Here is a 57,671-nt window from a genome sequence, read left to right as displayed (position 1 = left end):
GCCGTGCTGTCTCTGCTGCTTTTTCAGCCAGTAAACAAAGCCTCTATCTGCCGCTTCCATCAAGAACTCCAAATCAGCGATTACCGCTTCGATTCTTTTTAAATAAGGCGTAAGTTTATCACCCTCATCTGGTTCCAGCAGCGAAATCAAGTTTTCCAGCTGAGTTTTTAAAGTCACCAGCGAGGTGAAAAACCGATCGTAGCTCTCCAGCAGTGCTCCCTGTTCCAGACCGCTGTAAGGAATGAGAACTGTATCAGAATCATCTCTGTCTTGAAACAGTTCCTCTTCAAGAACAGCAAAATATTTGACAGCTGCTTCGTCAACCATCCTCAGCTGGGGAAGCAGCTGCCAGTCCAGAATCTCGAGAAGATCATCGCCTTCCTCGGAAGGATAGCGGGATAAATTTTGCCGCAATCCGGCCAGAAGTCCGCGGTTTTTGCCGTACGGACGGTATAAAAACCCCAACAGCCGCCGAATGCGGAGCAGTGACAGCTGTACCCCAAAATAATCGGTAGCGATATCTTCAATATGGTGGGCTTCATCAAGTACCAGATGATAGTACACGGGCAGGACTGCGTTTTCTTCCCAGCCCACTGCTTGGCGAACAGCAACATCTGCCAGCAGCAGGTGATGATTCACAATCACAATATCTGCAGTTTCAGCCTGGCGGCGGTTGATAAACACCGGACATTGATTGAAGTAACTGCATTTACCGCGGAGACATAAATCTGATTCGGCTTGAATCTGCTCCTTTATGTCCGCAGCTGTGCTTTCAAACAGCTTGGTAACCTCAGATACAGACTCCTGCTCAAGCAGCTTCTCCAACTCAGCTAGCTCTTGACTGTCTTTTTCATCCTCTAGCTGTTCCTGGAGATCCTTAATCCTCAGCCAGCAGGGATAGTTACTCCAGCCTTTAACAACGACAGCTTTAAATCTCGTTCCTAGTTTAAACAGGACCGGGATATCTTTTTCCAACAGCTGCTCCTGCAAATTAATCGTATTAGTGGAAATTACAACCTTCTCACCTTTAGATTTAGCAAAGCAGATGGAAGGATACAGATACGCTAGGGATTTGCCGGTACCGGTACCGGCCTCTATTAAACCGATGTGACCATCAGTAAGAATATTCATAACTTGATCAGCCATTTTCTGCTGCTGCTCGCGATATTCGTAGCCTTCTAGTTGAGAAAGGGGACCCGTAGGCAGAAAAAAATTGCGGTCGTAATTCAAAAAACTCACCTCCGCAAGCAGGGGTGAGTTAATTATTCTACATAAATCGGTTTATACCTTTTTGCGGCCGATTAGGTCCAAATAGTTGAGGAAAGGCGTTTTTTCAATCAAATCTGTAAGCGATCTCCGTTCAGCGTAGAAATGCACAATCACCAGGAAGAACAATACGGCAGCTTTTCCTGCAACCGAAAACTCCATTACAGTTAAGCCGATTACCGCTCCTAATACATTCGAGCCGACATCACCCATCATTACCTCCGCGTTGAGGTCCCAAGGAAGATATGCAGCAGCACTGACAGCTGTTAACAAAAGAAATGGATTTAAATGCCCTACTAAACCGAATACTAATACAGAAAAAAGGTAAAACTTGCCGGCTCTACCAGGCCGGACATCCAAGAGATTAGCGAGATTAGCACATAAAGCAATATTTAACGCATTAAGTGTTATATTTACCACCCCACCGGCGGCAACAACTGCAGTTAAAACCGCAATAACAAAGCCAAAACCGGCTTTTAAAGCTCCAGTAGTCAAATATCCATTCCTGAGAGCGCGGAAATGTCCCCTAAATCCCCGCGCTTCCCGGCTGCCCAGGGTATCATCAATTAAACCCAGCAAACCAAAACTGAGGATAGTTATGATTGCTATGCCTCCCTGACGAATGGATAACAGCCCAACGATCAAACCAATTATCAGGCTCGGCACGACAGTAAGGCTGAACACCAGCCCTAATCCCACCGGAACTTCTCGGTTTTGATAATTTAGAGCGCTTTGGCGGGGTCTAATCATTTCAATCAACACCGGCATTAAATAAAACGTGCTGACATAAACACCCACGTTCAACAAAATCAGCCACAGCACCTACTGATTCCTCCAGGCTTTGTATAATTCTCTGACTACAGCTGCGAGCTGCCTGCCCCGGTGGCAAAAACCTGCAAGATTACGGCCTGTAGCCCGGTGCGTCATAGGCAGATCGACTTCTACGACTCGATAACCCAACCGCAGTGCTCTAATTGTTAGAGCTGCTTCAACTCCGAATCCTGAGGCAAATCCACCGCAATCCTCCAAGACCTCCCGCCGTACTGCGCGCTGCCCTGACAGCGGACTGGCAAATTTATGACCAGTAAGGCACCAGATCCCATATCTTGCTATCAGCTTAGCAGTTCCAAAACCCATCTTCCCAGCTCCACCCGTTTGATTAACAGCAAAGTTAGCAATAGTCATATCTGCTGCTTTTTCCAGCACTGGAGCAAGTAGATCTTGCGCATAGATCGCACTAGACTTTAGATCCGCGTCCAGCAGCAGATAGATCTCAGAACGATATCTCTGCCAGCCAGCATTAAGCGCTCCCCCTTTTCCCCGGTTCCTATCCAGCTTAATTAACTCAACAGGATAATCTTTAACCACAGCGGTTGTACCATCGGTGGAGCCATCGTCAATTACTACAATTTGGTCTACCATATCCAGCTTAAGAACTGCTTGAAGTGTTTCCCCGATCCGATCCGCCTCATTGTACGCGGGAATTAGCGCTGTAACTTTCATTCTGCCAGCTCCATCTCAACCATTGGAATTAAACCAACAGCTTCACTGCTGTGACCGTAGACACCGGTTAAGCCAGCCTTGAGACCTCTAACTACCGCCAGCTCGCCCAAAAATGTATCGCCCATCTCAATCACCAGCGCCTTTTCTGCTATTCCAGCTAGATGCACCTTTGAGTTATACGGCTGCAGAACACTGATCTGCCAGCCTAATTGGTGAATCCATTCAATCCCTTGCCGAGCTGTTTCTGTCAAAGGAGCATTGGTCCAAATCACTGCGGCAGGCTGCTCCGGCTCTGCAGACATTATTTGCTCAAACAGCGACCTGACTTCATCCAGATGATTCGGCCAGGCATAACTGCCGCAAACATGAGCTCCAGCTTCTTCTAGTAGTCTCGTCAGCCGCTCGAGCGCTGGCTCATCCGCCTGATCGTAAAGCAAAACTATCTCGCGTCCCTGCAGCTGGTCACCAATCAGGGTGGAGCGGATCAAACCCCATCCTTCAGCGAAGAGCTGCTCTTTGATCTCTACCTGCTTTAAATTAGTCTGCATTTCTTTTGTTCGCAGCTCTAGATCCTTAAAACGCTGCTCTAGTTCATTGATAATGCTGTTCTGCTCCTGCACTAATAAATCATCTTGGAATAGGATGCTGCCCACTACAATTCCCAAAAACAAACTAAAGAATACTGCTACTAATGTTGCGATATGATACCGGAAGCCGATGTGCATTAAAATAATCCTCCTATAAACAGCCTCAACTCCAACCACAACAGCCTGAACAAATCCCGCCATGATGTCGCCAAAAGCACAGTTAGCAGAATAGGGACCAAGGCTGCGATCAACAGCGGAACGTGGAGCATACCGGATTTTCCCTGATAGAGCTGGCTGACACCTTTGGCATCGACCAAGATCGAACCGATCTTCATTCTTGTCAAAAAAGTAGAGGCCATACCTGGCCGTCCTTTTTCTAAAAAGTCTATCAAGTTCGAATGCAGTCCGACTGCGACAATCAACCGGGCTCCCAATTCATAGGCTAAAAGCAGTGCAATATCTTCGCTGGTACCAGGAGCAGGAAAAACCTTATACCCCACGCCCAGTTCGCTTAACCGCCGAGCTCCCGGACATCTGCCATCCTGGTAACCATGAACAAGAATTTCTGCTCCGCATTTTAACGTCTCGTCGCTGACACTGTCCATATCGCCAATGATCAAGTCTGGTACATGCCCGAACTCTAAAAGCGCATCCGCTCCCCCATCTACGCCAATTAAAACCGGACCCATTTCTTCGATATATGGTCCGATCGCCCGCAGATCATCGCGGTAATTGATACCCCGCACAACCACCACTACATGCTGATCCTTGATCACCGTCCTTACTTTGGGAATAGTAAGGTTGGTCAGCATCAGCTGTTTTTCTTTCTGCATATACTCAATTGTGTTGTCTACAAACTTAGACACTTCAGAATCGATATTTTTCCTTGCTTCTTCCATCAAGGTGCAGACTATTTCGGGGGTAACCAATCGACCGCGGGCTATCAAGCGGCTACCGCGATAAATCTTTTCGCCATCAACCTGGACCAGATCGCCATCATGAAGCTGTTTAAAAATCTCTTCTCCGATCCGATCAATCAGCGCTACCCCACGCTCAAGCAGCAGCTCAGGTCCTAAGTTGGGATAGCGACCGGTAATAGAATCGGCTGCGTTCAGCACTACTGCAACTCCTGAATCTGCGAGCTGCATGGCTCCCACCGCATCTAAATCGTTGTGATTGATAACTGCTATTTCCCGAGGTTTAAGCTCCTTAACTAGCTCTTTAGTTTTTTGACCGAGCCGAACTTTCCCCTTATACAGCAAGTGACTCCACTCCTACTAATAACTGGAAAGGACGAAGATTATCCTCTTCGTCCTTCTTAATATTAGCTATTAGCCTGTGGTTTAGTCATCATCCAGAAAACCGGATCTTTATAAGATCTGCCATTTTGGCGATAAATGCCGCGTTTGTCGGCTTGCCCTTAGCAGGATCGATCGCATAAGGAAAAAATTTTTGAAGATGCTCCAGATCACCTTTAGCCCAAGCGGTATCGATTGCATAGCGGATCGATCTCTCTACATGGCTGGCAGTAGTATGATTCCCCCGAGCGACGGCTGGATAAAGCCTTTTGGTTATCCCATTCAGCCAGGAATCATCCTGGCTGACCAACAAGATTGCATCAATGAGATAGCGGTGTCCCTTATAATTCGGCGGTATGCCGAGCTCGGCAAAACAGCTGACTAAAAACTGCTGAATCAATCGGCGTTCCCTAATATAGAAAAGATTAAACATATTTCCATAGTTATGGTGGATGTATTTAATCCGCTCGATCAAATCCGGCATGCGGAAAGGTTTGATCATATAATAGGCGACCCCTAATTTGAGCAGCTGCTCCACAAACTGGTCATCTTCAATCTCAGAAATAACCAATACCTGCGTTAAGGGCTGTTTCTTCATGATCTGACGAACAACCGCAGTACCCTGGTCAATAATATCCATGAAATCCATGACAACAATATCGGGCTGGTACTGACTCACCAGCTTTGAAAGATCATTAGGATTAGATGCTGTACCGATCACCGCGATTTCTAGCTCATGCTTAAGCTCACGGCTGATCAGCTCGAGGTATTTTGGATTTGCATCGCCGATCACAACTTTAATCAAAGCCGGCACCTCCACATCCATAACCACCTGCAGCTAAACTTCGCTAGCAAAATCATCTATTCCTGCATAAAAAAAGAACCCGACCCGAAAAACGGATAGGGTTCGCTGGCGAGCGTTGGAGTTTCACCGCCAATCCCTGACTCATAAATCATCCATTCAATAAAACCACCGTACCCCATGCGGGGATCATTCACAAAGACATGGGTAATTGCACCGACTAACTTGCCGTCCTGGACGATCGGACTGCCGCTCATACCCTGGATAATACCTCCCGTTTTTTGCAGCAGCTCCGGATCAACCACCCGTATCACCATCCCCTTATCATCCGGCTTCGATTGATGGTAAACTCTCGTGATCTCAATATCAAACTCTTGAATCTCATCTCGGTTCACTACGGTATAAATCTTTGCTGGGCCGACCTTGACTTCATGATTCAGGGCAATAGGAATTGGATTATTAAAGTATGGGTTCTCAAGTTGTTCTGATAATCTGCCAAAAATACCAAACTTGGAATTCTTGTCGATTGAACCCATAACTGCCTGATCAATAAAAACACCGAGTTTTTCTCCAGGCAAACCTTTAAATCCCTGCTTGATGCTTTCAATGCTGGCCGACACAATACTGCCATCTGTAATCTCCAGGCTGCGGCCTAAACTGTCAGTGATAGTGTGCCCCAGGGCGCCGTATTTACCGGTGTTTTTGTCAAAAAATGTGAGTGTTCCCACTCCGCTGGCCGGGTCTTCCAAAAAAACTCCCAGCAGGTAAACTTGGCGCGGATTTCCACTAATGTCTTCCTGCATTGACAGAACTGGAGTAATCACTGTCTCCAGTTGAACATCATGGCGCTGAACCACCAACGGGAGCTGTGAATCCTGAGGTGCCAGCTCATTAACAATCTGCCCCACCTGCTCTGGACTGGTAACTTTCCGGCCGCCGATGGAGATAATTAAATCGCCCGGTTCTAATCCTGCTTCTGCGGCGGGATAATACTCCCTGCCATCCAAACCTCGAACCGGAACGATTCTGCTGATTACTAAACCGATTGGCTTAACCAAAACACCGATGGAGTGGCCTCCGGGAAATACCTCCACTTCTGGAACGACATCTACCACCATTTCGCGAATCGGGATAAACCCGAAGAGCCTCACCTGAAAGTACTGCTTGCCCACCTGATCGGCTCTGAGAAAAAACTCTCCTTTGGGACCGGTCACATCCAATCCATCACCATCAATGAAGCGGAACGGCAGGTGAGCAGTTAGAGAAAACTCCGTTCCCTGGAACAGCCTGATCTCACCAGGAATCCCCGCCCAAGATGCTAACACAGGTGATACCAATAATCCAAGCATTACCAGTCCAGGCAGCAGCAGTAAATAGTACGATTTCTTCACACCCGAATACTCCCCTCACAGCATAGTCTGAGAGTATCGTACCCGGGTTTGTCAAGTTATATATTAGGAACTAGCTGGTATTAGCCTGTTTTAACAGCTCTTCCGCGTGAGCTTTTGTGGCAGACTGATCAGCCTGACCTCCCAGCATCCTCACCAGCTCGCTGACTCTGCCATCCCGATCAAGCAGAGTAACTTTAACCTTAGTTCTGCCATAATGCTCTTGTTTTTCCACATAATAATGGTGTTGGGCAAAGCTGGCCACTATCGGCAGATGGGTAACCGCAAAGACTTGAAACTGCCCACTAAGACTGCGGAGCTTTTCGGCAACTTTAAGCGCAGTTCGTCCACCGATTCCAGTATCAACTTCATCGAACACCAAAGCCGGAATCTGCTCTACCTGAACCAGACTGTTCTTGAGAGCCAGCATAATCCGGGACATTTCGCCCCCCGAGGCGATTTTGGCCAATGGCTTGATCTCTTCCCCAAGATTGGGTGACAATTTGAATTCAACTGAGTCAACTCCGGTCTCATTCAAATCTGCGGGCGTAATATCTACAACAAATTTAGTCCGTTCCATGTTCAGATCAGCTAGATGCGCTTCGATCTGTTTCTCCATTTTCTCAGCGCACTGGCGTCTCTTCTCGGTAAGCTGTCTAGCAAGATCTGTCAACGTGCTGTAAAGCTCATCTTCTTCCTGTTTTAACTTCTCAATTGTGATCTCGCTGGATAGAAGCGTTTCCAGCTCCTGCCTGATTTCTTCTCCATAGTCTAAGATGGCCTGCTCGTTTTCACCATATTTGCGTTTCAGTGTTCTAATTAAGCTCAAGCGAGTCTCGATCTGCTCCAACGCCTGGGGATCGCGCTCGAATCCCTCGATATACTGCCGCAGATCCCGGGAAGCTTCTTCCAGCTGCACTAATGCTTGGTTGAACAGCTCAGTAATAGGTGTAATCTCCTGATCATACCGAGTTAGAGACGTTAAATCGCTGATAGTCTGGGCTAAAAGATCGTAAAGAGGAGGCTGATCAGGCAGCTGCTCCTGCAGCCTGGCATAAACACTCTCAGCGGTTGTTGTGATTCTTTCGATGTTGGCCAGCCGCTGCTGCTGTTTCTCTAATTCGTCTTCTTCCCCAACCCTGAGATTCGCTTGTGTGATTTCTTCAAGCTGAAACTGCAATAAATCAATGCGGGCCAACCTGTCCCGTTCTTGAGTCTGGAGCCTAATTCGTTCCCGTTTTACCTGCTCATATCTGCTGTAGAGCTCACGCACAGTACTCTTGAGGTGTCTGTGTTCATCATCGCCAAAATCATCGAGAATCTCTAGATGGCGCGATACATCCAGCAAACTTTGGTGATCATGCTGTCCTAAAATATCGACTAATAATCTGCCCAACTGCGCTAATTGATTCACAGTTACCAGCGTTCCGTTCAGCCGGCAGCGGTTGCGGCCGCTGCGGTGAATCTCCCTACTGATAATTAACTCGGTATTATCCGATTCGATTCCCCACTCATTTAGCAGTGTAAACGCAGTTTCGGGCGCTTCAAATACTCCCTCGATTACAGCCTTTTCGCACCCGGTGCGGATCATCTCTATAGATGCCCGTGCACCGAGCAGCAAGCTGAGGGCGTCAATAATGATCGACTTTCCTGCGCCTGTTTCTCCTGTCAGCACGCTGAATCCTGAGTAAAACGATAATTGCAAGCTATCAATTAAGGCAAAGTCACTGATCTGCAGTTCTCTTAACACATTAAGTCACCTCAGTGTCCATAAAGCAAATCTTCCAGCTGTTTATAGAGTTTTCCGGCAACACCTTTTGGCCGCTTTAAGTGTACCTCGGCATCATCGCGCACCACCAACAGAATGACATCATCACCTGCAAGCGTAGCAACTACCCCATCCCATTCCAGCTCATCGAGCACTGCAGCTACCGCGTTTGCTCCACCGGGATAGGTCTTCACAACCAGAATGTTACCGCTGAAGTCAATCCCTCGGACATAATCCTCAAATACCCGGCGCGCCCGGCGGTTTAAATCGCCTTTCACCGTTCCCTGAGGCAGCGCATATTTATAACCGCCTTTTCCATCCGGTACCTTGGCCAGTCTCAGCTCCTTGATATCCCGGGAAACGGTGGCTTGGGTAACGACAAAACCGGCATCGTGCAGGTAACCCATCAATTCTTCCTGAGTTTCGATGTCTTTGGTTTTGATGAGCTGAAGAAGATATTCTTGTCGTCTACCTTTCACTGGTCTCGTATTCCTTTCTTGTTGTGATGGTTTTCAGCCGGCTGTTAAGAATTGTGAAAAAATTGCGCCCGTGCAGTTTCACGAATTTAGCTTTCATATCCGCTTTAACTACCTCAATCACATCACGGCTCTGGAGTGGAAATCCAATTTGGCCATCGATGGTAAGCATCATATCCTTATGGCTTGCCTCTACAAATACTTTGACAACGGAATCATCACTAACTACCACTGAGCGGGCAGCTAATGTATGAGGGCAAATGGGAGTAATAATCAGGCATTCTAACTGCGGCTCTACAATGGGTCCTCCTGCTGACAGTGAATACGCAGTAGACCCGGTCGGAGTAGCAATAATAAGTCCATCAGCCTGATAATCCACTACCGGCTGTTCATCTACAAAAGTCTGGAGCTGAATAATGCGGGCGAAAGTACCTCGAGCAATGACGGCATCATTGAGTGCATGATAAGCGGCTACCACTTGGTGATTGCGGATAACCCGGCTCGAGATCAGCATTCTTTCCTCAATCTTATACTCCTTGTTGATCAAAGCTGCCAGAGCCACTTCTAAATGGTCTGTTTCCAGCTCAGTCAAAAACCCTAAATGTCCCACGTTCACACCTAGTAAAGGTAGGTCATGCTGAGCGGCATCACGAGCTGCCCGCAGCAGTGTTCCATCGCCTCCTAGAACCAACAGCACATCCAGATCCCCTAAACCCGCATCCGGTGGGGATAAATCTACACGACCAATGATCTTGGCAGCCTTAGGTTCAATCCATGGAGTAATGTCTCTAGCTTCAAGACAGGCAATCACATTTTGAGCCAACCTCAAAGCTAATTTCTTACCAGTATGGGGCATAATGCCAATTTTAACCAGCCTCTCCACCTCCAACAGAACTATAAGTTCGGATCACTCTGCACCGTTGCTAAAGTTTTCAGCACCAGATCTGAGCTGTCAATAATTGGACTGCATTTAGAAAAATACGCCAAATATTCGATATTCCCTTCAGGACCGCGAATCGGCGAATAATCTAGATTTACAAGTCCTGCTCCGGCTTCCTGAAGTTCTCTTGTGAGATTGAGCAGAAGTTCTTGATGGATATTGAAATCACGCACTACCCCTTTTCTGCCTACCAGTTCACGACCTACTTCAAACTGCGGCTTGATGAGGGCAATGATTTCCCCATCCTCTTTCAGCAGATCTAAAAGATTGGTGAAAAACTTAGTAAGTGAGATAAAAGCGACATCGATTACGGCCAAATCTAGATCTTCTCCAATATCCTCCGGCTTAACGTAGCGAATATTTGTGCGCTCCATCACAATTACGCGGGGATCGTTTCTCAGCTTCCAGTCCAGCTGGCCGTAACCCACATCAACAGCAAAAACTTTGGCTGCTCCATTCTGCAGCAGACAATCGGTAAATCCCCCGGTGGATGCGCCGACATCAATCGCGGTTAAACCCGAAACATCAACATTAAATACTTCGAGAGCCTTGGCCAGTTTCAGACCTCCTCTGCTGACAAAAGGATGCATAGCTCCCTTAACCTCTATCTCTGCATCAATATCAACAGCAGTTCCCGGTTTGGTGATGCGGTTCTGATCAACAAATACCAATCCAGCCATGATCGAGCGGCGAGCCTGCTCTCGTGATGCAAACAAACCTTTTTCTACCAACAGCAAATCTATGCGTTTCTTCTGTTTGGCCATAGCTAAATCTTCCTTTAATCCTTTCGGTATTGGAGCTCAGCAGCCATTACTTGGCTGATTCTATCAGCAATTCTTTCCGGAGTAAGCCCAAACATGCTGTGCAGTTGATCAATTCGACCTTGAGGGACAAATTGGTCCGGATAACCCAGCGTGATTACCTGTTTGCGCATATCCTCAGCAGCTAATCTGGCTGCATGGCTGCCAAATCCCCCGGTTACAACATTATCTTCAAGGGTAAATATTACAGATGTATCCTGAACAAGCCGCTCTAAATCCTGCTTAGTAAAGGGCTTAATAGTGCGAACATTGATTACGCGGCAGCTGATTGCTGGCGCCAGCAGCTCAGCTGCTTGAACTGCGGCTTCCACCATACCTCCAACTGCCAGCAGGGAGCAGTCGCTTCCCTCATACACAACATCGCTGGGTATGGACTGAGCAGGATCAAATACCACAGAGCCTACTGCAGTCGTTTGAGCGCGGGGATAGCGAATTGCTGTCGGTTGCTCCTGGGACAATGCCCACTTAAGCATTCCTTTCAGCTCAGCACCATCTTTAGGCGCTAAGATGACTAGATTAGGAATGTGGCTTAAATAACTGAGATCGAATACGCCGTGGTGAGTCGGTCCATCTTCCCCGACTACACCTGCTCGATCAACTGCGATTACCACCGGCAGATTCTGCAGACAGATATCATGGAGAATTTGATCATAACCTCGCTGCAAAAAAGTAGAATAAACCGCTGCCACAGGTCGCAGACCCTGCGCGGCTAAACCCGCAGCAAAAGTTAAAGCGTGCTGCTCCGCAATTCCCACATCAAAAAATCGCTCCGGAAATCGCTCAGCAAAAGGTGTTAATCCGGTACCGTCCTGCATCGCAGCCGTTATGGCTGTAATCCTCTCATCCCGCTCAGCAAACTCCACTAAACTTCTGCCGAAAACATCACTGAAGCTGATGGTTTTGCCTTGGTTGTTGCTGTAGCTCGGTCCTAATCCATGGTATTTCTCTGGATTTTCTTCCGCTGGTGTAAAACCCCGGCCTTTTTGAGTAATTACATGGATCAACACCGGTCCACCTCTTTTGATGCCATCCCTGAGTGCCCGCTGCATCTGGCGGATATTATGTCCGTCAAATGGCCCAAAATAGCTGAAACCCATTTGTTCAAAAAGCTGACCCGGCAATAAGCTTTTAACTGCATCTTTAAACGAAGAACCCAGTCTGCTGACCGATCCTCCGATAGCGGGAATCCGCTTAATAAAGTTCTCTAATTCGGTTCGCGCTCGCGACAGAGTCGGATCCAGCCGCAGGCTGTTGAGGTAATTGCTCAATGCTCCCACATTTTTGGCTATCGACATGGCATTGTCATTGAGAATTACAACCAAGTCGGTATCCAGCTGGCCAGCATGATTTAAGGCTTCAAAAGCAAGACCGCCGGTTAAAGCTCCATCACCGATGACCGCAACTACGTTGAAATCTTCTTTCTGCAGATCGCGGGCAACAGCAATTCCAAGGGCTGCTGAGATAGATGTAGAACTGTGGCCGACCCGAAAAACGTCATGGGGACTCTCATCAGGAGATGGGAATCCGGAAATTCCACCTAACTGCCGCAGCGTATCAAAATCCTGATATCTATCAGTCAAAAGTTTATGGGGATAACACTGGTGACCAACATCCCAGATGATCTTATCCTGAGGGCTTTTCAAAACAGAATGAAGGGCGATGGTCAGTTCAACCACACCTAAATTGGCCCCAAGATGACCACCCGTTTGGGTTACGGTCGCGATAATCTTAGTGCGGATTTCCTGGGCGAGTGCTGTTAAGCCCTGGTAATCTAATTTATGTAAATCTTGTGGAGATTTAATTGATTCCAGCAAGTAAGATAGGCCCCTTTCTGGATATTGTTTCCGTTTTAGCTTTGTCTGTTTGAGTCAGTTTTAGTCTAACTAAAGCCTGTCCTCCTGCAGGTGATCTAATTTAAAATAAAAAAAAGCAGCACAAAGCTGGCCCGGAGCAGCATTGATGGAAAGGGCTGTACTGCCCAACCAGTAGATCGCCCTTCCACCTTAACCTCCGCTTAGGCGTCTCTATTATAACATATCGATGCGAGATCTTCAATCAAGCTACGAATCACGCTTGAGGACATACTCAGCAAGCTCTGCCAAGTAGTGTTCCTTGCCTGGAAGTTTCGCTGCATAGCGCTTACACTTGTCAACGCTCTGCTCGGCCAGCAACTTAGCTTCTTCCAATCCCAGCAGAGATACTGAGGTTGATTTCCCCTTACGCAGATCAGCGCCGGTAGCTTTACCTAATTTGGCAATATCCCCGGATACATCCAAAATGTCATCGGTGATCTGAAATGCTAAACCAAAATTCTCTCCGTATAACGAAAGCTCTGCAAGAACATCTTCATCTGCTCCACCAATAATTGCGCCGCCTCGAAGCGCTGCTGAGAAAAGCTTGCCTGTCTTGTGGCGGTGGATATACTCTAGGGTCAATAGATCAATCTCTTGGCCTTCCGATTCCAAGTCAACAACCTGTCCACCGATTAAGCCCTGGGACCCGCAGGCGGTACTCACTTCATTAATAATCCTTAGAGCCGCTTTACTGTCCACACCTGCCATGGATGATAGAACCTCATAAGCATAGGTAAGCAGAGCATCTCCCGCCAAGATTGCAATTCCTTCACCAAAAACCTTATGGTTGGCTAATTTGCCTCTGCGGTAATCATCATCATCCATAGCCGGCAGGTCATCATGAATCAAGGTGTACGCATGAATCATTTCAATCGCACAGGCAAAATCTAGGGCGGCTTCCCGGTTTCCCCCGACTGCTGCGCATGCTTCCATGGCCAGCATAGCCCTCAGGCGTTTACCTCCACCTAAACAGGAGTAGCGCATCGCTCGATGAATTGCATCCGGTTTTACAACCGCATCTGGCAGAAGTTCATTGAGCCTATCTTCAACCATTTGCGCATTTGCTTTTAAATACTCCTTCATATCCACAGCCTATTCACTCTCCTTCTGTTCGAATGGTTCAGTTACTGTTTCTCCACTTTTCTCCAACAAAATCTCGATTTTTGCTTCATACTGATCCAGTTTGCTGCGGCAGACCCGTGCCAGTTTAACGCCATCCTCAAAAAGTTTCAGGGAGTCATCTAAACTAGCAGTACCCTCCTCCAACTGGCGTACAATTTCTTCTAAAGCTTTAAGGGCATCCTCAAAGCTGATCGCTTTTTCATCCATCATGAGATTCTCCTTTCTCCACCAGACACCTAATCTGTCCTGTTCTGAGCTTTACCATTACCTGCTCACCAACTGCAACCTGCCTAGGATCGGTAACTAAGCTCTGGTCAAGCTTTTGACATACTGCGTAGCCTCTACCCAATACCGCAAGGGGACTGAGGCTGTCAAGCTTGTCCGCAAGATTAACAAAGTTCTGCTTAGTCATGCTTAAGCGGTGGCTGATCAAAGTACTGATCTTGGCGGACAACTCATCAAGTTTCTGGTGCTCCCGGTTTATTCGCTCCTCTGGCTGTAAAAACACCCTTCTGTGGGTGAGGTACTCGACAGCCTGGCGTTTTTCATTGATGAGCTTTTTTAGTCCGGAGCTGAGCCGTGATGTCAACTGCTCGACAGCGTCCACCAGCTGCTCGTAATCAGGAACTGCGATTTCTGCTGCCGCAGATGGTGTTGGTGCGCGCAGATCAGCGGCAAAATCCGCGATTGTAAAATCGGTTTCATGACCCACTCCGCTGATAACCGGAATAGGGCAAGCAGCGATTGCTCTTGCTACGCTCTCATCATTAAAACTCCACAATTCTTCGATCGAACCGCCGCCGCGGGTTAAAATGATGATGTCTAAATTCTGAGCGGCAGCTATTTCTAAGGCTGCTGTGATGCTTCTAGGTCCCTCATCACCTTGAACTATAGCCGGAATAATCAGAATATCCATCGAAGGATAGCGCCTGCGGATCACGCTTATACAGTCGCGCACAGCGGCTCCGGTAGGAGATGTAATTATTCCGATTCGACGCGGTAAGTATGGCAGAGGCTTCTTCCGCTCCTGAGCAAATAACCCTTCCTCCGCCAGCCTCTTTTTCAGTTCTTCAAATTTAATATGCAGCGCCCCTACTCCCTGAGGCAGCATCTGCTCAAGATAAATCTGGTACTCTCCATTCGGCTCATAGACTCCGATTGAGCCTACTACAATGACAGTATCGCCATCTTTTGGTTTAAAATTCAACCCAGCATTACGGCTGCGGAACATCACAGCTTTGATCCGGCTGCGCTCATCCTTCAGCGTAAAGTACATGTGCCCGGATGTGTGATGCTTAAAATTGGATATTTCACCCTCCACCGCAAGATAACTGAACATGGGCTGCTCTAACTGCTGTTTTATCATTTTCGTCAAATCACTGACGCTGATAACCTGCGGTTGAATCATGGTATCCCTCCCTCAGTTATGTTCTCTTCACCCGATTTGAATACCTTCCCCGATTTTATTTATCAAATAAAAAACCGGGAATATCCCGGCGGATCATTCAGATTGTTTTTCTTTCTTAAAATACCGGGCTGCAGTAAAATCCAGTAGTGCTCCTAGAATAATTCCAATCAAAACCCACACTGCATAACCCGGGGGCACCCAATGCCCTACAACCAAACCAACAATCGCCCCAATCACGATCTTTACCCACACAGAGAACCCCTCCTCTGGTGAATAATATGCCGCTGTCTTAAAAAACATGCTGGATAAATGAATCGCCTGCAGAGGAAAGGCCAGCAAAAACAGCAGCGCCCACGGCGTTATCAACGCTTAACCTTGGCTCTGCAAAAAACAGTTCCAGCTGAGGCAGCCGCTTGACCAGCTCTTTTCTGATGATTAGATTTGAACATACCCCACCAACCATTAAAACCTTGGTCAGCTGCGTCTGCTGCTGAGCCCAGTCAATTAGTTTCGTTACTGTACGGGCAATGTTTAGGAGCACCGCTTTGGCGATATCCGCATGCTGTTCTGTTTGTAACATGCGCACTGCCGCTGCCTCAGCCCCAGAAAAACTAATCTGTCCATCGCGATGATACGATGGGATCACCAAATCTTTGGTACTGTTTAAAGCCAGCCGCTCTAAATCTCGACCGGCGGGAAACGGCAGGCCCATAGCTGTTCCAATCCGATCCACCAGCTGCCCAGCATTAAGATCGCTTGACCCACCCAATATTTCAAGGTCTAAGCAGTAACCGGATTTTACCGATGCACTAACTATTTCTGATGTACCACCAGATAAGTGAACTGCCAAAAACTGCTCTGCCTGCGGACCTCCTGCGCTGTAGAGGCCAGCCCAAATATGATTCTCTTGATGCGATAGCCCGAAACAGGGGATCTGAAGCAATGCGGTTAAGCTCTCTGCTAGGCCACTGCCTGCCAAAAACACAGGCATATACGAATCGTCAACAGGGCGTGGGCTGGTGCTGACCGCAGCCGCACGCAGAAACTCCCCTAAATCGGGTATCTTTTCTGATGTTTCTTTCATGAGCAAGGGTAGGTTCTTGACATGCCAAAAAAGAGCCTCCGATTGCCGAAGACCCCTTTCGCCGGTTTTAACCGGCAGCAGCTGTTTGATATTAGCCACCAGTTCTGCCTGCTCATTAACTACTGCAAGCGAGGTTGTGTAATTACTGGTGTCGATTCCTAAATAGTAAGCTTTACTCATCTGAACTCCCAGCTAAATAATCTACCACGGTACCTAAAATGCCGTTAATGAATTTAGCAGCCTGCATATCGCTGAAAATTTTAGCTAGTTCAACTGCCTCATTAATGCTGACCTTAGTAGGTACATCCGGTAAGTATTTTAATTCATAAATTGCTAACCGCAGAATATTCCGGTCAACACACGACATTCTGTCAAGCGTCCAATCCTTAGCAAAACGAGAGATGAGCTGGTCAAGTTCGGACAGATGGTCCCTAACCCCCCTGACCAGCTTATCAGCAAATTCTCGGCTTGCAGACGATAGTGGTGTTTCTACTGCTGAATTTGCCAGTGCATCGCTTGGAGAACTCTGAGTGATATCAATCTGATACAATAGCTGCAGCGCTGTTTTGCGCGCAAGACGTCTGCTCAAGCCACCCCACCTCCGATTCTTTCAACTACTGGACGCGGATCTGCTGCTGAGGAAGCACCCCTTTTACATTCACATTTATTACCGCCGCTTCTGTTCCGATTGTCTGCTGCAGGTAATCGCTTACGCTGGCCTGCACCAGCTCAGTCAGATGAGGAATTGAATGATCGGGCAGTAGCCGCAGTTCAAGATCAAGACTCAGCGGTTCAACCTCGGTAACAGTGATCGCAGCATCCTTTATTCCCTCAACCGTTTTGACAGCCTCACTGACAAGCTCAGAAATTGTCTGCACACTGATCCGAACGCTGCCTAGATGAGTCTGGCGAGCGAGAGCCCGTTCATCGCGTTTCAAGTCGTTAACCAGCATTAAAGCGATATACACTACCAGCAGCAGTAAAATGACAACCAGCAAAAGCCCGTCAAGCTTCCCGTTCTGCACTGTAACCAGCCAGTTTAACAGCGCACTGCTGCCGAAGACAGTCATGGCAACCAGCACACCACCTACCAGCAGTACGATTGCAACGACAGCTAGGATTAGCCGATCCAGCACTGTCATTTACTTCACCCGCGGCTGCGGCGGTGGATCCTCAACAGGCTCTTCCGGCGCAGGTTGTGGGAAATGCACTCCCAGCACATGAATATTTACTTCAACAACATCCAAGCCAGTCATCCCTTCGATAGCCTGCTTCACATTATTTTGAATGTTTCTGGCTACTTCCGGAATAGGAGTTCCATAATCAACAATAATAAATAGATCTACAGCAGCCTCGTGCTCGCCGACCTCAACCTTCACACCTTTGGACAGATTCTTTCTACCCAGCATTTCAGCAATGCCGCCAGCAATTCCGCCGCTCATACCAGCTACCCCTTCAACCTCGGTAGCTGCTAATCCGGCAATGATACCAACCACTTCATTAGCAATTTTCAATTCACCTAAATTGGTCCGCTGCTCATCTGTCATGATAATCGGCACCTCCTTACAGTGTTATTATAACAAACCACCTAATATTTGACAATTTTATTATTGGCCCTCTGCCATCAACTGCTCAATAAAATCTACAGTATACTGGCCGGCTAGAAAGCGGGGATCCTTAAGAATGCGCTGATGGAAGCTGACATTATGTTTGATTCCTTCAATTATGATCTCCGCAAGGGCACTCTCCATTCTATGAATTGCCTCCTCACGATCGCTGCCCCATGTAATTAGTTTACCAAACATGGAATCATAATATGGAGAGATTTCATAACCTTGGTAAACATGGCTGTCCCAGCGAATACCATGACCTCCGGGAACATGCAGTTTAGTAATTACACCGGGAGACGGACGAAATCCGTATTCAGGATCCTCGGCGTTGATGCGGCACTCAAGGGCATGAGCTGTCGGAGTAATATCAAGCTGGTTATAATCAAGCTCCGCTCCGGCTGCTATCTGAATTTGAGCCTTCACCAAGTCTATGCCGTAAACCATTTCGGTAATCGGATGTTCGACCTGAATTCTGGTATTCATTTCCATAAAATAAAAACTGCCGTCTTCATCCAAAAGAAATTCGATCGTGCCGGCGTTGAGATAATTCACTGCTTTAGCGCCTTTGACAGCAGCTTCTCCCATTCGGGCTCGCAGACGGTCATCGACAACCGGAGAAGGGGCCTCTTCCAAAATTTTCTGGTGGCGGCGCTGCAGCGAACATTCCCGCTCGCCAAAGTGCACAACATTGCCATACCGATCGCCTAAGATTTGAATTTCCACATGCCGGGGATTCTTAATAAAGCGCTCAAGATAAACCTGATCATTGCCAAAGGCTGCTCCGGCTTCTGCTCGGGCCAATCGGTATCCTATAATCAGTTCGTCTTCATTGTGGGCAACGCGCATACCTCTGCCTCCACCACCGGCTGAGGCTTTAATTATCACCGGATAACCGATTTGTTCAGCTACAGCTTCAAGCTCCCCCTCATTGGGTACCGGCCCGTCACTGCCAGGAACTACCGGTACACCAGCCGCTTTCATCAGAGCCTTAGCCCGTGATTTGTCTCCCATCCGCTCGATTTGGTCAGCACTGGGTCCGATTAAAGTCAGACCATAATCTTCACAAATCTCGACAAAGTCTGCTCGCTCACTCAAGTACCCATACCCGGGATGAACTGCATCGGCTTGACACTGCACCGCCGCGGATATTATATTCGGAATGTCGAGATAACTGGATTGAGAAGCCGCAGGACCAACGCATAAAGCTTCATCTGCCAACTTAACGTGAAGTGAATCCCGATCAGCTTCTGAATAAATTGCAGCTGTCCGGATTCCAAGTTCACGGCAGGCACGAATCACCCGCACCGCAATTTCACCACGGTTTGCAATCAGAATCTTCTTAAACACATCTACCACTCTCTATTCTGCTGTTTCCATCAAGAATAAGGGTTGCCCATATTCCACAGGTTGTCCATTTTCAGCTAAGATCTTTACAATTTTGCCATTATACTCAGATTCTAACTCATTCATCAGCTTCATGGCTTCAATAATACATAATGTCTGCCCTTTTTCTACCATGGAACCTTCCGTAACAAAAGGATCACTGTCAGGAGTAGGTGCTCGATAAAAAGTACCCACCATTGGCGAGCAGATTTCCCGTGTATTAGGACCCAACTGCTCCTGGTAAACCTCAGCTGTCGGCACTTTTTCTTCCACAACCGGAACCACCGGTTCCACTGCTGCTTTCGCTGCAGGTTGCGGCGCCGAAGCTGCTTTAGCTAGGTATAGTCTCAGCTCTTCACTTTCTAATTTCATCTCACTGATGTTGCTTTCGCTGAATAAGATCATCAGTTCTTTCAGATCGATGTTCATTGATAACCTCCTATGACAGGAAATTATTACTAAATTCGACGTTTGAATGTAATGTCCTGTTCCATGGTCTACTTTTCCACTACCAGCAAATTTTCATGCTAAAAAACCAAGGTCAATCCTTGGTTAGGAACAACCTTGGTTTTTCGCTAGCTGTTTGTCAGCTCGTCAATAATTGTAATCCTGTCCAAACGGATGTTAGTGATCCTCCGCACCATCTCCCCTATCGCTTCCGCTTCATAGCTCGACAGAGTTACGGGAACAACAATAGTGGCTGAATCATTTTCGATAAGAACAACCGCATCCAGATAACCATTCATTTTAAGAAGGTTCTCTAACTCTGTCTCTCGCGCGATATTATCCAATAAACCTACCAGTTCCAGCTGTAGTTTATTGCGGTTATCAGGGTCTAGCTCCGCGGTTTCCAGCATGCGTTCCAGCAGATCCAGCCTCTGGCTTCTCACTTTTTCCCGCTCTATTCGGTATTCCACAAATTTAGTTGGCACAGATGTTACTGAAATAAACATTCCGTCGTCTAGCTCGCTTACGGTGCGAAGCTGCGAGGAGAAAACATCAACTGCCGGCTCCGCATCTTGCTCAACCTCAGCTGCATCTTCGTTATCTGAAGCGTAATAGTCTCCGGCAGCTTGACGCAGCTCGTCACTGCCATAGAAACCAACCCAAAAAGTTACCCCGATCAGCACTAAAACAATCATCAGCAGAACAACTCTTTTGGCATGAATCACGTAATACACACGGCGCCCACCTTTCGCTATTTTACTTTTGCCTGCACTTCTATCTTGTACATCGGCAGCTGCAGCACGGTTTGAACCGCTTGGAAAATCCGGTATCTGATCTGGGGATCGGCAGCTCCTTCGGCTGCAACCAAGACACCCCTCAGCTCAGGTTCATACTCTTCAAGAACAAGCGGAATCTCTTTGTTTCCACCATCTGCTCTGAGTGTAACCGGAGACTTAGTCAGGCGTCGTTCCCCCTCTCTCATGTCTTCCGTGATTGACTCAGCAATCACAATTTTGGCGCTGCGCTCCAATGTTACAAAAACCTCAACATCTCCGACTCCACTGATCTGGGATAAGATCTTGATTAGCTTTTCCTCAATCTGCTCCTCATAGTTACTGCTGCTCCCGCTGTGATTTGCAGCAGACTCAGCGGGAGAGCGGATCTGGGTGCTGCGGTTTGTTTCCTGCTTGGGAGCTTGAATCAGCATCAATCCGATCCCGATAACAACCAAAAATCCCAGCCAGTTAATGATTTTACGCTGCGCTGCCGATAGTTTCGCGAACAAGCCAACTTCCCCCTAACCTAACCAATTTCAACATTAATATTGGACTCGGCTGTCTGCAGATACCGAGAAACCAGATCTATGACCAGTTCTGTCAATTCTTGAAGATCACTGTCCAGATTGCCAGATTCCGCCGGTATAATCCTAACATCTACAGAAGAAATTAAGCCTTCTTGATTGATATTGATCTGAATCCGGGCATCTTGAATGGCTGTACTGCTGAGCAGCAGAGCTTCCAGCTGGTAAGCAGTGTTTTCTGATACATACTGCATAACAGGGCGCATGCCGGCGCTGTAGATTTGACTTCCAGCTCCTGCCCAATCCACATTTGCAGGACTGCTGATTAACCCCAGCGACAGCGTATCGAGCTCCCATCCTGAATAAACTAATGCCAGCAGCGGTTCCAGCAGCACCAGCATAATCACCAGACCCATCACCAACTTAGCTAACTTTTTGCTGTCGTTGGCCGGTAAGAACAAATCGAAAACAGCTATCACTAAAATCAAACCCGCAGCCATCCGCAGCCAATCATATATACCCCGCATCGTTTCACCTCATTACTGCAGCCAAATTGCCGATTCCCACTAAAATCGTGATAGTTAGAAAAAACATTAAGGCTGCTGTTGCCAAGGACACCATTACCAGTGTGAGCGAACCAGCCATGCTGCCTACTGCTTCAGAAATACGCTTATCGCTGATTGGTTCTATCAGAACAGCTGTGATGCGGTAGATAAGTACAATTGCCCAGATTTTAATGATCGGTAGGGCTACTAAGAAAAAAATAATCAGCATACCGAACATCCCGACAGTATTCTTGATTAACAATGATCCGCCAACCACAACCTCAACCGCGTTCGCAAACATGGAACCAATCACGGGAACCACATTGCTTGTCAAAAATTTGGCTGCCCGCAGGGCGACTCCATCTGCTACTGGCGCAATTGCCCCCCGCACTGCCAGTACACCTAAAAAAATTGTAAACGCGAATGAAAGGAGCATGGTTGCCGCATGTTTTATCAGTCCACTCAAGCGGGTTAAAGGAAAATCCGGAGAAAGGTGGGCTAACAGCCCGACTACTGCACCAACATTCAGCAGTGGAAACAAGATCGTCCTTATCAAGAAAGCCACTCCACTGACTACCGCAATCAGGACCGGGTGAAACATGGCAGCTGATGTTATTCCACCTACAGAAGCGACTAATGTAGCAAGCATCGGCAGGAGCGCATACATAAACGAGACCATGTCATCGAGACTTTGGTACGCTAAGGTTAAGGCAGACCGAAAGCTCTGAAGTCCCACATACATAATCACCAAAAAGCAGACCAGCAGCCCAATATTAATGATTCCTTTGTCTTCAACGGAGAGCTGAAGTTGGTTCAAAACCGCTGCCAGCAGAGCTGTTACCAAAAGCTGGCGCATTAGCTGGGAACTAAAAACTACTTCCTTAAATAAAACCTTGACTAATGTGTTAAACACATCAATAAGATTGATATCTTTTAACCCATTAGTAAAGACCGTCTTTAGGTTTACAGCCGGAATGAATTCTTGAAAATCCGGCTCAATGCGATCCACATATCCGATCAGTTCCTCTAAATTGAGTGCCCGCAGCTGTTCTTCAACAGATTCAGCTAAAATATCCAGATCAGCAGCCAAAGCCGCAGCTGCACCGGAAAACAATGCCAAACAGCAGATTACAAACAACACCTTAACTTTAGAGTTTTTGTGCACTCTAATAACCACCTATTACCCCAATATTCCCAATACAGCAATCAAAATAGCTTCAATAAGGGGCAGCGCAATGATTAAAATGATAATCTTCCCAGCCAATTCCACAACCACTGCCATAGCATTTTCATCCGCATCTCGGCAGATTTCCGTGCCAAATGCTGTGATATAAACTATCGCTGTCGTCTTAAGAATCGGTGCCAGATACTGAGAACTCACTCCTGCTTGATTCGAGAGGCTGTTTAAAAACCCCACCACCTGGGTCAATTCAGGAATCAACAGTAATACCACAATTACAGTAAAGGTTATTGATGTTAAAACAGCCCATGGCGGATTCATACCCCGCAGCTGAATTTGGACCACAACAAGCACTACTGCCAATCCGGCGATTAATGGAACCCACAGCATGTAAACACTCCTCGGTTACCAGCGAAATACCGCCTCAACATTTTCAAATAAACGAGCTACCATCTGCACCAACCAGAGCAGCACGATGATGACCCCAGCTAAGCTCAGCATCTGGGCTTGTTCCTGTCTCCCCGCCTGCTGAAGGAAAATATTCAGTACTGCCACTAAGATGCCTAAACCGGCGATACGATAGATCGGTGTCAAGTCACCCATGGTCTGTCTCCCTTCTAGATCAGCAATAAAACTATTAAGGCGCCTACACAAAACCCCAGATAATTCCAGAGCCGAACCATCTTATCCCGCTCCTGCTCAGCTTGGGAGCCCAACTGCTCTAACCGGGTTTGCAGAAGCAGCAGATGCTTCATCTGATCATCGGCATCGCTTCTCCCCAGCGCACTGCCAAGCTGACCAACCGCCTCTAATTCCTGATTGGTGAAACCTGCTTCCCCTAATATTTGGAGAGCCTGATTCCAGAGTTCAGATGCGCTTACATCATTGTTCTGTGCCAGAGAATCAGCAAACTGAGCAAAGAACTGCGCGATCGGTCCTTCAACTTGACCCGCTATTTTACTGCATGCTTCCGATAACGACGATCGTGCGTAATTAATCTCTGTGGCTAATAGCTGGAGCGCACTGCGCATCTCCTGCAGATGGCGGGGGCGAAGAGAGTAACTTCTGGCCACGACTATGCCAGCTGTTCCGCATCCAAAAATAACCATACAGGCGCCTATCAACCGCAGCATAGCATCCACTCCCATCGCAGTATCTAATATTATGCAAGCTCATCCAATTTAAGAACCTGTTCCACCGTGCCCGGTCCTCTGCGCCGGGACAGGAAGATGGCCTGCTGAAAAGCTTCCCACCCATACTGCATCCAGAATCGTTTTGACACACTGTCCCAATCAGCTCCATGGCAGGAAGCAACAACTGCTACACCAGCACGAATTACATCTGCTAAAGCCGATCCATCATCAGGGTGACCGATTTCATCGGTAATAATCACTTCAGGTGCCAGTCCCCTAAGGGCGATCGAGATTCCCTCCGCTTTTGGACAGCCATCGATAACATACGAATTCCTGCCCACATCCAGTTGGGGAATTCCTCGATGGCAGGCAGCTATTTCTGAGCGCTCGTCGATCACAACAGTATTAAAGCCTTGATCTGACACCTGACGGCAGATATCCCGCAGCAGTGTTGTTTTTCCGCAGCCCGGTGGTGAGATAATCAGCGTTGAGACAACCTGTCCGCGATTAACAATGGAGCGCATCAGCGGATCGGCAGCTCCGATTACGGCTCTGGCCAACCGGAGATTTAGCCCGTTGATGTATTTAAAGGTTTTAATCTGGCCGGATTCTAACACAGCTTTGCCGCTGATTCCGACTCGATGGCCCCCGCAAAGGGTTAGGTAGCCAGCCCGAATCTCATCTTCCAGCGCGTACCGAGAACTATCGGTCATAATCTCAAAAGTCCTGGCTATGTCTTCTATCTTCACCACATAGCTCTCGCTGATCCGGCAGATACCGGTGCTGTTGACACCATATTCATGGCTCCGCTCCTTAACTACCAGCGGCCGTTCAGCCCGGAGTCTGATTTCCTCTATAAGATCCCAAGTTCGGATCGGCTCCAAGAGCCGCCTCAAATTTGGCGCAAGCTGAGACAGCAAAGCTGACTTCATACCGATGGCTCCTTTGCCAGATTCTAATGAAATATATGCCTGTCTCGGACAAGTTATGACAAAAAAAGAAGCACCCTGTTCACTTTAAAAGTAAACAGCAGTGCTTCTTAAAACACTTGACTCTATCTGCGGTTAACCTTAGTCTTGATCCTCGTCGAACTCATCATAGTCATCATCGAATTCATCAAAATCATTACTATCGTTATAGTAAATGGTTTCGCCGCACTCCGGACAAGCAATTTCTACTTCTCCATCGTCATACAGAAAATCTTCCTCAAAAACCACTACATTTTGGCAGTTAGGGCATTCAATTTCCACCATATCAAGTTCCGGATCAAAATCATGGTCATGATCTGATCCACATTCGCACGAATGATCCTCTAGATCTGCCAAATCAGCATCAACGGCTTCAATATACTCTTCCAGCTCATCATAGCTGAAGAACAAGTCATCGACATCATCTACCAGATCATTGAGAATATCGATGAGCTGCTGAAATACGTTTTTCAATTGCTCTTCTTTAGTAATGTCCCCTGTACTGTCAAGCATACCACGCAGGTACGCAATCTTTTCTCTAATAGTATCCACTCACTGCACCCCCTAAGTTTTAGTATAACCTTACGCCCTAGATAGATATTCGCCTGTACGTGTATCTACCTTAACTATCTCGTCCTGCTCAATAAACAGCGGGACCTGCACAGTAATTCCTGTTTCAAGAGTTGCTGGTTTAGTTGCGCCGGTAGCAGTATCCCCCCGAAAACCAGGTTCAGTTTCAACCACTCTTAAGTTAACAGTGGTCGGCAGCTCGATACCAATAGGGGCGCCTTCATAGAACTGAATGCCGATTGTCATGTTCTCTAATAGGTAGTTAGGAGCATCGCCTAAATCAGCTTTGGTCAGGCCGACCTGATCAAAACTATTAGTGTCCATAAAATAATACTCGTCACCGGTGCTATAAAGGAACTGCATCTGCTTAGTTTCTACAATTGCCCGCTCGACTCTTTCACCGGCTCTGAAAGTCATTTCCCTAACAGCCCCGGTTTTTACATTTTTAAGCTTGGTGCGGACAAAAGCTGCGCCCTTTCCTGGTTTTACGTGCAGGAATTCAACTACACTGTACACGTCACCTTCAACTTTAATCGTTAAGCCTGTCCGCAGATCATTGACTGATATCATATTTTAACATCCCTTCTTTTAAAAATCTATTCTATAATCACCATTTCTTTTGAAGTTTGAGTAAGAATTTTGCAGCCGGTTTCTGTGACCACAACCAAGTCCTCAATCCTTACTCCTCCCCACCCAGGCAGATATACTCCCGGCTCCACCGTTACAACCATCCCCGGTACCAGAGTTTCCTCATCCAGCTGCGATAAGCGGGGTTCTTCGTGAATCTCCAAACCAACAGCATGACCTAAGCTGTGACCAAAGTTATCGCCATATCCGGCACTGGCGATAATATCCCTGGCAGCGCTGTCAACCTGTTTACCAGTCAAACCCGGCTTAATAGCCGCCAAAGCCGCAAGCTGAGCCTCCAGAACCAAATTATAGATCTCCAGATGCTTATCCGTCGGTTTGCCGACAATAAGTGTCCTCGTCATATCAGAGCAGTATCCTTGATAAACGCAGCCCATATCAATTACGATAAAGTCGCCGCGGGTAAACTGTCTCTCTCCCGGCACTGCGTGGGGCAGGGCACCTCGCGGTCCCGAACCAACAATCGGATCAAAGGCGATTGCTTCCGCCCCAAGCCTGCGCATAGTGTACTCTAGCTCTAAAGCCAGCTCAATTTCTTTCATCCCAGGCTTGATTGTAGGAATCAACTCCTGCAGAGCCTGGTCCGCAATCTCGACCGCCTTAGTGATTTTCTCAATCTCCTCGTCGGTCTTGACCATCCGCAGCTGAGCAACCCAATTCTTGGTGGGAACAAACTCCACCTCAAAATTGCGCTGCCAATGATTAAGCTGATCCACAGTGATGAATTCACTCTCAAAAGCAATGCGCTTTACCCCATATTTCTCAATTAAACTTTGAAGCGTCTCTGTTAAAGTGGACTCCTGCTTTACAATCTCCCAACCCGGACTCTGCTCTGCAGCTTGTTCTGTATAGCGAAAATCAACGATAAGAATATTTGTGTCATGTCCGATCCATACCAAGCCGGCACTTCCAGTAAATTTAGTTAGGTACCGTCTGTGAGTTTTATATGTAGAAATAAAAACATCGCAATTATTCTCTGCTAGTCGCCTGCGAATTTGTTCTAACACTTATCTTCTCCTCTCCACATAAAAAGTCGATTAATCCCTGCAGGGCTAATAAATACCCGAAATCACCGAAACCGGAAATCTGTCCGATACACACCGGTGCAATCACTGAAGTATGGCGAAACGGCTCCCTCTGGTATATTCGGGATATGTGAACTTCAACTGCCGGTATGCTCAATGCCTTTATACAATCGCGGATCGCATATGAATAATGAGTATACGCTCCGGGATTAATAATTAAACCAGCAGCATCACGGTGTTTTTGCAAGAAATCAATGATTTCTCCCTCTCCGTTAGCTTGAAAGCACTTTAGACTAAAACCCTGCTTCTCTGTGGCTCGAATCATCATCTGTTCAATATCAACCAAGGTCGTGTCGCCGTACACTTCCGGCTCCCTGGTTCCAAGCAGATTTAAATTTGGTCCGTTTACTAATAAGATTACCATCGGTTCTCACCACTACTCAATTAGTCTTAACACAGCGTCAGCCGTTTGTTCAATACTTAATGCCGTTGTATCGATGCAGGCATCGGCAAGCTGTTCATAGAACATGTGGCGCTGCATCAGCAGCCGGCGAATTTCAGCCAAAGGATCTGCCACATTAAGCAGCGGCCGATCCTGAGAGCAGGCGGTTCGCTCATAAATCACTTCAGGGGCAGCTTTAAGCCAGATTATCTTATTGCCCTTTCCCTTACTTTCAAGCAGCATCCTGCGCGAAGGTTCATAGGTGACTATCCCGCCTCCGGTAGAAATCACCTGGTGGGAGTTTTTCAGAATCTGATCCAAAGTTTCGGCTTCAGCAGACCGAAAGTATCCCTCACCATGCTCGCGAAAGATGTCTTTAATGATACGGTTAAGCCTGCGCTCCAGCTCAGCATCACAGTCGATAAAAGACCAGCCGGCTTGCTCCGCGCAGACCCGTCCCACACTAGTTTTTCCCGTACCCATAAATCCAATCAGAGTCAAATTAGCAATCATAAGCACTAACTCCTGCACTATCCAGCACTACAATTAGAGTTAAACACTTCTCTATATTACGTGGAAAATCCTGCCAAATAAAAACAACTCCTGAATATAGGAGCTGTTTTACCTATCTACCGATTTTGCTGCAAAATATAAGGTTATATCAACACCATTATCTGCTTTTTTCATTCCCACATCAGCCAGCTGACAAGCAGCCAAACTAGGATGTGCCTGCTGCAGCTGTTTCACCTTGTGGCGGATAGCGGCTAAAACGCTGTCGCTGTCTGCGTACGGAACATTAACCTGATAGACATATGAATGCATGTCAACCCCTCCTGCTAACAGTATAAGCAGGAGGGCCCTAGGTTATTCCATTTTTCCCCCGATTAAATTCGGACGCACGGTAAATTCCACCCCATGAGGAATAGTCAGCTCCCCAACGATAGATTTGTGCCGAATCGATATCCAACCAAGGCCGTGGACATATAAATCATGCTGAGGATCAATCCTAACTTCTGCTCGCTGCCACTTTGCTACCGCGCAGGATGCGCATCTGCTTTGGAGCCAATCATCAAGCTTTTGAACATTGGCCCGCTGCCACTTAACCTGGGAGGCAGTAAAGCCAATCAGGAGAGCATCATCCTCGAGAGGCCGAAAGGCTGCCAAACCCGGAATTACCAGCGCTCCCCGCGTATTGAGCCTATATACTCCCACATTTAACCTCTGGGAGGGAATAAGTTTAACCGCGCAATCCAAACATACCAGATCCGTAAGCCGTCCTTTGGGAGCCAATCCCGGCGAGTCGCTCAATACTAAGCCGTGCGCCAGATTCCACCTGGTGCAGGCTACCGTTGTACCGGGAAAACGCGCCGTTGTTGGGGTAAGACCGCGATTTTTACCATCCTTCTGAAGAATTTTAGTAATTAACGTTGACTTCCCCGCATTGGTTACACCAGCCACCAGCCATCTGCGCGCATCAGATTCAGCTAAGACGGCCAAAAGCTCTTTAATTCCATAACCAGTGGTGCTGCTGATAGGAATCACTTCACCATCGATACGGCGGCAGCTTAAACGCTTCACTGCCCATTCCACCGCTTCTGAAACAGGTGTTTTCGGGGGAAGCAGATCTACTTTATTGAGTGCAATAATAACGTTTTCTTTGGCCGCAAATTGCTCGATCTGCGCTGGAATGCTGGCTTCGAAATCCATTATATCTAGAATTACAATAACACCCTGCGCCCAGTTGAGCCCGTGGGCAATTACTTGCTCCGCATCAGACATGCCCGAATAGTCTTCATGCTTTCCATAGTGTTTAATGCGGTAGCAGCGCTGGCAGATCAGCTCTTTTCCTGGCTCATTCAGCAGATGCGCAGGCAGATATCCGACCGTATTTGGATTCTCTGATTGTATATATGCACCGCAGCCGCGGCACTGTCTTTTTATACTCATTCTTTCCCTCCGTCGCGTTGATTTACTGCTTCTGCTGTCAGCATTCCTTTTTTAACAAACTTTTTCAGCATGCGCCGCTCCAATTTCCGGACAACCCTAGTTGTTCCAAGTTCCTTTGTGCCGAGCGGCGTGATTAATATAGAATAAATTCCTAGCCGGTTTGCACCTAGAATATCAGTGAACAGCTGATCACCAATCATCGCGGCTTCAGAAACCTTTTTACCTAAGATCCTTAAGGCTTTCCGAAAAGGTGTCCGTTTCGGCTTAAATGCCCAAATAACTGCCGGGATGTCCATTTCTTCAGCAAAGCGCTTCACCCGCTTCGGCTTACCGTTAGACACTAAACAGACTTTAAATCCTTTCGCTTTAGCCTCCTCAATCCATAACCTAAATTCACTGTCCAGCCGATCACTATCATACTGAACCAATGTATTGTCTAAATCCAGCAGCAGACAAGAGATCCCCTGTATGCGCAAAACATCCAAATCTATATCAGTCACTCGGTTGCACACCTGATCTGGCAGTAACAGCTTCATGGCAGCTCCTCATTTAACTCGTTTTCCTTATTATACCACAAGTATGGTCAAACATAAAAAGGGGCTGAGCGCCCCAATGGTTAATCTAAGCACATTTTTTCCTGAAGTTTTAATAATGCTCGCTTCTCTATTCGCGATACATATGAACGGGAAATTCCCATGCGTTTGCTGATTTCCCGCTGTGTCTGCCTTTCCTCATCACCCAGCCCGTAGCGCAGTATCAACACCTGTTTTTCCCGCTGACTCAAACATTTGAGTTTATCGTGGAGAACCTCTTGGTCAACTTGGAGCTCAACCTGGTCAAAAACATTATCGGTATCGGTTCCGAAAATATCGATCAGACTCAGCTCATTACCTTCGCGATCCGATCCAATTGGATCATACAGCATAACCTCTTTTTTGAGTTTTTTAGTAGAACGCAGATGCATTAATACTTCATTCTCAATACAACGAGCTGCATAGGTTGCGAGCCGAGTTTGCTTATCCGGATCATAAGTATTGATTGCCTTAATCAGTCCAATCGTGCCGATTGATATTAGGTCCTCCAGATCTTCGCCTTTTTTGTCAAACTTCTTTACGATATGCGCAACAAGCCTGAGATTTCGCTCTACCAAAAAGTTCCGCGCTTCAATACTTCCCGCCTTCATTGCCTCCAGCAGTTCTTTCTCTTCAGCTGGATGTAAAGGTTTGGGAAAAACATTAGAGTTTGAAATATACGAAACGAGCAGACCGATGCCTTCAAAAACCCATCCAACAGCAAAGGCCGCTAACGCTGCAAGCATCCTGTCACCCCCCGATCGAAGATGCGCAAAAACTCTGACTCTACATCTTATGTTCGGAGGGGTGATTGTGTGTCTGTCTATGATGGTTTAAATTTATGTCAGATCTGGTCCGGTTCGTATCCAGCCCGTTTCAGCGCCCCGATAACCTGACAAGCGTGGGCTTGATCTCGAGTTTCAATGTTCAGAATAACTTCGGTGCTGTTCAATAATAGATCGAGAGCGAGTCGATTATGATACACCTCAATAATATTTGCCTGCGCTGATGCTACAATGCTCATAAGTTCCGCTAGCGCTCCGGGAAGGTCAGGAATAATCACACGGAGTCGGACACGCCGGCCGGCTCTTACCAGTCCACGCTCAATGATCCTGGCAATCTGATTGACATCAATATTGCCTCCGCTTAAGACCAAGACTGTGTTGCCCTGAGGGAGTTCCAGATGATTATGGAGCAGAGCTGCCAGAGTTACAGCGCCCGCACCTTCCAAAACGAGCTTACTTTTTTCTAACGCAAAGAGAATTGCGTCAGCTATTTCTTCATCAGGCACGGTTACCAGCTGATCCACATATTTCTGTACCAAAGCAAATGTAAGTTCGCCGGGCTGCTGAATCGCTATTCCGTCTGCAATGGTAGCTGCCAGCGGCAGCTTTTCAATCCTACCTAGATTGACAGCATTGGCCATGGACGCCGCACCTGCTGCTTCAACCCCGATAATCTTAACAGCAGGACTGGCTTCTTTTAAACAAGCAGCGATGCCGCCAATCAGTCCACCGCCTCCAACCGGCACAACCACACAGGCTGTTTCATCCAATTGCTCAAGCAGTTCTAAGCCAACTGTGCCCTGACCCGCTATAATGTCCAAATCATCAAAAGCATGAATGAAATGATGATCTTTCTCGATATGCTGCTGGAAGGCTTCAGCAAAACAATCGTCCATCGAACTGCCCGTCAACACCACCCGAGCACCATAGGCTTTAGCCGCATTAATTTTGGTAATAGCTGCGCTTTGAGGCATTACAACCGTACTGGGCAAATTGAGCAGAGCCGCAGCATAAGCCACTGCCTGCCCATGATTTCCCGCCGAAGCAGTAATCACGGATCTTACCTCTTCAGTTTCGGTCAAACGTTTAAGTTTATGATACGCTCCCCGGAGTTTAAAAGACCCCGTCTTCTGCCTGTTTTCCAGCTTGAAAAAGATGCGGCGTCCGCACCGCTCGCTTAAATAGGATGCGAAATCCAGGGGAGTCTTTTTGATAACAGGTTTGATCACCTGTGCTGCAGCTCGGATCTTCGCTAAATCAAGCATTTTATTCACCTCTAGATGCTAGTTTTCCCGTCTGGGGCTGAATTTTACCTGCGGTGCCAAATCCACGAGAAAACACAACATCTAGTATAATTTTAGCCATTAAAACTCAATATATAAGCTTTGACATTAACTGGCATGTGCTCTATTATTAAAACTGAATTGATTTATGGGGAGGAATTACGGGTGAGTTCTACGCTAGTTGCACAAAAAACAGAGATTAAACAAATTATAAAACGAGACGGTCGAACAGTGCCTTATGATGCAAGCAAAATCCGCAATGCCGTGGCTAAAGCTGCTGAACACATTGGTTGTGATCCAGCCATTGCTGATGAAGTTACCAGTATTGTGGAGGAGCATCTTGACGATAAATTTAGAGATATCAAACCGCATGTGGAAAACATCCAGGATTTAGTAGTCATGGCTATTAAAGAACTTGGGTATTTGGAATTAAGCGAAGCGTATGTGAGCTATCGGGAGAAACGCAGCCGCGTGCGGAGAGCAACTTCCGGACTGCATAAGAAATTGGAGAGTATTGTTTGGAATCTGAATCGGGGTGTTGAAGCAAATGCTAATGTCGGCTCAAATTTTTCCGCCAAACTGCTTCTGGGAGCCAGTGAAGCTTTTAAAGAGTTTTATCTTGATGCGGTAATTCCTGAGCACATTGCTGATGCACACCGCAGCGGGCGCATACATATTCACGATTTAGACAGCTATGGAACAACTATTAACTGCCTTCAGATCCCTTTTGGAAAGATCTGGGACCGGGAAGGCTTCAGCACAGGCTATGGCTGGCTGCGGCGTCCCAAACGGATCAGCTCTGCTCTTGCCCAAGAAGCAATTATACTCCAGTCAAATCAAAACGATATGTTCGGTGGTCAATCGGATCCCCGCTTTGAGGACGCAGCAAGGTTTATTCCGGAAGAATACGAAACTTTAGCAGCGATTCCAGAATCTGAGCTCACACCTGAGCAGCGGGACACCAAAGCAGCTATCGAAAAAGAAGCCTATCAGGCCTGCGAAGCTCTGGTCCACAACCTGAATACGATGCATTCGCGGGCGGGTTCGCAAGTCCCTTTCTCCACTCTAAACCTTGGTTGTCCGAAAAATCACCGTGAACATATGCTGGATACTCAACTCCTGCTTGCTTTTAACGCTGGCTTGGGACGCGGCGAAACCCCGATTTTCCCAAACCTGGTTTTTCGCCTCAAAGCCGGAGTAAACTTTAATCCGGAAGATCCCTATTATGACCTTTATCAGCTGGCTGTTAAGGTTGCCAGCAGGCGGATGAATCCCACTTTTTCATTCATGGATTCCTCATTTAACGCCCCTTATGGGGACTTGGTGGCATACATGGGCTGCCGCTCCCGCGTCATAGCTAACAAACATGGACAAGCTGTCTCCGAGGGCAGAGGTAACCTAGCACCGGTCAGCATAAATCTAGTGCGCATTGCAATTGAGTCAGACGGTGCCCTTTACCAGAAAGACTTATCCAGTTTTTGGTCTAGATTCGATGAGACTCTCCGGATGGCAGAAGAACAGCTGATGCACCGCTTTGAAGTTCTCTGCAAACTGCGGGTAAAAGATCTGCCGTTTACTATGGGTCAGCATCTCTATATGGGTTCCGAAAACCTATCTATGGATGACAGCATTGCAGAAGCTATTAAACACGGTACACTTTCCATTGGCTATATTGGTTTAGCTGAATGTCTCACTGCCCTTACCGGAAATCATCACGGTGAAGATGAGGATTCCTATCAGCTCGGTTTAAAAATTGCCGCTCACCTGCGCCGCTTCTGTGAGGATATGGGCATCCGCCACAATTTGAATGTTACCTGCTATGCCACACCAGCGGAAGGTCTATCGGGCCGCTTTGTAGCAATTGATAGAGAGCGGTATGGGTTGATTCCTGGAGTTACTGATCGCGAGTTCTATACTAACTCGTTCCATATACCCGTTTACTACCCCATCTCGATCGCTGAAAAGATCAAGCTGGAAGGCCCCTTCCACCGCTATCATGATGCAGGACATATCTCATACATCGAGGTAGAAGCTCCCCTTGCAGATAATCCACAGGCGCTCGAACAGATGCACCGAATGATGGCTGCAGCAGATATGGGTTATGCCGGTGTCAACTTTCCCATTGATGAGTGCGAAGACTGCGCTTTCCACGGCATTATCGGCGAAACATGTCCAAACTGCGGCAGCGCTCACATCAACCGGGTCCGCCGCGTCACCGGCTATTTATCCTATACGCACCGCTTTGCCAGCGGCAAAAAATCGGAATATGAAGCAAGAATAACTCACAACTAATAATATTGAAGCTGCTATTGTATTAGTTAATAGCAGCTTCTTTCAATAATTCTTCACATTCGTTTTTCAACCAATCACCTAGGTCTGTGGATAAATGATAATAAGACCATGTTCCCACTATCCGCCGTTCAATCAAATCAGCATCGAGCAGTATTTTTAAATGATAGGATACTTTCGGCTGACTTAGATCCAATTCCCTGCATAAATCAGCAACACACATTTCCTGCTTCTTCAGAAGACATAGGATTTTGAGTCTGATTGGATCAGCTAATAAATGAAAGCTTTTTGCAGTAGTTTCTAACTTAACCATGTTCACCTCTCCTGTGATTGTGGTTATTTGCACAAATGTATATTAAAAAAGGGGTTTACTGAAATCTTATAAAAATCCGCTTACTAGAATTGTGTACTTTATCTCGAATTTATCTATGTTAAATATATCACAAATCAGATCCAAGTGCAATATCTAACTGTCTCCTTTTTAGCTAAAAATACCTTTGACTTGTAATATATTTCTATGTTATGCTAAGAAACCGTAACAAGGCATCTGCCGCAGAAGGAGGTAATCAAATGCGGAAAAGTCTTACTAAAGGACTGTTGATAGTGATACTGCTGCTCTACAGCTTCTCAACGCTCGCTTCAGCAGCGGTTTCGATCAGCAGCCTTACTTTTACTTTGAATACAATCCCAGCGTCAAATTCACTTTCGGGGAGAATTTACGCCTCCGAATCTGGGCAGCCGCTCCAAAGCGGCACTGTAATAGTGGCTGACAAATCAACAGCGATACAAAATGGCAGTTATGCTGTCAAAGATATACCTGCTGGAGTTCATACGATTGAAATCTCCGGTCCTTATCGACAGCAGTTCAAAGGAGCAGTTAAAATTGAACCAGGTGCTAATCAGCAAGATTTTATGATTAATCCTCACTTCAGTCAGGAAGAAATCGACCTCTTAGCTAGAATAACCCGAGCAGAGGCCGAAGGTGAATCTGAACTCGGCAAAACTGCTGTAGCAGCATCGATATTAAATCGGGTTCAAAGCGAGCGCTACCCTTCAACAATAGCCGGCGTTGTTTATCAGCGGGTTAACGGCAGATATCAGTATTCACCTGTCGCGGACGGCCGCATCAATCTTCCTCCCCGCCCCACCGATTATCAAGCTGCCTTTAGGGCATTAGCGGGGAACGATCCCTCAAACGGTGCTACAGGGTTCTTTAATTCTGCCAAGACACGCGACCGATGGGTGCGTTCCCATCCTGTAACCGCTGTAATCGATGGTCACACATTCTTCAAATACTAAAAAAGCTGTTTTGCCAATGGCAAACAGCTTTTTCCATGCTCTAAACTATTCTCCACCCATACCGGAGGTACCCATTGTTTCCACAATTTTACTCTGGTTAATAACAAATACGATAATCGGCACTGCCATCATAACCAGGGTGATTGCGGCTGACACACCGGCGCGAGCAATTCCACCGGCTGCTACCTGACTCAGCGCATAAGGCAGAGTCTTGAGTTCCTCAGCGTAAATAAACAGCGAACCTGTTTCTTTCCAGAGGTTTTGGAATACCAAGATAATCAAAGTCAACCATGCCGGTTTTACCAGCGGCATCACAATCTGAGCGTAGATTCTAAACTCACTGGCGCCGTCAATTCGGGCAGCCTCCAGCAGCGAGTCGTGAACCATTGCTCCTATAAAGTTCCGCATCAGGTACAATCCCAATGTCCACTGCCACTGCGGCACGATGACTGACCAATACGTGTTAACCCATCCTAACCAAGAAATGGTTAAATAGTTAGGAATCGAGGTTACTGCCGGTGAAAACATCAAAGATAATACGATAACCTGGTTAATTAAATTCCTACCTGGGAAGACATGTTTTGACAGGGCGTAAGCCGCCAATGAACCGGTAATCACGTTTCCAAGCATACCTACAATAACGATAAACAATGAGTTAAACAGATATCTGGTGATCGGAACCCATGATTTCCCCATCAAAACCAGCAAATCGTTAAAGTTATCCATGGTAGGATTCCTAACGAAGAACTGGGGTGGGAACAGCCACAGTTCGTTTAAGGGCTTAAATGCCTGACTGATGGTGTACACCATCGGCATGGCCATGAAAGCCGCTCCCAGTGCTAGAAAGAAAAATATGACTAAATCTCCGCCTGTTGAACGAGACAACCGTTTTTTTCTAATTTTTATAGCCACCGCAATCCCTCCTAAGACCCGACCTTATTGAGCATCCGCTGTACTAATCTCTGGCTGCCTACCATGACTAAGAACAATACTACCGATATTGCAGATGCGTATCCCATTTCGTAACGCACATTACCGTAGTCGAGCAAGTGCTGCATAACCGTCCAGGTTGCATAGTCTGTGGGAGTCGGTCCGGTTAGCGCTTGAATCTGGCCGGCAGCGTTAAATGCTCCCGTAATCGACATAATAGCACCAAACATTAAATAATCGCGCATGGTTGGCAGAGTCAGATACCATAATTCCTGCCATCTGTTCCTAATGCCATCGATAGCTCCCGCTTCGTATAAAGACGGGCTGATACCCTGGAGACCGGCAATAAAGACCAGGAATGTAGTACCTAAACTCATCCACAGCGACACAACAATTACAATCGGCATCATCCAAGTTGGGTCAACGAGCCACTGGATTGGCCTATCGATAATACCTAGATTTAACAAATGGGCGTTGATATAGCCGTAGGTATCACCACTAAAGAGCCACAGCCACACAACATATACGTTACCGGAAATTGAAGGTGCATAGAATAACAAGGTCATAAATGCGCGTACCTTTGGCTGCAGTTCGTTAATGAACCAAGCAAAGAGGAAGCACATCATGTAGCTGACCGGGCCGGTAATCACTGCAAAAAGCAGCGTATTCTTCACTGCGATTAAGAACACTTCGTCCGCTAAGAAGAGGCGAATATAATTGGTCCATCCGATCCAAGTCGGGAACTCTAACATATTAAAATACGTAAAGCTGAGGATAATGGATAAGAGCACCGGAAATACTGTAAAGACTGTGAACAAAAGGATAAATGGTGCTAAGAATAGGTATGAAACCTTGCTTTTTTTCATACGTGTCCAAAGACCTTCTTTACGCTCTACCCCTGGACGGATCGCTTGTTTACGAGAAACTACAGAACTCACAATGAGTCCCTCCAATCCTGGAAATATTTTGCCGCAATTCCACCGCAGGTTTCCCTGCGGTGGAATTACTGATTGCTGCTATTATTGTTCATCCTCTAATCTATATAAGTGAGTGTAATGACTCCAGTACAGATCCTTCAATTCCTGACTCAAGTTGTTGTAGTCAACCTCCAGACCGAACTCATCACGCTTACGGGCAATTTCTTCGTTGATAGCGCGGTCGTACTCCAATATCGATTCACGCAGCGGCTCGTTGTTAATTACAACTGCACGGAACAGCCAGTCGAACTGACGGTTTACGTAGTATCCACCGAGTACAGCTGGAACTCCTTCTACCCAGCTCCACTGTTCAAGGAGCACATCCCGGTCTTCAACGTTCCACGGCAGCATGGTCAGGGCTTCAACGTTTGCAGTAGCATAGCGAGCTGCTGCCCCCATCAAGCTCTCCATCTCACGTCCAAAGCGGGCTTGAACTTCTGCCGATGTCCACCACTTCAAGAATTCCCATGCCCAATCCTTCTTAGTAGAACCTTCGAGAATAACCGCACCGGAAGTTCCTGCCGGTACCGCAACTGCTCCTGGAGCAACTGCTGTTCCCGCAACAGGAACAGTTCGATTAATGGTGCCGTCCTCCATGAGGGTTCCCGGAACCATGGTCATGCCCCATTCTCCGCGAAGCTCCGGAGCAAATACTGCTAAAGTATTATAGAGTCCATAGTTCGCAATCAAGATCGGCATTTCACCTGTACGGAATCGGTTTGCCTCGTTATAGTCAAGGAGCATATTGTGCAGTGTATACAGGTTAGTTAACTCTTTAAAGGTTTGAACTGCAATCTCAGAATCCAGATTGGTCATAATTACGTCTTCTTTGAACAGAGGCACTCCCTGCTGATACAGGAACATTTGGTAAGTGCTCATGTTCGGTCTGAGACCGAAATCCATGTTCTCTTTCTGCAGTTCAGGAATGATAGCATAAACATCATCCCAGGTTTGAGGAACTTCAAGTCCCATCTCCGCCAGAACGTCTTTCCGATAGAACATCATCGGGAAGCCCTGTACCTCAGGCAGAGCAAATACTTTATCTCTAAATCTAAAGGGTACAAACGCACTCTTCATAAATCTCTGGGCAATTTCTTCGAAGTCATCAAACTGGGTTAGGTCAGCCAATGCCTTCCGGAATGCCAAGTCCATGTTGGAAGCTCCCAGAGCAACATCCGGATGTGTTCCTGCAATAATTGATGGAATTAGCAGCGAATCCATGCTTTGAATCAGCTCTAAATCCACCGGAATACCAGTTGCAGGTGTAAAGCTGTCTTCAATCATCTGCTTCAGGACTTGGGCCTGGTCGCGTCCGGATCCAATCCATACCCGCAATACTTCATCTACATCACCCAGCTCTCCTCTGTCACCAACACGAGTGTAATCATAGGTGAAGGAAGACAGAAAAGCCTTAATCTCATGACCGATTGTTTGAATCGTAGTCGGCTGCGCCTTAGGAATCTCTTTATCCGGTGAAGCCACAATGATGTAGTCGATCTGCACTGGTTGTTCCATTGTTTGGTTCATCCAGGTTCCAAGTGCACCCACGTTGTCGCGGTATTCTCCAATCAGACTGGGGATTGCATACGGTCTATTTGCCATATCATTCAGCAGTCTAGCAAAGGAGGTCAGCACCGCAATGTGTCCACCTTTTTGACCGGTGTACTCTTCAAATTCGTTAGCAATCTCACTTAATACCTCGGCCTGCTCCCTCAGGGCATCAATTAAGCCCGGAATTCTCTTATCCAACTCATAACTGCGGAGCGGGTCAGGTTGTCCGGATGTGATCATGATAATCCGGCGGTAAATTGTGTTCAGATCATAAATCGCATTTTCGGTTCTGCGGAGAATCTCAGCTGAATCTCCTAAAACAGCTTCCAGAGTCAGCGTGTGTTTGCCGGCTTCTAAATAAACCAGCGCTGTATCTCCGTCTGCGGTAGTCGGTGTAACATTATTGTAGCGGTTGTCAAATGGGAACCGTAGGGCATTAGCTTCTAAAAATGGCACTTTGCCGTCAATCAGCATCCGTCTAGAGGTATAAATTCCCCGACGCTGATCCTGCTTACCTTTAATAACAATCTTATAGAGTCCGGTTTCGGGAACTTCAAACTCCCAAGTTGCCCAATCTCCAACTGTTTTCCAGCCGGTCCCGCCAATTGAGTTGAGACGGATTTCTGCTGGATGGTATGGCTCGAGAGTCGGATCACCCATATCGTGCTGTGGCATAATTGTCGGGCTCGAACGATACAATGCTTCTTCGCCCTGGATTTTCTTAAACACATCGGTTGCCGGTTGATAACCCAGTCGATCGTATTCGGCTCTCACCTCAGCGTATGGACGAGGCGCTTCGTGCTGATACAATCTTAGCGAATGGATTACTACGCTTTCAGATACAGCATCCAATCTAATAGTATTAGTCCCTTGCTGGAAATAAAACAAAAATGGAAGACTTTCATAACCAGACGGGTCGGTCAAAGCTTGTGCGCGCCACACTGGTTTTTCGACCTGTCTCGGTCTTAAGTGGTTACCGTAGATGTCTGATTCAATTGGTCCCTCGTCGCCCCATGTTCTCGGCAGTACTAAATAGCTCGCTTCAGAGAAAGGTCTGGTTCCGTTAATTTCTACAGCTCTTTGGATCGCTGCGCTGCGGCCTAACACAGGATAATATAAAACTTCGAGATTGTAGAACCCGGCTTCTTCAACTTCTACCTGCCATTCTACATATCCCCGTTCACCTATCTGAACGGATAATCCCGGCATGCCTTCATAATCATGAAGGATCTTAATATCAGCTGTTGTGTCAACAATATTTACTGCCGACAAAATAATTTCTTTATCCGGCCGGACAATTTCCGGAAACTGATCCAAGTATTCCGGATAGCTGATCGCACGCCTGTACGCTGTAAGCTGTGCGGTTGCAGAAGCCGCATCCGCTGCTTCGTTTTCTAATAGAGCATTTTCGTCATTTGCTGCTGTCTGCTCTGTAACTACTGCATCTTGTGCCCAAGCTAATTGTGGTAAACCAATAAGGCCAATAATTAAAGCTGAAGCAAGAAGAACAGTAGTAAGAATTGCAGTTTTTCTGTTTCCGTTTTCCCACATTTTCGAGATAATCTCCTTTCTCATCCCAGTAACCAAAGCTAATCAAAGTCGGATAAGTATTAATTAAACACCGATGCAAACAAACCCTCTTATATTTAATAATTATACTTAAGATATATCTGCTGTTGCTGATGCTGATGCTGATTCAATGCGCGGTATTCCTTACCTCCTTTGCTGCTGAGTTATGCCACAATCCGATTAATATCTCTGCAATATATAATTAACCATTTGTCGTGAATTCCCTTCCCGAAAAAACAACTTTTTTACTGCACCCAGGAAATCTTCTCTGCCCAACTCAGCCCTCTAGTTGCCAAAGAAAGCGCCGGTCTGTATAATAATCTCAAATATACAAGTGAGGATGATTGCAGTGGCGGAATTAAATCTCGGCGGGATTATTCCTGAGTCGGTCGTTGACGGACCAGGTATTCGCTTTGTGGTTTTTGCCCAGGGCTGTCTGCACGGCTGCCCCGGATGCTTTAACCAAGAACTTCAAGCATTCACAGAAAATCGGATTATGACTGTAAATCAAGTCATGGATATGATTGAGCGGTACCAGAGCTCGGGAATAACTTTTTCCGGCGGTGACCCGTTTGAGCAGGTAGATGCATTTACCGAATTGGCTGTTAGGTGCCGCGAAAAAGGTCTGTCAATTTGGTGCTACACCGGATATACCTACGAACATTTGGTTAATTCACCAGATAAATTTCGCCTGCTAGAACAGCTCGATGTTTTAGTAGACGGCCGATTTATTCAAAAATATAAAGACATCAGCCTGCGTTTCCGCGGTTCCAGCAATCAGAGAATTATTGATGTCCAAGCTTCCCTAAAAAGCAGCCAAATCATTCTGTGCGAATGAGCAGCCCTGTTAATGTTATATAAAATATTTTACATTAAGTGGAATTTACATTGGGCTGCTTAACTGCGCCATTTTCCCTCAGGATCTCGGAAGTCATTTTTGCTAACTGATCGGCTGCTGCCTTCGCTGCCTCATATCCGGATTCGACATACCTGTCAACCGCGCGAAAATTCATTGGGCTGAGTCTGCCAAGGTGAGGCTGGATAGCAACATCCACCAAACGCAGTTGAGCCAGCTCATTCTGGCGCTGGAGAATATTGCCGGCGTGAATTAAGGACAGCATCACAGTCCGCGGTCGTTGGCTTTCTAAATTCGAATGCAGATCTACCCCGATAATATACTCTGCTCCCAAGGAGCGGCAGACCTCTGCTGGCAGATTCTGGACAAGCCCTCCATCAACCAGAAGCCGACCATTGTGCTCTACGGGCTGGTAGATCGCTGGAAGATTACAGCTGATGCGCACAGCCCTTGCTACCGAACCTTCCCGGAGTACTACCAGCTCTCCAGTGGAAAAGTCTGTAGCAACTGCAGCGAATGGCCGTTTTAGTTCCGCAAAATCGATATCTCCAATTAAGCGAACAATCCACTTCTCGATACCTTCTGAACTCATTAGTCCACTTTTGAAAGCGACCGGTTTTGCCAAAAACCACCAGTCGGTTGACTTGACTATCTCGTACATCTTATTACTAGTTATCCCGCTGAGCCAAACTGCTCCGGCTGCCGATCCTGCCGAAGTCCCTGCAACTACATCGATGGGCATCCCGATTTCCTCAAGATAGCGAAGCACCCCTATGTGGGCAATACCATAAGCGCTCCCGCCTGCAAGTGCCAGTCCGATTACCGGTCTGCGCTCCATCTGCTTCAGCTGAACAATTAATGCATCCAGCTCCATCGTTTTCCCTTCTTTCTAGAAAATATCCATGTTAGTATATCAAATAATCGACGCCTGCACAATCACTGTTCGTATAATCGCTCACCTGTGTTATAATGGAAAAAGATTGATTATGGAGAGGATGAGCAGAGATTGGAACCAAAGGATATTATTTGGCGACTTTTGGATAGGCTTGCTGACGAAAAACGTCTTTTTGAGGAATCCTATCAATTAGTTGACAAAGAAAAGAACAAGGACCTTCAGCACGCCATCCTTGAGTGCGACCAGCTGCTTAACACCCAAATCAATATCCTCAGACGGATGCAGAAAAGATACGATCCTTAGAATGAAAATAACCACGAAAAGGAGTGATTGGAGTTGAACGTTAAAGATATCTTGATCAACCTGTCAGAAGCTGCAGGGGTTTCCGGTTATGAACACGAGCTTGCGGATTATTTAGAGCAGAACTGTCCATGGGCAGATGAAATCCGCCGCGACAAGCTGGGAAACCTGGTCATGCTGAAGCGGGCTACAAAAAGTAATGGCAAGCCGGGTCCTAAGGTGATGCTGGCAGCTCATATGGACGAAATTGGCTTAATTATTACTAAGATCGAAGACGAAGGTTTTCTGCGCTTCAGCACAATAGGCGGAATCGATCAGCGCGTGCTGCTTGCTCAGGAAGTTATTGTCCACGGTAAGGAAAAACTATTAGGCGTGATCGGAGCCAAGCCTCCCCACATTCAGACTCCAGCAGAGCGGACCAGCGCGGTTCCAATGGATGAGTTATACATTGACATTGGTTATGACAACCGCAAACAGGTAGAGGAATTGGTAAGTGTTGGTGATTTAGTCACCATCAATCAGCAGGTTGTAAATCTTAATGGTTCGCATCTAGCCGGCAAGGCGATGGATGATCGCGCCTGTGTGGCTGTCATGCTGGAGTGCCTGAAAGAACTGCAGAATGTTAACCATCTAGCTGATGTTTACGCTGTCGCCACAGTCCAGGAAGAAGTCGGTGTCCGCGGAGCCACAACCAGTACATATGGAATTATGCCTGATATAGGCATTGCTCTGGATGTCGGACACGGAGATATGCCCGGGGTTCAGGATTACCGCACGATTAAAGTAGGCGGAGGACCAGGAATTGCCCTTGGACCCCACGTCCATCCAAAGCTCTATGAACGGTTTGTGCAGACAGCAAAAGATTGGAATATCAGCTATACCCTCGAGCCGGCAACCCGCCCAGGCGGAACCGATGCATATGCAATTCAAATTACTCAAGATGGAATTCCTACTGCTCTGCTCTCGCTGCCGCTCAGATATATGCACACGGCTGTTGAAACGCTGAACTATGAAGATGTCCGCAAGACAGCACGTTTACTTGCAAAATTTATTTCTGAATTAGATCAGGAATTTGTGGAGGGATTAAAGTGCTTTTAAAAAGACTGACTGAAGCCTGCGGCGGACCGGGGCAAGAGCATGAAGTCCGGGATCTTATCCGAAAAGAAGTAACCGGAATAGTCGATGAAATCAAAACCGATGCTTTAGGCAATTTGATTACAGTAAAAAACGGAGTCAAACAAGGGCCGAAAGTAATGCTGGCAGCGCATATGGATGAAGTAGCGTTGATGATTTTAAGCATCGAAAACTCCGGGCTGCTGAAATTTAATCCCATTGGTGGAATCGATCCGCGCGTTCTCGTAGCTAAAACGGTTGTCATTGGAAAAAATCGCGTCCCCGGTGTTATCGGCTCTAAACCTATCCATCTGCAGCGACCAGACGAGCGGAATAAAGCCTTATCCATTGACGAGCTGTACATCGATATCGGGGCTACTAAAAAAGAAGAGGCTGAGCGCTTAGTAAGCATAGGCGATTTAGCTTATTTCACTACTAAGTATGCGGAAATGGGTCCTGATAAAATCAAAGCCAAAGCTCTTGATGATCGCATTGGCTGCGCAATGCTAATCGATCTGTTAAAAGACAGCTATGAATTTCCGCTGTACGGCGTATTTACTGTCCAAGAAGAAGTTGGCCTGCGGGGTGCCGGTACAGCTGCATACCAGGTCGAACCGGATATTGCCCTAGTTTTAGAAGGTACAACGGCCTCTGATGTTCCGGAAATACCCGAACATAAACACGCCACCTCGGTCGGAAAAGGACCTAGTTTAACAGTAATGGACAGCTCGGTCATACCGGATCCACGCCTTGTGGCAAAACTGATGAAGCTGGCTGAAAAACACAATATTCCCGTGCAGTACCGCCGCCATACAGCCGGTGGAACCGATGCCGGAAAAATTCAGCAGAGCCGCACGGGGGTAAGGACAGCAGTTATCGCTCTGCCCTGCCGCTACATTCATTCACCCGCTGCAATCTGCAGCAAATCTGACTATGAAAATGCAGTTAAACTGGTTAAAGCATTCCTGCGCAGTATCGAAGAAGAAGGAGGAGAGTTTTAGATGAAGAGCTTGATTAAAGAACTGGTAGAAAGCTATGGCCCCACCGGTTTTGAAAGCGAAGTTACCGATAAAATTAAAGAGATCGTAAAAGACTACGTTGATGAATGTTATGTTGATACTCTGGGTAACTTAATTGCCCGCAAAAAAGGATCTGGCAAAAAGGTAATGTTCTCAGCACACGCCGATGAGATTGGTGTTATCGTCACCTACATCGACGAAAACGGTTTTCTGCGTTTCAGCAATGTCGGCGGTCTTAACCCACTCACCCTGCTCGGCAACCGCGTCCGCTTTGCTAACGGAGTAGTTGGGGTCGTCGGCCGCGAAAAAGGCGACCTTAAAGATTTAGCAATCGACAAGATGTACATCGATATCGGAGCAGAGTCAGAAAAAGAGGCTCGAGAAAAAGTATCCATTGGCGATTTTGCTGTATTTCACCGCGAGTTTGCTGATCTGGGCAACCGCATTATTGCCAAAGCCTTGGATGACCGCGTTGGATGCGCGGTGCTGATTGAAGCGATCCGCAGACTTGAAAAATCCGAGCATGACCTCTACTTTGTCTTCAGCGTCCAAGAAGAAGTAGGACTGCGGGGAGCACGCACAGCTGCCTATGGAATCGATCCGGATCTGGGTGTTGCACTCGATGTTACCAGAACCGGTGACACTCCCGAAGCACATCGGATGGATGTCAGCTTAGGCGCGGGAACGGCAATCAAGGTTAAAGACTCATCAGTAATCGCTCATCCTAAGGTAAAAGATCTGATGGTTCGCCTGGCCAAAGATAACAACATCAAATACCAGTTAGAAGTTTTAGAAGCCGGCGGCACTGATGCCGGAGCAATTCATCTGACCAAGGATGGTGTACCATCTGGTACAATCTCCATCCCATGCCGCTATGTGCACACAGTTTCAGAAATGGTTGATATGCGGGATGTCGAAAACAGTGTGGAGCTGGTTCTGGCAATCTGCCAAGACGCCCTCTCAGAGTTTTAAATATGATAAAAGAGCTGGCAGCCCAGCTCTTTTATTATTTTCTTACCTTGGGATTCCAGCCATCGGTACCAGCTAAGACGTTTTCCACAGTGTATTTGGCTGCTTCTTCCGCAGTTAGGACTTTAGCCCAGGAAACACGGGCATCTGTGTTGGCACCTGGTCCGTAATTCTGATACTCATAGTACTGCGCAGTTTCTTCATTAGCAGGATCGTTCCAGTTATGCCAGCCCTCCGGTCTAATGTGATCACCCAAATAGCAGTTGATTACAGCAACATGGGCATAAGGCCGCCACGGCCTGCCAAGATAATACTTATTCGGCCCTGATTCACTAGTAAACCTGCAGTTAAGGAACAGATAGCCGAACTCTGCTTCCTGGTTAGTCGAAGCTGCAGTCACATACCCACCCTTAGGCGAAGCGACAATATCGCAGTTTTCAAACACCGCAGTTGCATTACCAAAGATAAAATCGACATCACCATAGATATAGCAGTCAACAAAGTACTGGCGCCCTTCGGTCACGTACAGCGTATCCTGAAAACCAAGGAAACGCACATTCTTAAATACCATGCGGTCTCCAGTAGTTCGGATAGCCACAGCCTGCCCGGCGTACATCCCTGCTGTATTTTGAAATGTAAGATTCTCGACAGTAAAGTCACTGCCGCGAGCAGCAACACTGGTACTGCCGGTAGTTCCAAGAGCTGATCCGCTGGGACCGATTGTACTGGAACTATCACTGTAAGTCAGTATTGTGTGCTCACTGCTTTCGCCAATCAAACTGATCAGGGGCTTATTGTTCGGTATAACTAGCTTTTCCTCGTAGACACCATTGCGGATGTAAATATAGCGCCGCTCACTGTTGTTCTCCGGTACAGCATCAATTGCATCCTGAACTTTGGTAAAATCTCCAGTCCCATCTTTAGCAACAACTATCAAATCCAGCCACCCCTCATTGTATGGAAGTTCAATATCCGACAAGTACTCTAAACCAGAAGCGAGGACGGTGAGTTCAAGCCTGTTCTGTGCTTGTCCATCACTCATATCCGATTCCTCAGCCATTTGACCGCCTTTATCCAGGATGAGTTCGCCGATAAGCGTTTGGTAAGGTTCGAGGGAAGCTAATGCCTTAATCTCCACAACTCTGGGACTGCCGTCAGGCCAAGTGTTTAAAGTTTTAAACCGAGCGGGAATCGGTTTGCCTCCAGAATCAACTAACCTAAGCTGCAGATCATCCATACCTTGAGGAAGCGGGACAATTCCTGTAACTAAGCCATTGATGATAGCTTGACCGCTGGTGTTGTCAATTCTAACAATGATCCTGCCATTCTGCACATAATCATTGAGATAAGTAAAATTTGCTGTTTCCTCCTCAAAGCCGAGCCTGCGCAGTCCCGCTAGGGCTTCAACCCTAACCAAATAGGGTGCGGTCTCATCATTCAAAAGTAAATCTAGGATGCGAACAGCATCAGAATGTTTTGCTGCAACCTCTGCTAAAACCCTGACCGCTTGGCCCTTTACACCATCTCCCCATTCACTGCTGTTAATCAGTTCCGCTAAATACGGAACTGTTTCTGCCGGATTGCGTTTGAGAATATTTGCCGCATTGACACCATAGTCAGGATGTGCTAAATAAGGAGTTACCATCACAGCAGCTTCCACCCCAAACTCAGCTAGCTCAGGGGCTTCCGCTTGAAGCTTGCGAAGAGCATTCCAGGCACTAAGGACATTAGGATCTCCCGCAGCCAAGAGCAGATCAATAGTCTCTTGGTCTGCAGGTTTGCCATAAACAGCTTGAGTTAAAAGAATTACTGCAATCAGAACATAAATAACTCGCTTTCTCATCATACTCGGTCTCAGCAGACCGTGTTCCCCCTCTCTCAGTGACTGTACAGCCAAACTGTTTTTGATAAAACTCACTTTGCTGCAATAAAAAAGGGCCGCTCAAGCCCTTTTTTATTTGATTTTCCTGCGTGCAGCGTTTACCAAAATCGCGAAAGCTACTAAGCCGATGGTTCCCCATAAGGCCCATCTCGCCAAGGTATTTTCAGTTTTTTTCGAGGGCAGAGGGGCAAGTTCAGATGCGTCTGATACTCCTTTTTGGCTGCGCGTTTCCTCTTCGGCTGCGAATGCGCTGCTGCCAAGCACTAAGGAGCACAGCACCACGACAATTATTCCTAGAATCATAATGCGTTTAATGCTGCATCAACCTCCTTATCCCCTATAGCTTGCCCTCCATGAAAACGAGTATCCTACCTGCGGTTCATGAAAAACTGTCGGGCATATTCTGGGAAAAGGATATAGCTGAGAACATCTTCATCACTCTTAGCCAAATCCTTGATTTCTTCTCTGGCAGCCTCCATCCCAGGAGCCAAACTATCTGCAGGACGATGTGTAATCGGTTCTTCATCTCCGATAATCATTTTCCGAACATCCGGCTCGATTGGCACAGGAGGACGTCCGTAAAGACCCTTAACATAGTCCTTGATTTCTTTGGTTTTAATCTTGTACCTTTCACCGGTAACAATATTCAGCACAGCCTGGGTGCCGACAATCTGACTCATAGGAGTTACCAGCGGCGGATAGCCCAACTCTTTGCGCACCTGCGGCACTTCGCTGAGAATCTCATCGTATTTATGGCTGAGCTTCTGCTGATCCAATTGGGCTCTTAGGTTAGAGAGCATACCGCCTGGAATCTGACTGATCAATACCTCTGTATTTACAGTTACCTGCGGTCTCTGGTAGTTACCTAGGATTTCCTTTATTTCATTATTAATCTTGGCTAGCAGCTCCAGATCAAGGCCGGTATCGTACTCCGTACTCTGAAGTGACTTTACCAGCGACTCGGTCGGCGGCTGTGAAGTACCTAAAGCCAATGCTGAAATGGCAGTATCAACTACATCTGCTCCAGCGTGGATTCCCTCCCAGTAAGTCATAGAGGCTAAGCCGCATGTTGAATGGGAATGAAGCTGAATTGGCAGATCTACCGCCTTTTTCAACTCGGCAATTAATTCACTAGCAACTGCAGGTGCTAAAATTCCAGCCATATCCTTAATGCAGATTGAATCTGCTCCCATCTCAGCAAGTTCTCCTGCTGTTTTAACATAACCCTCAATATTGTGAACCGGACTGACAGTGTAGACCACTGATGCTTGAGCATGTGCCCCAGCTTTCTTTGTCGCTTTGATAGCCCGCTCTATATTGCGCGTATCATTAAGGGCGTCGAAGATGCGAATAATGTCAATTCCGTTTTCCACAGATTTTGCTACAAATGCATCAACAACATCATCGGGATACTGGCGATACGCCAGCAGATTCTGCCCCCGCAGCAGCATCTGCAGTTTGGTATTTGGCAGACGCTTTCGTAAGGTCCGCAGTCTTTCCCAGGGATCTTCGTTGAGATAGCGCAGACATGTGTCAAATGTTGCCCCACCCCACATTTCGATTGAATGATAGCCCACTGCATCAATCATTTCCACTACCGGCAGCATATCATCGATTGTCAATCTGGTTGCCAGCAAGGACTGGTGGGCATCTCTAAACAAGGTTTCGGTAATTCCAATCTTTCGCTTCATATTTTCCCTCCTATCCTAACACCGAAAGCAGGATACCGGCAGCGATAGCAGAACCGATAACTCCAGCCACATTAGGTCCCATAGCGTGCATAAGCAAGAAATTAGTGCGGTCTTCTTCCTGTCCAACTACCTGCACTACCCTAGCGCTCATCGGAACAGCGGATACCCCGGCAGCGCCAATTAATGGATTGATCTTGCCTTTCGACAGAACGGACATCAGTTTACCAAACAGAACACCGAAACTTGTAGACATTGCAAAAGACGCTGCGCCTAGTAAGAGAATTGTTATTGTCTGCAGGCTCAGGAATGTCTCTCCATTAGCAGTGGCGCCTACAGTCAAGCCCACGAAAATGGTTACAATATTCATCAGTTCATTTTGGGCAGTATACGATAATCTTTGAGTCACACCGCATTCCCGCAGAAGATTACCGAACATCAAGGTACCGACAAGGGGAAGGGAGTTCGGTACAAGCAACCCGGAGAAGAGAGTTACAATAATCGGAAATAAAATTTTCTCCAACCGGCTTACTTTGCGAAGTTGAGTCATTTTGATTTTTCGCTCTTCTTTGGTTGTCAGAAGCTTCATGATCGGTGGCTGAATAATAGGCACCAAAGCCATATATGAATAGGCTGCCACAGCAATCGGAGCCAGCAGATGTGGTGCGAGAATTGCGGTTAAAAAGATGGCTGTTGGACCATCGGCACCGGCAATAATGCCGATAGCAGCGGCTTCTTCTAAAGAAAAGCTTAAAAAAGAAAAATTAAACTTCGATGCAATAAAAAAAGTACCAAATATCCCCAGTTGAGCAGCTGCACCTAAGAGAAGGCTGCGGGGATTAGCAATTAAGGGGCCAAAATCTGTCATAGCGCCAACACCCAAAAAAATCAGTGGCGGATAAACACCCAGCTTAATTCCTTGATACAAAATCTGCAGCAAACCGCCTTCATCCATAATTCCAGTCATGGGGAAATTTGCCAAGAAAACCCCAAAGGCAATTGGAACTAACAAAAGCGGCTCATATTTTTTCCTAATTCCTAAGTACATCAAGACAAACGAGATACACAACATTAAGGCTTCACGCCAGGTAAGAAAGTATAAGCCTGTACTTTCCCACAACGATGCTAACATTTAATGCCCCTCCCTAACTGATGATGGCAAGTACGTGGTCTGTCTCAACTGTTTCACCTGAACTGATGATTTGTGCAACAGTACCGGACACCGGGGAGGTGATCTCGTTTTCCAACTTTAAGGCTTCCAGAGTTAAGAGCACGTCTCCTGCGTTAACTTGATCCCCTACTTTAACCTTTACTGATAGAATTGTGCCGGCCAGCGGTGCCTTTACTTCAGTACCAGCCGGTGTTTGAGCTGGAGCACTTTGCTTTACTGGAGGTTTTTCAGCCTGCGCTGGTTCAGATTTGACTGCTGTTTTCGTAAGCTGTTCCACTTCTACTTCATATTCTCTGCCATCTACTTTTACCCGATATTTGATCATTTGTTTTCCTCCCATCTATTTGATTGCCTTGACTTTAATATCACCTTCATGACCGAGCTGGTGCATAAGTGCGGTAATAATCGCGATATCGCGTTTTATTATCTCGTCTGAATCGCTATTGACTAGCTTGGGTTTCTCCTTGGGAGGGCTCTTAACAGCCGTCTGCGATGATCCAATAAAACGCCCGACCAGCTCAATTAACACAGCCAGTATGATCAAGATTAAGAACACTATGCCGCCACCAACTATGCTGATCTCTAATGAGCTGATAACGATCACCTCCTATTCTCCAAAAAAGCGGCTTATTTTCTGCCAAAATAAGCCGCGCTGTAACTCTTAAGCAAGCGCTGCAAGCGACCGCCAATCGCGAAATAAATCGCAAAGTTTCCGATGGCGTGCGTTATATCGTGCGGTAAGCCTGCTAAATAATATGCAATGATCCTTTTAGTGAACAGCAGACCGTTAAGAGAAACAATCATGCCGTAGATTATTCCGGTAAACCCCGCCACGACTGACGATATAATTAGATAGTTACTCCAGCGGCTTTTCCCGTAAAAATAGCTGATCACTGCCACCACAGACCAGGCAAGGAGCTGGAATAAAGTCCAAACTCCATGCCCAAGTTGTAGATTGGATACCATGGTGCTGATCAAGACAACCAAAAGCCCCTGTCTTAATCCCAATCCCATGGTTGTTACCATAACAATAACTGTGGTAGGCTGCAGACCAGGAATTGGTGTCATTACAACCCTGCCCGCAACACTAGCAGCTGAAAGCATTGCTATAATCGCTAGTTCTTTTACTTTATTTCCTGCTACCATTTTCGTAAATCCCAGTGATAAACGTCTCCATCTTTAATCTTGTACTCGGCTGCTCCAACGAAGGCCATCTCACCATTGATGTCATACATCCAAGCGGTGCGCGCTTCTGTTGATGCGGCTCTGCCTTGAATTGAGGTTATGAACCCGTTTTGCTGCTCGATTACAAATTTGCGCTCCATCAATTCTAGCAGTGTATAGTTGGTGTCTTTACTCAGTTTAAAGTAATAGACAATCGGATTTTGACCATTGTTTTCACTGAGAATAACCTTGATGTTGATCGTATCACTCTCGGACAATGCGACTGCTGAAAACAGCCCTACAACCACAAGTGCTGCTAAAACTGCCAAATAAAGCGATCTGCTTTTCACAGTGATCCCCTCCAAAAAACTTCATTAGATTGTCATGGCTCCAAAGCCGCCATCAACTCTTACCAAAGATCCAGTAACATAGCTGGAAGCTTTTTCAGATGCTAACCAGAGACATACACCCTGCAGCTCTCTTGGTTCGCCAAAGCGCTTCATTGGAGTGTGGCGCATGATATCTGCGACACGTTCTTCTGTTAAAATCCTGCGATTCTGCTCGGCTGGGAAAAAGCCGGGAATAATCGCGTTTACTCTAATGTTATATGGTGCTAATTCTCGAGCTAAATACTGAGTTATGTTATTGATAGCTGCTTTAGAAGCAGAATAAGTGAATACCTTAGACAGGGGTGGTCCTGATGAAACAGACGAAATATTGATAATGCTGCCGCCTGTTCCCTGCTCAATCATTTTCTTGGCGAAAATCTGGCAAGCTGCAACGCAGCCCCTGAGGTTAACAGCCATAATCTTGTCCCACTCTTCCATATCCAGCTCCAAAAATGGAGTGCTGCTGTTGACACCGGGAGCATACAGCAGGACATCAATTGTACCAGCCCATGCCTGAATATCATCTGCGGCTTTTTGGACTGATTCTAAATCGGTCACATCCGCGAAAAATGACTTGATTTCACCGCCAAGAGCACGCACCTCTTCTTCAACTTCGGGAGCAAGCTCCGGACTCATAACCACCGAGGCGATCTTTGCGCCATATTTAACAAAACCTTCAGTAATGGCGCGGGCAAGCGTGCTGTTTCCTCCCAGGATAACCGCTGTTTTTCCTTCTAAACTAAATAGATCGGACAATTTTTCCAGCCCCTTTCTAAAAATGTTTGTGTTCCACTCTTGATCTATTGTTGATCAGCGGATCAGATTGCCTTCGCTGTCAAACTCCCATTCATAAGGTTCTGTTAAGATCTCCAGATTTGGATGCTTCTCTACCTCTGGGATCATGGATTCAGAAACCTCTATTTGGCCTACTTCAAGGGTGTTTTTGATGCGTACCAAACGAACCTTGGTAAAATCAAGGATATTGCTGGTCTTTACAGCCGCTTGAATCGCTTCCCGATCATTGTCTAGAGTTGTTGGTATCTTTGTAGGTGCAACTACTGTTGAGGTCAGCCCATTGGCATATATTTTCTCATAATCCACCTTAGCCACACAGTATTTGGTCGTAAAATCAGCTGTACCGATTCCGTTAGCATTCCCCTCTGTTTCCTCTGTTAAATCAAGAATCACAATCTTAGTGACATCAGGACCGCCATAGGCATATGGAGTGGGATAGCGTCCCACCACATTAGGATCGAATCCATCGCCGCTGATGTTTTTCCCAATCTCATCAATTACCAGCACATCAATCTGGTCAAACCACAGCTTAGGCATATTAGCCTTGGCCAGCTCTAACAGCTTCTTTTCCTCTTCTTCGATGTTCTGCGCTGGGATTACTTGAATCTTCGCTACCCGGTCAAAGGCATTTTCTACAGTACCAACACCAAACAGCACCGGCAGTTTATCAATGATAACCTTGGCCATTGCCGGTACATGCTCAGCCATATGTTTAAAACCAAGCTGATGGCAGGCCTCTGCGCCTTTTTGCTTGCCAAGTCCAATACTCAGCATTTTCATCAGTCCGCTTTCGATCGGACCGCGAAACGCTGTATGGGGCTTGATACGGTTGATCACAACAATACCATCTGCCTCACAGGCATATCGATCAACATAAACCGGGAGACCATTTTCTAACTCACCAATCTTATTTACTTCCATCGATGAGCGAATTGGTGCTCCAACCGACTCCTCAGTAATGCCTAGGTGGCGGAGAACTTCCTTCTGGCCTTCAGCGGTGGCACCACCGTGACTGCCCATGCTGGGAACGATAAAAGGCTCCGCTTTCAGCTCCTTCAAAAACTCAACCGTAGTCCGAGTAATCGCTTCTATCTGATTAACTCCGCGGCTGCCTACAGCAATGGCAATCGACATACCCGGCTTAATCATCTCCCTAATTTCTGGTGCCTGGAGTCGGGCTCTCAACTCTCCCACTACATCATCTAACTGATCAGCGTCGAAGCGCTGTTTTACCTTTACCATTTTCGGGATCGGTATGTGGCGAACTAACTCAGATACAATCCCCACAAAATCACCTTCTTTGCTGTATATTCTGTGATTATTATACACTAAAATAGTTGTAGTTTACACTTCGAGAGTTTAAAAGTAAAATCCTTCCGCTAAATGTAAGTTATCCAGTTCACTTACCCTTGACAATCAGGGGGGTAATCTATATAATTTACTGAAAGAAAATCGGCTCCCTCGGGCTGAGTTTCTTTTTCGATTATAAAGGGGGAACCGCCATGGTTATTGTCATGAAGCCAAATACTCCGGTCCAGGAAATCGAAGCGATCAAAAATCGGCTGCTCAAGCTAGGATTTGAGATCAATTTCTCACAGGGTGAAAACTATACTGTAATTGGATTAATCGGAGATACCATTCATCTGAATGAGAGTCAATTTGAAGCCAATCCCTTTGTTGACCGGATTTTAAGAGTCCAGCATCCTTTTAAGCGGGTCAGCCGCACTTTCCATCCTGAGGACACTGTTATTGATATTGCCGGTCATAAAATCGGGGGCGGCAATGTCCTAATGATCGCAGGACCCTGCTCTGTTGAAAGCAGAGACCAACTGATGACAATTGCTCAACAGGTGAAATTAGGCGGTGCCGATCTCCTCCGCGGCGGAGCATTCAAGCCCCGTACTTCCCCTTACAGCTTTCAAGGATTAGGTGAAGAGGGGCTAAAACTTCTGCAGGAAGCAAAAGAATTGACCGGAATGCCGATTGTAACAGAATGCATGTCGGTTGATACTGTGGACTTGATCGCTGAATATGCGGATGTGATTCAGATTGGAGCCCGCAACATGCAGAACTTTGCCCTGCTGAAAAAAGTGGGTCAAACTGATCGGGTGGTGCTGTTAAAACGTGGTTTGTCTGCCACGATTGAGGAGCTGCTGATGGCTGCAGAGTATATTCTTGCTGCCGGTAACGACAAGGTCATTCTGTGCGAAAGAGGAATTCGCACATTTGAAACATATACCCGCAATACCCTCGATATCAGCGCGATTGTTGCAATCAAAGAGCTTTCTCATCTGCCCGTTGTCTGCGATCCCAGCCATGCGGCCGGAAAATGGCGGATGGTTGAGCCTTTAGCCAAAGCGGCCATTGCTGCTGGTGCTGATGGACTGATGGTCGAAGTTCACCACGAACCGGAAACAGCCTTATCAGATGGCAGTCAATCGCTGAAACCTGAAAGATTTAAGCAGCTGGTGGCATCTGTCAAGCAAATCCAAGCAGTAAGTCAAACACATATCCTATAGAAAGAAGTCCCAAGCAGCGCTTGGGACTTTATTGTTGCTCATTTTACTGATATGAACCCCGCTCTGTATTTTCGACTCCCGGTGTCGGGATCGTCATGAACCTCATATCCTTTCCGCCATCCGGCACTCTGCCAAAGCTGATGTTCCGAGGAATCTCTACCGCCGGCAGGAAGTCCACCAACCTCAGCTCCGCATCCGAGAGAATAATCGGTTCCCCTGCTGCGCTGATGTTGAAATTCGTGTGCAGTTCGCCATTGATGACAGTATCTTTGCTTGATGCAAAAATCAGCAGGTAAGTTCCTGCCTTAATTACTGTACCGTCAGGAATCCGCCACTTGTCTACCTGATTATCTGAGTCACTTAAGTAGAATCCGGATAAGTCAACATCCCGCTCATGGGGGTTGTACAGTTCAATCCAGTCAGGGCTGTCTCCGTAGCGATCGCGAATTACTCCTCCATTAGAAGACATAACCTCGTTAATGTAAACCAGCTGAGCAGTAATCTCAGGCAGACTAAGCGGCTCGCGTACGGCAATATTCTGCCAGTATGGTCTAACAGGTGCATAATCATCCGATCGAGGATCGGCAAACAGTGGATTATCGCGGATATCGACTTCCGCATCGATTCCCAATCCCTTCAGGTTTTGGAGTGCCCCTTGCTCCATCAAGCTGCCAATAACAGTTAAATCAGATACACCAGTATTGCGGATATTCAATCTGCGCAGGTTAGTCAACCCCGCAATTACTTCTATTTGGTCACCTACCATAACGTTGCGCATGATCAGCGTTTCCAAATTCTTCAAATTAGCGATTACACTGAGATCAACAGCAGGCGTGGAATGAAGGTTTAAATACTGCAGATTGGTGAGATTCTTAACAGGGCTTAAGTCAGTCACCAAGGTTTCTCTCAAATTTAAGCTTTTCAGCTTAGTTAGGCTTTGAATCGGGCTCAAGTCGCGAATCGGGTTTCCCCTCAAATCAAGCGATTCCAGATTATTAAGCTGCTCGATGCCTGCCAATGAGGATAACCCGAGTTCCCGCAGATCAAGAGTTGTAATCTGTTTTAAATCATCGCCTGCGTTAATTCTGGCCAACTCCAGCTTTACCGCCAACTCCAGCAGTGGATCGGTAAAAGCCAGACCAGCAGTTCCCAACACGAGCACCATTATCAGCGCTGCCAGCATCAATTTTACATGCTTCATGTAAATCACCTCTCTAAAGGATTAAAAATGGGTTGTAGACTCATAACTGCCACTTACATAGATACGCTGCTGCGCACTAACTCCCATCGGCATGCGCAAAAGAGCAGCGGACGGCTTAACCAGATCCGGTCTTGCTAATGCAATGCTCTGCATATACTTGCTGTTTGCCACCCATTTGAGTCCGTACTGCTGCACACACGAACTCAACCAGCGCGGCTGTAAACCCATGCATTTGATCTCCAAAATTGCTCCTCTGCCGTAATGGGTTCGAAATATCGGCCGTTCCGGAAAAAGATCTGCGGCGGCTGCGCTGCGGATATTAGTGTCGAATGTGATCCTCAGATTGTCTACTCTCTCAGTACGCAGGCCTTGACGGTCATACTCGATAATTACTTTAGGCCTAAGATTGCGCAGATGCACCAAGCGCTCAAATTCGATTAAAACCGGATTGTCGTTGGGGGGAAAATGTCTCGTCTCCATAAAGGTCTGGTAGCTGGAATATGTAATAAAAGTGCTGTATTTGAGGGAGTGATTTCCCCGTTTAGTCTTTAGCTCCACCGAAAGGCGGTCTGAAGGTTCCGGGCTGTAGGAGCGGATCCTCAGTTTTATCCGGCCCCAAAAACCGCCTAAGTTCTCATTTAAGCTGTGGTAATCATCGGTGTCAAAATACAAGCTCCGAACATAGTAAGGTCCGTCTCGGGAGAAATTATCCAGCTCCATGCTGCAGGCAGCCATATGATTCCGCACTTGATACAGCTGAGTGGTTTCTAATAGGTATTTATGTTCACATCTCTCAATCACGCGCACAGGTCAACATCCTTTAGATCGTATTAGATTATAGCGGTAAAGCGAGCTGCGGAGCTAACAGAGAAACCTCAGAAACTTGATCCAGTTTGCTGATGGAGCCGACAAGCTGATCCATTAGGTCTTGATTGACTTTC

At 46.9% G+C, this 57,671-nt stretch carries 65 protein-coding genes (1 of these 65 running past the window's edge); 8 read left to right on the top strand and 57 right to left on the bottom strand.

Annotated elements, in window-relative coordinates:
- The 40 genes from GX019_06905 to GX019_06710 all read right to left on the bottom strand — a co-directional run.
- Positions 1 to 1,230: the 5' portion of a DEAD/DEAH box helicase family protein gene (locus tag GX019_06905; protein HHT36891.1), read on the bottom strand. Its footprint begins 831 nt before the window's first position; only the first 1,230 of its 2,061 coding nucleotides appear in the window; it begins with the start codon at positions 1,228 to 1,230; its stop codon lies beyond the left edge, outside the window.
- Positions 1,231 to 1,281: 51 nt separating this feature from the next.
- Positions 1,282 to 2,088, bottom strand: a complete 807-nt coding sequence (locus GX019_06900; protein ID HHT36890.1) for a hypothetical protein — start codon at positions 2,086 to 2,088, stop codon at positions 1,282 to 1,284.
- Positions 2,089 to 2,769, bottom strand: a complete 681-nt coding sequence (locus GX019_06895; GenBank protein ID HHT36889.1) for a glycosyltransferase — start codon at positions 2,767 to 2,769, stop codon at positions 2,089 to 2,091.
- Positions 2,766 to 3,494 carry a copper transporter gene (locus tag GX019_06890; GenBank protein ID HHT36888.1) on the bottom strand — a complete coding sequence of 243 codons (729 nt, stop codon included), beginning with the start codon at positions 3,492 to 3,494 and terminating at the stop codon, positions 2,766 to 2,768. The genes GX019_06895 and GX019_06890 overlap by 4 nt, the downstream gene beginning before the upstream one ends.
- Positions 3,494 to 4,618 carry a hypothetical protein gene (locus tag GX019_06885; GenBank protein ID HHT36887.1) on the bottom strand — a complete coding sequence of 375 codons (1,125 nt, stop codon included), beginning with the start codon at positions 4,616 to 4,618 and terminating at the stop codon, positions 3,494 to 3,496. Before GX019_06885 ends, GX019_06890 begins: the two co-directional genes overlap by 1 nt.
- Positions 4,619 to 4,706: 88 nt before the next feature.
- Positions 4,707 to 5,474 carry a response regulator gene (locus GX019_06880; protein HHT36886.1) on the bottom strand — a complete coding sequence of 256 codons (768 nt, stop codon included), beginning with the start codon at positions 5,472 to 5,474 and terminating at the stop codon, positions 4,707 to 4,709.
- Between the two features lie 41 nt (positions 5,475 to 5,515).
- Positions 5,516 to 6,847 (bottom strand): SpoIVB peptidase, encoded by a 1,332-nt coding sequence (gene spoIVB / locus GX019_06875; GenBank protein ID HHT36885.1) that lies wholly within the window; start codon positions 6,845 to 6,847, stop codon positions 5,516 to 5,518.
- Between the two features lie 70 nt (positions 6,848 to 6,917).
- On the bottom strand, positions 6,918 to 8,594 hold the full coding sequence (gene recN / locus GX019_06870; GenBank protein ID HHT36884.1) for a DNA repair protein RecN: 1,677 nt from the start codon (positions 8,592 to 8,594) through the stop codon (positions 6,918 to 6,920).
- Between the two features lie 11 nt (positions 8,595 to 8,605).
- Positions 8,606 to 9,091 (bottom strand): arginine repressor, encoded by a 486-nt coding sequence (gene argR / locus GX019_06865; protein ID HHT36883.1) that lies wholly within the window; start codon positions 9,089 to 9,091, stop codon positions 8,606 to 8,608.
- Entirely contained in the window at positions 9,081 to 9,977 is an 897-nt protein-coding gene (locus GX019_06860) for an NAD(+)/NADH kinase (protein HHT36882.1), read from the bottom strand. Before GX019_06860 ends, argR begins: the two co-directional genes overlap by 11 nt.
- Positions 9,978 to 9,982: 5 nt before the next feature.
- Entirely contained in the window at positions 9,983 to 10,792 is an 810-nt protein-coding gene (locus GX019_06855; protein ID HHT36881.1) for a TlyA family RNA methyltransferase, read from the bottom strand.
- A 14-nt stretch (positions 10,793 to 10,806) separates the two neighbouring features.
- The gene (locus tag GX019_06850) at positions 10,807 to 12,663 is read right to left on the bottom strand and encodes a 1-deoxy-D-xylulose-5-phosphate synthase (protein HHT36880.1); all 1,857 of its coding nucleotides are present in this window, start codon (positions 12,661 to 12,663) and stop codon (positions 10,807 to 10,809) included.
- Positions 12,664 to 12,909: 246 nt separating this feature from the next.
- Positions 12,910 to 13,785, bottom strand: a complete 876-nt coding sequence (locus tag GX019_06845) for a polyprenyl synthetase family protein (protein ID HHT36879.1) — start codon at positions 13,783 to 13,785, stop codon at positions 12,910 to 12,912.
- A gap of 9 nt (positions 13,786 to 13,794) precedes the next feature.
- Positions 13,795 to 14,034: an exodeoxyribonuclease VII small subunit gene (locus tag GX019_06840; GenBank protein HHT36878.1), complete on the bottom strand. Its 240-nt coding sequence runs from the start codon at positions 14,032 to 14,034 to the stop codon at positions 13,795 to 13,797.
- Positions 14,024 to 15,232, bottom strand: a complete 1,209-nt coding sequence (xseA, locus tag GX019_06835) for an exodeoxyribonuclease VII large subunit (GenBank protein HHT36877.1) — start codon at positions 15,230 to 15,232, stop codon at positions 14,024 to 14,026. The genes GX019_06840 and xseA overlap by 11 nt, the downstream gene beginning before the upstream one ends.
- Before the next feature lie 93 nt (positions 15,233 to 15,325).
- Positions 15,326 to 15,484 carry a hypothetical protein gene (locus tag GX019_06830; GenBank protein HHT36876.1) on the bottom strand — a complete coding sequence of 53 codons (159 nt, stop codon included), beginning with the start codon at positions 15,482 to 15,484 and terminating at the stop codon, positions 15,326 to 15,328.
- Positions 15,485 to 15,521: 37 nt separating this feature from the next.
- On the bottom strand, positions 15,522 to 16,496 hold the full coding sequence (locus GX019_06825) for an O-sialoglycoprotein endopeptidase (protein HHT36875.1): 975 nt from the start codon (positions 16,494 to 16,496) through the stop codon (positions 15,522 to 15,524).
- Positions 16,489 to 16,905 carry a transcription antitermination factor NusB gene (gene nusB / locus GX019_06820; protein HHT36874.1) on the bottom strand — a complete coding sequence of 139 codons (417 nt, stop codon included), beginning with the start codon at positions 16,903 to 16,905 and terminating at the stop codon, positions 16,489 to 16,491. Before nusB ends, GX019_06825 begins: the two co-directional genes overlap by 8 nt.
- A gap of 25 nt (positions 16,906 to 16,930) precedes the next feature.
- A complete protein-coding gene (gene amaP / locus GX019_06815; protein ID HHT36873.1) occupies positions 16,931 to 17,458 on the bottom strand; it encodes an alkaline shock response membrane anchor protein AmaP in 528 nt (175 codons plus the stop codon).
- Positions 17,459 to 17,863: an Asp23/Gls24 family envelope stress response protein gene (locus GX019_06810; protein ID HHT36872.1), complete on the bottom strand. Its 405-nt coding sequence runs from the start codon at positions 17,861 to 17,863 to the stop codon at positions 17,459 to 17,461.
- 60 nt (positions 17,864 to 17,923) lie between these two features.
- Positions 17,924 to 19,273, bottom strand: a complete 1,350-nt coding sequence (gene accC, locus GX019_06805) for an acetyl-CoA carboxylase biotin carboxylase subunit (protein HHT36871.1) — start codon at positions 19,271 to 19,273, stop codon at positions 17,924 to 17,926.
- Between the two features lie 12 nt (positions 19,274 to 19,285).
- A complete protein-coding gene (gene accB, locus GX019_06800) occupies positions 19,286 to 19,738 on the bottom strand; it encodes an acetyl-CoA carboxylase biotin carboxyl carrier protein (GenBank protein ID HHT36870.1) in 453 nt (150 codons plus the stop codon).
- A gap of 146 nt (positions 19,739 to 19,884) precedes the next feature.
- Positions 19,885 to 20,490 (bottom strand): SpoIIIAH-like family protein, encoded by a 606-nt coding sequence (locus GX019_06795; protein ID HHT36869.1) that lies wholly within the window; start codon positions 20,488 to 20,490, stop codon positions 19,885 to 19,887.
- 17 nt (positions 20,491 to 20,507) lie between these two features.
- Positions 20,508 to 21,041: a hypothetical protein gene (locus tag GX019_06790; protein HHT36868.1), complete on the bottom strand. Its 534-nt coding sequence runs from the start codon at positions 21,039 to 21,041 to the stop codon at positions 20,508 to 20,510.
- 17 nt (positions 21,042 to 21,058) lie between these two features.
- Positions 21,059 to 21,583: a hypothetical protein gene (locus GX019_06785; protein HHT36867.1), complete on the bottom strand. Its 525-nt coding sequence runs from the start codon at positions 21,581 to 21,583 to the stop codon at positions 21,059 to 21,061.
- A gap of 4 nt (positions 21,584 to 21,587) precedes the next feature.
- On the bottom strand, positions 21,588 to 22,766 hold the full coding sequence (gene spoIIIAE, locus GX019_06780) for a stage III sporulation protein AE (protein ID HHT36866.1): 1,179 nt from the start codon (positions 22,764 to 22,766) through the stop codon (positions 21,588 to 21,590).
- A gap of 15 nt (positions 22,767 to 22,781) precedes the next feature.
- Positions 22,782 to 23,171: a stage III sporulation protein AD gene (locus GX019_06775; GenBank protein ID HHT36865.1), complete on the bottom strand. Its 390-nt coding sequence runs from the start codon at positions 23,169 to 23,171 to the stop codon at positions 22,782 to 22,784.
- Between the two features lie 15 nt (positions 23,172 to 23,186).
- Positions 23,187 to 23,384: a stage III sporulation protein AC gene (gene spoIIIAC, locus GX019_06770; GenBank protein ID HHT36864.1), complete on the bottom strand. Its 198-nt coding sequence runs from the start codon at positions 23,382 to 23,384 to the stop codon at positions 23,187 to 23,189.
- A 14-nt stretch (positions 23,385 to 23,398) separates the two neighbouring features.
- Positions 23,399 to 23,914, bottom strand: a complete 516-nt coding sequence (locus GX019_06765) for a stage III sporulation protein AB (GenBank protein HHT36863.1) — start codon at positions 23,912 to 23,914, stop codon at positions 23,399 to 23,401.
- A gap of 29 nt (positions 23,915 to 23,943) precedes the next feature.
- Complete coding sequence (gene spoIIIAA / locus GX019_06760) at positions 23,944 to 24,846, bottom strand: stage III sporulation protein AA (protein HHT36862.1); 903 nt, start codon at positions 24,844 to 24,846, stop codon at positions 23,944 to 23,946.
- A 138-nt stretch (positions 24,847 to 24,984) separates the two neighbouring features.
- Positions 24,985 to 25,434: a hypothetical protein gene (locus tag GX019_06755; GenBank protein HHT36861.1), complete on the bottom strand. Its 450-nt coding sequence runs from the start codon at positions 25,432 to 25,434 to the stop codon at positions 24,985 to 24,987.
- A 30-nt stretch (positions 25,435 to 25,464) separates the two neighbouring features.
- Positions 25,465 to 26,022, bottom strand: coding sequence for an elongation factor P (gene efp, locus GX019_06750; GenBank protein HHT36860.1), 558 nt, complete (start codon positions 26,020 to 26,022; stop codon positions 25,465 to 25,467).
- A gap of 26 nt (positions 26,023 to 26,048) precedes the next feature.
- Entirely contained in the window at positions 26,049 to 27,107 is a 1,059-nt protein-coding gene (locus tag GX019_06745; GenBank protein HHT36859.1) for an aminopeptidase P family protein, read from the bottom strand.
- Complete coding sequence (gene aroQ, locus GX019_06740) at positions 27,070 to 27,549, bottom strand: type II 3-dehydroquinate dehydratase (protein ID HHT36858.1); 480 nt, start codon at positions 27,547 to 27,549, stop codon at positions 27,070 to 27,072. The genes GX019_06745 and aroQ overlap by 38 nt, the downstream gene beginning before the upstream one ends.
- Before the next feature lie 12 nt (positions 27,550 to 27,561).
- The gene (locus GX019_06735) at positions 27,562 to 28,080 is read right to left on the bottom strand and encodes a shikimate kinase (protein HHT36857.1); all 519 of its coding nucleotides are present in this window, start codon (positions 28,078 to 28,080) and stop codon (positions 27,562 to 27,564) included.
- 108 nt (positions 28,081 to 28,188) lie between these two features.
- Positions 28,189 to 28,389: a hypothetical protein gene (locus GX019_06730; protein HHT36856.1), complete on the bottom strand. Its 201-nt coding sequence runs from the start codon at positions 28,387 to 28,389 to the stop codon at positions 28,189 to 28,191.
- Positions 28,390 to 28,431: 42 nt separating this feature from the next.
- A complete protein-coding gene (gene rsgA / locus GX019_06725; protein HHT36855.1) occupies positions 28,432 to 29,514 on the bottom strand; it encodes a GTPase RsgA in 1,083 nt (360 codons plus the stop codon).
- Positions 29,511 to 30,050 (bottom strand): YqeG family HAD IIIA-type phosphatase, encoded by a 540-nt coding sequence (locus GX019_06720; protein HHT36854.1) that lies wholly within the window; start codon positions 30,048 to 30,050, stop codon positions 29,511 to 29,513. The genes rsgA and GX019_06720 overlap by 4 nt, the downstream gene beginning before the upstream one ends.
- An 80-nt stretch (positions 30,051 to 30,130) precedes the next feature.
- Positions 30,131 to 30,832: an RNA polymerase sporulation sigma factor SigK gene (gene sigK / locus GX019_06715; GenBank protein HHT36853.1), complete on the bottom strand. Its 702-nt coding sequence runs from the start codon at positions 30,830 to 30,832 to the stop codon at positions 30,131 to 30,133.
- A 98-nt stretch (positions 30,833 to 30,930) separates the two neighbouring features.
- Positions 30,931 to 32,145 carry a threonine ammonia-lyase gene (locus GX019_06710; GenBank protein ID HHT36852.1) on the bottom strand — a complete coding sequence of 405 codons (1,215 nt, stop codon included), beginning with the start codon at positions 32,143 to 32,145 and terminating at the stop codon, positions 30,931 to 30,933.
- Between the two features lie 126 nt (positions 32,146 to 32,271).
- Here GX019_06710 and nrdD point away from each other — a divergent pair, with 126 nt between their 5' ends.
- Positions 32,272 to 34,446, top strand: a complete 2,175-nt coding sequence (gene nrdD / locus GX019_06705) for an anaerobic ribonucleoside-triphosphate reductase (GenBank protein HHT36851.1) — start codon at positions 32,272 to 32,274, stop codon at positions 34,444 to 34,446.
- Positions 34,447 to 34,468: 22 nt separating this feature from the next.
- On the opposite strand, the gene GX019_06700 is transcribed toward nrdD, so the two are convergent.
- Complete coding sequence (locus tag GX019_06700; GenBank protein HHT36850.1) at positions 34,469 to 34,756, bottom strand: winged helix-turn-helix transcriptional regulator; 288 nt, start codon at positions 34,754 to 34,756, stop codon at positions 34,469 to 34,471.
- A gap of 257 nt (positions 34,757 to 35,013) precedes the next feature.
- Here GX019_06700 and GX019_06695 point away from each other — a divergent pair, with 257 nt between their 5' ends.
- A complete protein-coding gene (locus GX019_06695; GenBank protein ID HHT36849.1) occupies positions 35,014 to 35,742 on the top strand; it encodes a hypothetical protein in 729 nt (242 codons plus the stop codon).
- A gap of 45 nt (positions 35,743 to 35,787) precedes the next feature.
- Here GX019_06695 and GX019_06690 read toward each other — a convergent pair whose 3' ends face one another.
- The 3 genes from GX019_06690 to GX019_06680 all read right to left on the bottom strand — a co-directional run bounded on the left by GX019_06690 (position 35,788) and on the right by GX019_06680 (position 40,751).
- Complete coding sequence (locus GX019_06690; GenBank protein HHT36848.1) at positions 35,788 to 36,660, bottom strand: carbohydrate ABC transporter permease; 873 nt, start codon at positions 36,658 to 36,660, stop codon at positions 35,788 to 35,790.
- A 5-nt stretch (positions 36,661 to 36,665) separates the two neighbouring features.
- Positions 36,666 to 37,538 carry a sugar ABC transporter permease gene (locus tag GX019_06685; protein HHT36847.1) on the bottom strand — a complete coding sequence of 291 codons (873 nt, stop codon included), beginning with the start codon at positions 37,536 to 37,538 and terminating at the stop codon, positions 36,666 to 36,668.
- A gap of 153 nt (positions 37,539 to 37,691) precedes the next feature.
- On the bottom strand, positions 37,692 to 40,751 hold the full coding sequence (locus tag GX019_06680) for an extracellular solute-binding protein (protein ID HHT36846.1): 3,060 nt from the start codon (positions 40,749 to 40,751) through the stop codon (positions 37,692 to 37,694).
- Between the two features lie 358 nt (positions 40,752 to 41,109).
- Here GX019_06680 and nrdG point away from each other — a divergent pair, with 358 nt between their 5' ends.
- Positions 41,110 to 41,607, top strand: coding sequence for an anaerobic ribonucleoside-triphosphate reductase activating protein (gene nrdG / locus GX019_06675; protein ID HHT36845.1), 498 nt, complete (start codon positions 41,110 to 41,112; stop codon positions 41,605 to 41,607).
- A gap of 34 nt (positions 41,608 to 41,641) precedes the next feature.
- Here nrdG and GX019_06670 read toward each other — a convergent pair whose 3' ends face one another.
- The gene (locus GX019_06670; protein HHT36844.1) at positions 41,642 to 42,499 is read right to left on the bottom strand and encodes a patatin-like phospholipase family protein; all 858 of its coding nucleotides are present in this window, start codon (positions 42,497 to 42,499) and stop codon (positions 41,642 to 41,644) included.
- Between the two features lie 132 nt (positions 42,500 to 42,631).
- Between GX019_06670 and GX019_06665 the strand changes: the two genes are divergently transcribed.
- Genes GX019_06665 through GX019_06650 form a run of 4 tightly spaced genes read left to right on the top strand, consistent with a single transcriptional unit; the run spans position 42,632 to position 45,924 of the window.
- Entirely contained in the window at positions 42,632 to 42,823 is a 192-nt protein-coding gene (locus GX019_06665; GenBank protein ID HHT36843.1) for a hypothetical protein, read from the top strand.
- Between the two features lie 33 nt (positions 42,824 to 42,856).
- Positions 42,857 to 43,918: a M42 family metallopeptidase gene (locus GX019_06660; protein ID HHT36842.1), complete on the top strand. Its 1,062-nt coding sequence runs from the start codon at positions 42,857 to 42,859 to the stop codon at positions 43,916 to 43,918.
- Positions 43,909 to 44,934 carry a M42 family metallopeptidase gene (locus GX019_06655; GenBank protein HHT36841.1) on the top strand — a complete coding sequence of 342 codons (1,026 nt, stop codon included), beginning with the start codon at positions 43,909 to 43,911 and terminating at the stop codon, positions 44,932 to 44,934. Before GX019_06660 ends, GX019_06655 begins: the two co-directional genes overlap by 10 nt.
- Positions 44,935 to 45,924 carry a M42 family metallopeptidase gene (locus tag GX019_06650; GenBank protein ID HHT36840.1) on the top strand — a complete coding sequence of 330 codons (990 nt, stop codon included), beginning with the start codon at positions 44,935 to 44,937 and terminating at the stop codon, positions 45,922 to 45,924.
- 34 nt (positions 45,925 to 45,958) lie between these two features.
- Here the strand turns inward: GX019_06650 and GX019_06645 are convergent, their stop codons facing one another.
- From GX019_06645 to GX019_06600, 10 genes are all read right to left on the bottom strand, one after another.
- Positions 45,959 to 46,963, bottom strand: coding sequence for a pectin esterase (locus GX019_06645; protein HHT36839.1), 1,005 nt, complete (start codon positions 46,961 to 46,963; stop codon positions 45,959 to 45,961).
- A gap of 912 nt (positions 46,964 to 47,875) precedes the next feature.
- Entirely contained in the window at positions 47,876 to 48,106 is a 231-nt protein-coding gene (locus GX019_06640; protein ID HHT36838.1) for a hypothetical protein, read from the bottom strand.
- A 65-nt stretch (positions 48,107 to 48,171) separates the two neighbouring features.
- The gene (locus GX019_06635; GenBank protein HHT36837.1) at positions 48,172 to 49,494 is read right to left on the bottom strand and encodes an oxaloacetate decarboxylase subunit alpha; all 1,323 of its coding nucleotides are present in this window, start codon (positions 49,492 to 49,494) and stop codon (positions 48,172 to 48,174) included.
- A gap of 10 nt (positions 49,495 to 49,504) precedes the next feature.
- The gene (locus tag GX019_06630) at positions 49,505 to 50,623 is read right to left on the bottom strand and encodes a sodium ion-translocating decarboxylase subunit beta (GenBank protein ID HHT36836.1); all 1,119 of its coding nucleotides are present in this window, start codon (positions 50,621 to 50,623) and stop codon (positions 49,505 to 49,507) included.
- A 13-nt stretch (positions 50,624 to 50,636) separates the two neighbouring features.
- Positions 50,637 to 50,987 carry a biotin/lipoyl-binding protein gene (locus GX019_06625; protein ID HHT36835.1) on the bottom strand — a complete coding sequence of 117 codons (351 nt, stop codon included), beginning with the start codon at positions 50,985 to 50,987 and terminating at the stop codon, positions 50,637 to 50,639.
- 15 nt (positions 50,988 to 51,002) lie between these two features.
- Positions 51,003 to 51,266, bottom strand: a complete 264-nt coding sequence (locus GX019_06620; protein HHT36834.1) for a hypothetical protein — start codon at positions 51,264 to 51,266, stop codon at positions 51,003 to 51,005.
- 23 nt (positions 51,267 to 51,289) lie between these two features.
- Positions 51,290 to 51,808 carry an ECF transporter S component gene (locus GX019_06615; GenBank protein ID HHT36833.1) on the bottom strand — a complete coding sequence of 173 codons (519 nt, stop codon included), beginning with the start codon at positions 51,806 to 51,808 and terminating at the stop codon, positions 51,290 to 51,292.
- Positions 51,802 to 51,987, bottom strand: coding sequence for a DUF4430 domain-containing protein (locus tag GX019_06610; protein ID HHT36832.1), 186 nt, complete (start codon positions 51,985 to 51,987; stop codon positions 51,802 to 51,804). The genes GX019_06615 and GX019_06610 overlap by 7 nt, the downstream gene beginning before the upstream one ends.
- A 213-nt stretch (positions 51,988 to 52,200) precedes the next feature.
- Entirely contained in the window at positions 52,201 to 52,971 is a 771-nt protein-coding gene (locus GX019_06605) for an SDR family oxidoreductase (protein ID HHT36831.1), read from the bottom strand.
- A 54-nt stretch (positions 52,972 to 53,025) separates the two neighbouring features.
- A complete protein-coding gene (locus tag GX019_06600; protein ID HHT36830.1) occupies positions 53,026 to 54,297 on the bottom strand; it encodes a DUF2088 domain-containing protein in 1,272 nt (423 codons plus the stop codon).
- A gap of 215 nt (positions 54,298 to 54,512) precedes the next feature.
- Between GX019_06600 and aroF the strand changes: the two genes are divergently transcribed.
- Complete coding sequence (aroF, locus tag GX019_06595; protein ID HHT36829.1) at positions 54,513 to 55,529, top strand: 3-deoxy-7-phosphoheptulonate synthase; 1,017 nt, start codon at positions 54,513 to 54,515, stop codon at positions 55,527 to 55,529.
- 43 nt (positions 55,530 to 55,572) lie between these two features.
- On the opposite strand, the gene GX019_06590 is transcribed toward aroF, so the two are convergent.
- Both GX019_06590 and GX019_06585 read right to left on the bottom strand, forming a co-directional pair.
- Positions 55,573 to 56,730: a hypothetical protein gene (locus GX019_06590; GenBank protein ID HHT36828.1), complete on the bottom strand. Its 1,158-nt coding sequence runs from the start codon at positions 56,728 to 56,730 to the stop codon at positions 55,573 to 55,575.
- Between the two features lie 21 nt (positions 56,731 to 56,751).
- A complete protein-coding gene (locus tag GX019_06585) occupies positions 56,752 to 57,531 on the bottom strand; it encodes a polyphosphate polymerase domain-containing protein (GenBank protein HHT36827.1) in 780 nt (259 codons plus the stop codon).
- Positions 57,532 to 57,671 lie beyond the last annotated feature (140 nt).

It is taken from the genome of Bacillota bacterium (assembly GCA_012837335.1).
In the GTDB taxonomy this organism is placed as follows: Bacteria; Bacillota; Limnochordia; order Darwinibacteriales; family DTU012; genus DTU012.
This window is presented reverse-complemented; position numbering and strand designations above follow the sequence as displayed.

Excerpts from the sequence above, each read along its gene's own strand:
- GX019_06855 (HHT36881.1), bottom strand. The coding sequence starts at position 10,792 with ATGGCCAAACAGAAGAAACGCATAGATTTGCTGTTGGTAGAAAAAGGT.
- GX019_06810 (HHT36872.1), bottom strand. The coding sequence starts at position 17,863 with ATGACAGATGAGCAGCGGACCAATTTAGGTGAATTGAAAATTGCTAAT.
- GX019_06825 (HHT36875.1), bottom strand. The coding sequence starts at position 16,496 with ATGAGTAAAGCTTACTATTTAGGAATCGACACCAGTAATTACACAACC.
- GX019_06615 (HHT36833.1), bottom strand. The coding sequence starts at position 51,808 with ATGGTAGCAGGAAATAAAGTAAAAGAACTAGCGATTATAGCAATGCTT.
- efp (HHT36860.1), bottom strand. The coding sequence starts at position 26,022 with ATGATATCAGTCAATGATCTGCGGACAGGCTTAACGATTAAAGTTGAA.
- GX019_06720 (HHT36854.1), bottom strand. The coding sequence starts at position 30,050 with ATGAAGCTGTTACTGCCAGATCAGGTGTGCAACCGAGTGACTGATATA.
- GX019_06590 (HHT36828.1), bottom strand. The coding sequence starts at position 56,730 with ATGAAGCATGTAAAATTGATGCTGGCAGCGCTGATAATGGTGCTCGTG.
- aroQ (HHT36858.1), bottom strand. The coding sequence starts at position 27,549 with ATGGTAATCTTATTAGTAAACGGACCAAATTTAAATCTGCTTGGAACC.
- GX019_06890 (HHT36888.1), bottom strand. The coding sequence starts at position 3,494 with ATGCACATCGGCTTCCGGTATCATATCGCAACATTAGTAGCAGTATTC.
- nrdD (HHT36851.1), top strand. The coding sequence starts at position 32,272 with ATGTGCTCTATTATTAAAACTGAATTGATTTATGGGGAGGAATTACGG.
- aroF (HHT36829.1), top strand. The coding sequence starts at position 54,513 with ATGGTTATTGTCATGAAGCCAAATACTCCGGTCCAGGAAATCGAAGCG.
- GX019_06680 (HHT36846.1), bottom strand. The coding sequence starts at position 40,751 with ATGTGGGAAAACGGAAACAGAAAAACTGCAATTCTTACTACTGTTCTT.
- sigK (HHT36853.1), bottom strand. The coding sequence starts at position 30,832 with ATGCTTGCAGCGTTAGCGGCCTTTGCTGTTGGATGGGTTTTTGAAGGC.
- GX019_06700 (HHT36850.1), bottom strand. The coding sequence starts at position 34,756 with ATGGTTAAGTTAGAAACTACTGCAAAAAGCTTTCATTTATTAGCTGAT.
- GX019_06695 (HHT36849.1), top strand. The coding sequence starts at position 35,014 with ATGCGGAAAAGTCTTACTAAAGGACTGTTGATAGTGATACTGCTGCTC.
- accB (HHT36870.1), bottom strand. The coding sequence starts at position 19,738 with ATGAACATCGATCTGAAAGAACTGATGATCTTATTCAGCGAAAGCAAC.
- GX019_06765 (HHT36863.1), bottom strand. The coding sequence starts at position 23,914 with ATGCTGCGGTTGATAGGCGCCTGTATGGTTATTTTTGGATGCGGAACA.
- GX019_06630 (HHT36836.1), bottom strand. The coding sequence starts at position 50,623 with ATGTTAGCATCGTTGTGGGAAAGTACAGGCTTATACTTTCTTACCTGG.
- rsgA (HHT36855.1), bottom strand. The coding sequence starts at position 29,514 with ATGAGTATAAAAAGACAGTGCCGCGGCTGCGGTGCATATATACAATCA.
- GX019_06650 (HHT36840.1), top strand. The coding sequence starts at position 44,935 with ATGAAGAGCTTGATTAAAGAACTGGTAGAAAGCTATGGCCCCACCGGT.
- GX019_06610 (HHT36832.1), bottom strand. The coding sequence starts at position 51,987 with ATGGAGCGCAAATTTGTAATCGAGCAGCAAAACGGGTTCATAACCTCA.
- GX019_06670 (HHT36844.1), bottom strand. The coding sequence starts at position 42,499 with ATGGAGCTGGATGCATTAATTGTTCAGCTGAAGCAGATGGAGCGCAGA.
- GX019_06845 (HHT36879.1), bottom strand. The coding sequence starts at position 13,785 with ATGAAGGAGTATTTAAAAGCAAATGCGCAAATGGTTGAAGATAGGCTC.
- GX019_06840 (HHT36878.1), bottom strand. The coding sequence starts at position 14,034 with ATGATGGATGAAAAAGCGATCAGCTTTGAGGATGCCCTTAAAGCTTTA.
- GX019_06895 (HHT36889.1), bottom strand. The coding sequence starts at position 2,769 with ATGAAAGTTACAGCGCTAATTCCCGCGTACAATGAGGCGGATCGGATC.
- spoIIIAA (HHT36862.1), bottom strand. The coding sequence starts at position 24,846 with ATGAAGTCAGCTTTGCTGTCTCAGCTTGCGCCAAATTTGAGGCGGCTC.
- GX019_06730 (HHT36856.1), bottom strand. The coding sequence starts at position 28,389 with ATGCATTCATATGTCTATCAGGTTAATGTTCCGTACGCAGACAGCGAC.
- GX019_06640 (HHT36838.1), bottom strand. The coding sequence starts at position 48,106 with ATGATTCTAGGAATAATTGTCGTGGTGCTGTGCTCCTTAGTGCTTGGC.
- GX019_06685 (HHT36847.1), bottom strand. The coding sequence starts at position 37,538 with ATGAAAAAAAGCAAGGTTTCATACCTATTCTTAGCACCATTTATCCTT.
- amaP (HHT36873.1), bottom strand. The coding sequence starts at position 17,458 with ATGACAGTGCTGGATCGGCTAATCCTAGCTGTCGTTGCAATCGTACTG.
- GX019_06635 (HHT36837.1), bottom strand. The coding sequence starts at position 49,494 with ATGAAGCGAAAGATTGGAATTACCGAAACCTTGTTTAGAGATGCCCAC.
- GX019_06735 (HHT36857.1), bottom strand. The coding sequence starts at position 28,080 with ATGATTGCTAATTTGACTCTGATTGGATTTATGGGTACGGGAAAAACT.
- GX019_06785 (HHT36867.1), bottom strand. The coding sequence starts at position 21,583 with ATGCGGGGTATATATGATTGGCTGCGGATGGCTGCGGGTTTGATTTTA.
- GX019_06625 (HHT36835.1), bottom strand. The coding sequence starts at position 50,987 with ATGATCAAATATCGGGTAAAAGTAGATGGCAGAGAATATGAAGTAGAA.
- GX019_06775 (HHT36865.1), bottom strand. The coding sequence starts at position 23,171 with ATGCTGTGGGTTCCATTAATCGCCGGATTGGCAGTAGTGCTTGTTGTG.
- GX019_06645 (HHT36839.1), bottom strand. The coding sequence starts at position 46,963 with ATGAGTGATGGACAAGCACAGAACAGGCTTGAACTCACCGTCCTCGCT.
- spoIIIAC (HHT36864.1), bottom strand. The coding sequence starts at position 23,384 with ATGGGTGACTTGACACCGATCTATCGTATCGCCGGTTTAGGCATCTTA.
- nrdG (HHT36845.1), top strand. The coding sequence starts at position 41,110 with ATGATTGCAGTGGCGGAATTAAATCTCGGCGGGATTATTCCTGAGTCG.
- xseA (HHT36877.1), bottom strand. The coding sequence starts at position 15,232 with ATGATTCAACCGCAGGTTATCAGCGTCAGTGATTTGACGAAAATGATA.